General features: G+C 63.5%; 48 protein-coding genes and 1 pseudogene (1 of these 49 running past the window's edge). 25 read left to right on the plus strand and 24 right to left on the minus strand.

Annotation, left to right across the window (positions count from 1 at the left end):
* Positions 1-30 precede the first annotated feature (30 nt).
* Positions 31-1,527, minus strand: coding sequence for a PQQ-dependent sugar dehydrogenase (locus QA600_RS17875; RefSeq protein WP_278293288.1), 1,497 nt, complete (start codon positions 1,525-1,527; stop codon positions 31-33).
* 238 nt (positions 1,528-1,765) lie between these two features.
* The gene (locus tag QA600_RS17880) at positions 1,766-2,440 is read right to left on the minus strand and encodes a glycosyltransferase family 2 protein (RefSeq protein ID WP_278293289.1); all 675 of its coding nucleotides are present in this window, start codon (positions 2,438-2,440) and stop codon (positions 1,766-1,768) included.
* A 458-nt stretch (positions 2,441-2,898) separates the two neighbouring features.
* On the opposite strand from QA600_RS17880, the gene QA600_RS17885 reads away from it, so the two are divergent.
* Entirely contained in the window at positions 2,899-3,996 is a 1,098-nt protein-coding gene (locus tag QA600_RS17885) for a DUF1616 domain-containing protein (RefSeq protein ID WP_278293290.1), read from the plus strand.
* A gap of 62 nt (positions 3,997-4,058) precedes the next feature.
* Here QA600_RS17885 and QA600_RS17890 read toward each other — a convergent pair whose 3' ends face one another.
* Positions 4,059-5,006: an NAD-dependent epimerase/dehydratase family protein gene (locus tag QA600_RS17890; RefSeq protein WP_345782039.1), complete on the minus strand. Its 948-nt coding sequence runs from the start codon at positions 5,004-5,006 to the stop codon at positions 4,059-4,061.
* Between the two features lie 423 nt (positions 5,007-5,429).
* Here QA600_RS17890 and QA600_RS17895 point away from each other — a divergent pair, with 423 nt between their 5' ends.
* The 3 genes and pseudogenes from QA600_RS17895 to QA600_RS17905 all read left to right on the plus strand — a co-directional run bounded on the left by QA600_RS17895 (position 5,430) and on the right by QA600_RS17905 (position 9,185).
* Positions 5,430-6,617, plus strand: a complete 1,188-nt coding sequence (locus QA600_RS17895; protein ID WP_278293364.1) for a sugar phosphate nucleotidyltransferase — start codon at positions 5,430-5,432, stop codon at positions 6,615-6,617.
* A complete protein-coding gene (gene glmS / locus QA600_RS17900) occupies positions 6,617-8,410 on the plus strand; it encodes a glutamine--fructose-6-phosphate transaminase (isomerizing) (protein ID WP_278293292.1) in 1,794 nt (597 codons plus the stop codon). The genes QA600_RS17895 and glmS overlap by 1 nt, the downstream gene beginning before the upstream one ends.
* A 220-nt stretch (positions 8,411-8,630) precedes the next feature.
* Positions 8,631-9,185: pseudogene (locus QA600_RS17905) on the plus strand (metal-dependent hydrolase).
* A gap of 243 nt (positions 9,186-9,428) precedes the next feature.
* Here the strand turns inward: QA600_RS17905 and QA600_RS17910 are convergent.
* From QA600_RS17910 to cofD, 3 genes are all read right to left on the minus strand, one after another.
* Positions 9,429-11,387 carry a PQQ-binding-like beta-propeller repeat protein gene (locus tag QA600_RS17910; RefSeq protein ID WP_278293293.1) on the minus strand — a complete coding sequence of 653 codons (1,959 nt, stop codon included), beginning with the start codon at positions 11,385-11,387 and terminating at the stop codon, positions 9,429-9,431.
* A gap of 253 nt (positions 11,388-11,640) precedes the next feature.
* The gene (locus QA600_RS17915; RefSeq protein WP_278293294.1) at positions 11,641-12,378 is read right to left on the minus strand and encodes a tRNA-dihydrouridine synthase; all 738 of its coding nucleotides are present in this window, start codon (positions 12,376-12,378) and stop codon (positions 11,641-11,643) included.
* Between the two features lies 1 nt (position 12,379).
* Entirely contained in the window at positions 12,380-13,372 is a 993-nt protein-coding gene (gene cofD / locus QA600_RS17920) for a 2-phospho-L-lactate transferase (protein WP_278293295.1), read from the minus strand.
* Positions 13,373-13,821: 449 nt separating this feature from the next.
* Between cofD and QA600_RS17925 the strand changes: the two genes are divergently transcribed.
* Positions 13,822-14,649, plus strand: coding sequence for a methyltransferase domain-containing protein (locus QA600_RS17925; RefSeq protein ID WP_278293296.1), 828 nt, complete (start codon positions 13,822-13,824; stop codon positions 14,647-14,649).
* Positions 14,650-15,021: 372 nt separating this feature from the next.
* Positions 15,022-15,513 carry an isoprenylcysteine carboxylmethyltransferase family protein gene (locus tag QA600_RS17930; RefSeq protein WP_278293297.1) on the plus strand — a complete coding sequence of 164 codons (492 nt, stop codon included), beginning with the start codon at positions 15,022-15,024 and terminating at the stop codon, positions 15,511-15,513.
* A gap of 170 nt (positions 15,514-15,683) precedes the next feature.
* Here QA600_RS17930 and QA600_RS17935 read toward each other — a convergent pair whose 3' ends face one another.
* On the minus strand, positions 15,684-16,706 hold the full coding sequence (locus QA600_RS17935) for an NAD-dependent epimerase/dehydratase family protein (RefSeq protein ID WP_278293298.1): 1,023 nt from the start codon (positions 16,704-16,706) through the stop codon (positions 15,684-15,686).
* Between the two features lie 295 nt (positions 16,707-17,001).
* Entirely contained in the window at positions 17,002-17,451 is a 450-nt protein-coding gene (locus QA600_RS17940) for an ester cyclase (protein WP_278293299.1), read from the minus strand.
* A gap of 390 nt (positions 17,452-17,841) precedes the next feature.
* On the opposite strand from QA600_RS17940, the gene QA600_RS17945 reads away from it, so the two are divergent.
* Both QA600_RS17945 and QA600_RS17950 read left to right on the plus strand, forming a co-directional pair.
* Positions 17,842-18,120 carry a hypothetical protein gene (locus QA600_RS17945; RefSeq protein ID WP_278293300.1) on the plus strand — a complete coding sequence of 93 codons (279 nt, stop codon included), beginning with the start codon at positions 17,842-17,844 and terminating at the stop codon, positions 18,118-18,120.
* 59 nt (positions 18,121-18,179) lie between these two features.
* On the plus strand, positions 18,180-18,374 hold the full coding sequence (locus QA600_RS17950; protein ID WP_278293301.1) for a hypothetical protein: 195 nt from the start codon (positions 18,180-18,182) through the stop codon (positions 18,372-18,374).
* A gap of 93 nt (positions 18,375-18,467) precedes the next feature.
* On the opposite strand, the gene QA600_RS17955 is transcribed toward QA600_RS17950, so the two are convergent.
* The 3 genes from QA600_RS17955 to QA600_RS17965 all read right to left on the minus strand — a co-directional run bounded on the left by QA600_RS17955 (position 18,468) and on the right by QA600_RS17965 (position 21,546).
* Entirely contained in the window at positions 18,468-19,268 is an 801-nt protein-coding gene (locus tag QA600_RS17955; RefSeq protein WP_278293302.1) for an aldo/keto reductase, read from the minus strand.
* A gap of 101 nt (positions 19,269-19,369) precedes the next feature.
* Positions 19,370-19,900, minus strand: coding sequence for a DsrE family protein (locus QA600_RS17960; protein ID WP_278293303.1), 531 nt, complete (start codon positions 19,898-19,900; stop codon positions 19,370-19,372).
* Between the two features lie 83 nt (positions 19,901-19,983).
* Complete coding sequence (locus QA600_RS17965; RefSeq protein ID WP_278293304.1) at positions 19,984-21,546, minus strand: hypothetical protein; 1,563 nt, start codon at positions 21,544-21,546, stop codon at positions 19,984-19,986.
* Positions 21,547-21,642: 96 nt separating this feature from the next.
* Between QA600_RS17965 and ligA the strand changes: the two genes are divergently transcribed.
* Positions 21,643-23,406 carry an ATP-dependent DNA ligase LigA gene (ligA, locus tag QA600_RS17970; protein ID WP_278293305.1) on the plus strand — a complete coding sequence of 588 codons (1,764 nt, stop codon included), beginning with the start codon at positions 21,643-21,645 and terminating at the stop codon, positions 23,404-23,406.
* A 45-nt stretch (positions 23,407-23,451) separates the two neighbouring features.
* Here ligA and QA600_RS17975 read toward each other — a convergent pair whose 3' ends face one another.
* Positions 23,452-24,120 (minus strand): FAD-dependent oxidoreductase, encoded by a 669-nt coding sequence (locus QA600_RS17975; RefSeq protein WP_278293306.1) that lies wholly within the window; start codon positions 24,118-24,120, stop codon positions 23,452-23,454.
* 148 nt (positions 24,121-24,268) lie between these two features.
* Here QA600_RS17975 and QA600_RS17980 point away from each other — a divergent pair, with 148 nt between their 5' ends.
* From QA600_RS17980 to QA600_RS18010, 7 genes are all read left to right on the plus strand, one after another.
* Positions 24,269-26,026, plus strand: a complete 1,758-nt coding sequence (locus QA600_RS17980; RefSeq protein WP_278293307.1) for a 2-oxoacid:acceptor oxidoreductase subunit alpha — start codon at positions 24,269-24,271, stop codon at positions 26,024-26,026.
* The gene (locus QA600_RS17985) at positions 26,023-26,889 is read left to right on the plus strand and encodes a 2-oxoacid:ferredoxin oxidoreductase subunit beta (RefSeq protein ID WP_278293308.1); all 867 of its coding nucleotides are present in this window, start codon (positions 26,023-26,025) and stop codon (positions 26,887-26,889) included. The genes QA600_RS17980 and QA600_RS17985 overlap by 4 nt, the downstream gene beginning before the upstream one ends.
* A gap of 180 nt (positions 26,890-27,069) precedes the next feature.
* The gene (locus QA600_RS17990; protein WP_278293309.1) at positions 27,070-27,900 is read left to right on the plus strand and encodes a universal stress protein; all 831 of its coding nucleotides are present in this window, start codon (positions 27,070-27,072) and stop codon (positions 27,898-27,900) included.
* Between the two features lie 237 nt (positions 27,901-28,137).
* Positions 28,138-28,317, plus strand: a complete 180-nt coding sequence (locus tag QA600_RS17995) for a hypothetical protein (protein WP_278293310.1) — start codon at positions 28,138-28,140, stop codon at positions 28,315-28,317.
* Between the two features lie 284 nt (positions 28,318-28,601).
* Complete coding sequence (locus QA600_RS18000; RefSeq protein ID WP_278293311.1) at positions 28,602-30,926, plus strand: hypothetical protein; 2,325 nt, start codon at positions 28,602-28,604, stop codon at positions 30,924-30,926.
* 65 nt (positions 30,927-30,991) lie between these two features.
* Complete coding sequence (locus QA600_RS18005; protein WP_278293312.1) at positions 30,992-32,413, plus strand: hypothetical protein; 1,422 nt, start codon at positions 30,992-30,994, stop codon at positions 32,411-32,413.
* Between the two features lie 109 nt (positions 32,414-32,522).
* A complete protein-coding gene (locus tag QA600_RS18010) occupies positions 32,523-34,205 on the plus strand; it encodes a methylmalonyl-CoA mutase family protein (RefSeq protein ID WP_278293313.1) in 1,683 nt (560 codons plus the stop codon).
* Positions 34,206-34,375: 170 nt separating this feature from the next.
* On the opposite strand, the gene QA600_RS18015 is transcribed toward QA600_RS18010, so the two are convergent.
* From QA600_RS18015 to QA600_RS18025, 3 genes are all read right to left on the minus strand, one after another.
* Positions 34,376-36,481, minus strand: a complete 2,106-nt coding sequence (locus QA600_RS18015; protein WP_278293314.1) for a glycosyltransferase family 2 protein — start codon at positions 36,479-36,481, stop codon at positions 34,376-34,378.
* Between the two features lie 130 nt (positions 36,482-36,611).
* Positions 36,612-37,571, minus strand: a complete 960-nt coding sequence (locus QA600_RS18020; RefSeq protein WP_278293315.1) for an NDP-sugar synthase — start codon at positions 37,569-37,571, stop codon at positions 36,612-36,614.
* Between the two features lie 244 nt (positions 37,572-37,815).
* Entirely contained in the window at positions 37,816-38,313 is a 498-nt protein-coding gene (locus QA600_RS18025) for an NUDIX domain-containing protein (RefSeq protein WP_278293316.1), read from the minus strand.
* Positions 38,314-38,518: 205 nt separating this feature from the next.
* On the opposite strand from QA600_RS18025, the gene QA600_RS18030 reads away from it, so the two are divergent.
* The 3 genes from QA600_RS18030 (at position 38,519) to mce (ending at position 42,593) form a co-directional block, all read left to right on the plus strand.
* The gene (locus QA600_RS18030) at positions 38,519-39,346 is read left to right on the plus strand and encodes an aldo/keto reductase (RefSeq protein WP_278293317.1); all 828 of its coding nucleotides are present in this window, start codon (positions 38,519-38,521) and stop codon (positions 39,344-39,346) included.
* A 44-nt stretch (positions 39,347-39,390) separates the two neighbouring features.
* Positions 39,391-42,072, plus strand: coding sequence for a PAS domain S-box protein (locus tag QA600_RS18035; RefSeq protein WP_278293318.1), 2,682 nt, complete (start codon positions 39,391-39,393; stop codon positions 42,070-42,072).
* Between the two features lie 137 nt (positions 42,073-42,209).
* Entirely contained in the window at positions 42,210-42,593 is a 384-nt protein-coding gene (gene mce / locus QA600_RS18040; protein WP_278293319.1) for a methylmalonyl-CoA epimerase, read from the plus strand.
* A gap of 197 nt (positions 42,594-42,790) precedes the next feature.
* On the opposite strand, the gene QA600_RS18045 is transcribed toward mce, so the two are convergent.
* Both QA600_RS18045 and QA600_RS18050 read right to left on the minus strand, forming a co-directional pair.
* The gene (locus QA600_RS18045; protein ID WP_278293320.1) at positions 42,791-42,937 is read right to left on the minus strand and encodes a hypothetical protein; all 147 of its coding nucleotides are present in this window, start codon (positions 42,935-42,937) and stop codon (positions 42,791-42,793) included.
* Positions 42,938-43,116: 179 nt separating this feature from the next.
* A complete protein-coding gene (locus QA600_RS18050) occupies positions 43,117-43,572 on the minus strand; it encodes a hypothetical protein (protein ID WP_278293321.1) in 456 nt (151 codons plus the stop codon).
* A gap of 478 nt (positions 43,573-44,050) precedes the next feature.
* Here QA600_RS18050 and QA600_RS18055 point away from each other — a divergent pair, with 478 nt between their 5' ends.
* The gene (locus tag QA600_RS18055; RefSeq protein WP_278293322.1) at positions 44,051-45,385 is read left to right on the plus strand and encodes a metallophosphoesterase; all 1,335 of its coding nucleotides are present in this window, start codon (positions 44,051-44,053) and stop codon (positions 45,383-45,385) included.
* A 3-nt stretch (positions 45,386-45,388) separates the two neighbouring features.
* On the opposite strand, the gene QA600_RS18060 is transcribed toward QA600_RS18055, so the two are convergent.
* The gene (locus QA600_RS18060) at positions 45,389-46,816 is read right to left on the minus strand and encodes a sodium-dependent transporter (protein ID WP_278293323.1); all 1,428 of its coding nucleotides are present in this window, start codon (positions 46,814-46,816) and stop codon (positions 45,389-45,391) included.
* A gap of 318 nt (positions 46,817-47,134) precedes the next feature.
* Here QA600_RS18060 and QA600_RS18065 point away from each other — a divergent pair, with 318 nt between their 5' ends.
* Positions 47,135-48,880 (plus strand): C69 family dipeptidase, encoded by a 1,746-nt coding sequence (locus QA600_RS18065; RefSeq protein ID WP_278293324.1) that lies wholly within the window; start codon positions 47,135-47,137, stop codon positions 48,878-48,880.
* 125 nt (positions 48,881-49,005) lie between these two features.
* Here the strand turns inward: QA600_RS18065 and QA600_RS18070 are convergent, their stop codons facing one another.
* From QA600_RS18070 to QA600_RS18080, 3 genes are all read right to left on the minus strand, one after another.
* Positions 49,006-49,800 (minus strand): YihY/virulence factor BrkB family protein, encoded by a 795-nt coding sequence (locus QA600_RS18070; protein ID WP_278293325.1) that lies wholly within the window; start codon positions 49,798-49,800, stop codon positions 49,006-49,008.
* A 254-nt stretch (positions 49,801-50,054) separates the two neighbouring features.
* On the minus strand, positions 50,055-50,447 hold the full coding sequence (locus QA600_RS18075; RefSeq protein WP_278293326.1) for a hypothetical protein: 393 nt from the start codon (positions 50,445-50,447) through the stop codon (positions 50,055-50,057).
* On the minus strand, positions 50,444-51,325 hold the full coding sequence (locus QA600_RS18080) for a ParA family protein (protein WP_278293327.1): 882 nt from the start codon (positions 51,323-51,325) through the stop codon (positions 50,444-50,446). The genes QA600_RS18075 and QA600_RS18080 overlap by 4 nt, the downstream gene beginning before the upstream one ends.
* A gap of 257 nt (positions 51,326-51,582) precedes the next feature.
* Between QA600_RS18080 and QA600_RS18085 the strand changes: the two genes are divergently transcribed.
* Entirely contained in the window at positions 51,583-52,179 is a 597-nt protein-coding gene (locus QA600_RS18085) for a GNAT family N-acetyltransferase (RefSeq protein WP_278293328.1), read from the plus strand.
* Between the two features lie 3 nt (positions 52,180-52,182).
* Here QA600_RS18085 and QA600_RS18090 read toward each other — a convergent pair whose 3' ends face one another.
* Entirely contained in the window at positions 52,183-52,596 is a 414-nt protein-coding gene (locus QA600_RS18090) for a helix-turn-helix domain-containing protein (protein WP_005559330.1), read from the minus strand.
* A gap of 360 nt (positions 52,597-52,956) precedes the next feature.
* Here QA600_RS18090 and QA600_RS18095 point away from each other — a divergent pair, with 360 nt between their 5' ends.
* The gene (locus tag QA600_RS18095; protein WP_278293329.1) at positions 52,957-53,382 is read left to right on the plus strand and encodes an OsmC family protein; all 426 of its coding nucleotides are present in this window, start codon (positions 52,957-52,959) and stop codon (positions 53,380-53,382) included.
* A gap of 29 nt (positions 53,383-53,411) precedes the next feature.
* Here the strand turns inward: QA600_RS18095 and QA600_RS18100 are convergent, their stop codons facing one another.
* Both QA600_RS18100 and QA600_RS18105 read right to left on the minus strand, forming a co-directional pair.
* Positions 53,412-55,421, minus strand: coding sequence for a heavy metal translocating P-type ATPase (locus QA600_RS18100; RefSeq protein ID WP_278293330.1), 2,010 nt, complete (start codon positions 55,419-55,421; stop codon positions 53,412-53,414).
* Between the two features lie 93 nt (positions 55,422-55,514).
* Entirely contained in the window at positions 55,515-55,856 is a 342-nt protein-coding gene (locus QA600_RS18105) for an SHOCT domain-containing protein (RefSeq protein WP_278293331.1), read from the minus strand.
* 211 nt (positions 55,857-56,067) lie between these two features.
* Between QA600_RS18105 and QA600_RS18110 the strand changes: the two genes are divergently transcribed.
* Both QA600_RS18110 and hemG read left to right on the plus strand, forming a co-directional pair.
* Complete coding sequence (locus QA600_RS18110; protein WP_278293332.1) at positions 56,068-56,496, plus strand: thioredoxin domain-containing protein; 429 nt, start codon at positions 56,068-56,070, stop codon at positions 56,494-56,496.
* 163 nt (positions 56,497-56,659) lie between these two features.
* Positions 56,660-57,671 carry the 5' portion of a protoporphyrinogen oxidase gene (hemG, locus tag QA600_RS18115; RefSeq protein WP_278293333.1) on the plus strand. 269 nt of this gene lie beyond the right edge of the window, so only the first 1,012 of its 1,281 coding nucleotides appear in the window; it begins with the start codon at positions 56,660-56,662; the stop codon falls past the right edge of the window.

A 57,671-nucleotide genomic window follows, 5' to 3' on the forward strand; every position in this document is an offset into this window, starting at 1 on the left:
ATCATATTTACAATCCGATGTAAAGGCGGTTCAATCGTCCGCTGGAATGATGCGGTGAACTTCACCGCTATCACTATCCATACCACTTGATTCAGTCGTCATCACGTACAGTTCGCTATCGCCGTCTCGACCGAACGCAGACACGTATCGTGCGAACCGCCCGTCCTCCGTCAAATCGTCTGCATCGATCTCGAGTTCGTAAATTTGCCACAAATTACGTTCCTCGTTGTACGGATGTCTCTCCTCGTCGTTCGTGGGCGGCGAGGCAATAAACAATGATCCGTCAGGATCACCGTGTGCTTCCGCGGTCCAATCGCCGAAGACGTAGGTATCTGCCAATGTCGAAACAGTATCACCTTGATACACGAACCCGCCGATCACCGCACTACCGATATGTTCGTCATTGTAATAGTGGGGGTATTCCAGTATCGGATCGAGGAGTGGTTCACCACCCCGGACGTCTTCGGGTGTTTCGTCCGGACAATCCTCTAGTGGCTCCGCATAATCGTCTGAATTGAAACAATGAGTGCCCTCCTTGACGTTCCATCCGTAATTGCCCCCTTCCTCAATTCGATAGACAGACTCATAAAGCACTTCGCCAACATCGGCTGCATAGAGGTCATCACCATCGAAGGACATTCCCCACGGGTTTCGCAATCCCCATGCATAGTACTCGCCACGATGATCGTCGGTATCCGCCAGTGGGTTGTCGGACGGGATTTCGTACGGTTCGTCCTCCGTATCCACGTCGATACGGAGAATGCCACCGTGAAGACTCTCGATCGTATCTTGTGCGGCGTTATCCTCATTTTCTTCGTACCAATCGTGGATCGGATACCACCCACCGTCACCGAACGCGACGTAGAGGTATCCGTCCGGCCCGAACGTAATTTCACCGGAGTTATGAACGAAATGTGTTTGTGGAACTGTTAGTAATATTTCTTCTGAGTCGAGATCACCGCTGGCTTGATTATCCTCCGTTTCAAAGACGGATAATACCTCAACATGTTCGACTTCGACACCTTCTATTTCCGGTTCTTCGAGTAAATCGTCGTCCGGTGGGGCACTATATCGAAGATAAAAGCGATTGTTCTCCTCGAAATCAGGGTGAAACGTGATTCCTAACAGCCCTCGTTCGTCGTATCCCTCGTTAAGAGTCACCAGTTGCTCGCTGACGTCGACAAACGGTTCGTCCGAAAGTTCCTCGTCTTCAATCGTATAAACGTAGCCAACTTGATCGGTGACGAAGTATCGGTCATCGCCATCGGCGATGGCAAAATCGGTTGGATACGTGAGCCCCTCCGCAATGGTTTCGAGACCGATCGTCGGTCCCAACGGAATAATGGCATCAGTTGGTTCGTCTTCGGTATCGGTATTTGGGGCAGAAGTTGCTGTCGCTGGCCCAAAACCCCCAGCGATACCGGCACTTACGGCACAAGTTCCGACCGTACGAAGAATCCGTCTTCGATCGCAGGCAATTGTCTGCTGGAACAGGTTCGTATCGTGGTTCTCTTCGTTGTTCGACATCGATACACTCCTCGATATCGACACCGATATATGTGATAGGCTGTAATATGAACAGCGCAATATTTACTAGTGAAACCATAGACGTGATGGTACGTCTATCCTGATGGATTGTATGTCATTAACCAATCTGCTGTGTCTAAATTATTTTGACATGACTCTTTCGGATCAACCGACACTGCTTGTCTCAACGGGAACCAAGGTGAATTTCGAGATCAATCCTTAATCGAACGAATGACGATCACCAGCGGAGGTTCGGAAGGAGGAATTTGACGCCATCATAGTACGTGAGCGTTGACGCTTCGTTCTCGTAAATACAACTGACCGGAACTTCTTCGAACCCAGCGTCAAGTTCATCAAACGCCAGTATCTCTTCGACGCTGATCTGGAAGTCGTTTGAGAACTGCTCGTATGGGATGCGTGCGAGATAGTTGGCGTCCATCGCCCGGTATCCACATGGGGGGTCGTTGACTCGGTTACCCACTCGAAGGCTCGTCGCGAGAGCCACGACTCTATTGCCGATCAATCGATCGAGCGGCATCGACTGGTTAACGGACCGGTCGCCAAACCGATCGCCGAGAACGTATTGACAGTCCGGTTGTCGTAATTCCTTCCAGAACCGGGGCAGTTCGCCCGGGTCATGTTGGCCGTCGGCGTCAAGTCGATAAATGTAATCAACCCCCAACTCGAGAGCGTGATTATAGCCCCGTTTTATCGCACCGCCGTAGTTACGGGTCGAATCGTTTGAGAGCAAAATGGCACCCGTCTCGGCTACACGCGCGGCTGTGTCATCGGTCGAACAGTCGTCTACGACGATTACATGATCGACGAGTCCCGTTGCCTCGATTTGTTCAATGACCCCCGTAGCGTGTGTCGCCTCGTTGTACGCGGGAAGAACGGCTGCAGAAGTCGTCATTGGTTTTTGACAGTCGGAGAATTGGTTTGCTTATTCTCGAGATATTCGGCTAATCGGGTTAGTCCCTCTTCGAGAGAGATCATATCACAGTTCGGATTCACTATATGACTTCGATGTGGGGTGGTTGTTCGTTTGTATTCACACAAATCCATCCAGGTACTCGATTCGTCTTTCATGGGGCCAGTAGAAGGGCGACTATGTTCTAAAACGGATCCTACCGTTACAGACTGCCGCCACCCATTTACTTCCATATAACTGTATGAATAATACAGAAAGAAGGTGCATTCAAACCCTTTGAAATATTGTAACATTGTTTGCACTAGTGCAGTTTCGGTCCCAATCTCGCTAGTACGATACCAAGTGAACTGACATCTCACAATCCCAATCTTCCGTGAATAGAGAGTGTCAACGCCAGTAATGATCCGGCTTTTTATTGGTCGTAGCGGTAGCCGGGCCAAATGGCCGAGAACCGTTCGTTCAGATTAGTGTTCCCACAGTCGTTCTGGGGGCCTCCGGCTGACCTCACTGCGGTTGTCGTAGTCACGGCGCTGATCAATGTAGCGGTTTTTATGCCCATCGTCCGCGAGACGCCGCTTCGCGTTCCGCTCGGGATCGCGCTCGTCCTCTTCGTTCCTGGCTACGTCTTCGTCGCCGCGCTGTTTCCGGAAGCGGGACCTGAAGATGCCAAAGGAGATTCACTCGAGTCCGATGCCGGGCAATTCGAGACGGACGATGAGGCGGCGGACTGGAACACTCCTTGCCGATCACAGATTGACAGGATCGAGCGTCTCGCGCTGTCATTCGGACTGAGCGTTGCGATCGCCCCGCTGATCGGACTCGTTCTGAACTTTACTCCATGGGGCATTCGTCTCATCCCGATCATGATCGCTGTCAGTGGCTTTACGCTCGTCGCAACGGTCGTTGCAGCCGTACGACGGTGGAACCTGCCCGAGGACGAGCGGTTCTCCGTTCCCTATCACGAGTGGGTCGAAAGGGGCCGTGCCGAACTACTCGAACCCGATTCGCGAGCCGATGCAGTGCTAAACGTTCTTCTCGTCGTCTCGATCCTGATAGCCGGCCTCAGCGTCGGGTACGCGGTCATGCTCCCACCACAGGGCGAATCGTTCTCGGCGATTTACCTTCTGAACGAAGACAATGACGGCGAACTGGTCGCGGATGACTATCCGACCGAGTTCGAACTCGGAGAGAACCACGAAGTAATCGTCGGGATCGATAACCACGAGCACCAGCCGACGGACTATACTGTCGTCGTCGTCGAGCAGGACACCGAGGTAGTCGAAAACGACACGGTCGTCACCGACCAACGAGAGCTCGATCGGTTCGAAACCCATCTCGAGCACAACGAGACGTGGACGCACACACACGATCTTGAGCCGACGATGACCGGAGAGAACGTTCGCATCGTCTGGCTACTGTATCCCGAGAACGACGTCCCCGCCGACCCGTCGATAGAGAACACAGCCTACCACGTCCATCTCTGGGTGGACGTCGCTGAAGCCGAGGCCGACGACGAGACCGAACGTGCGGATGGATGATCGCTCGGTTCATGAGAGCAAGATCGGAAGCTAACAGCACTCTCTATCGCCTCGGGACTGGCTCACGCCTCTTTCGTCCGAGTGACGAGGTCGCGGATCCCTCGCTCGAGCGATACGGACGGTTCGAACCCGAGTTCGGTTCTGGCCTTCGCGATGTCAGCCCCGCTGTGGCGGACGTCTCCCTCACGAGCCGATTCATGGACGATCTCTCCGTTCGAATCGGTGTATTCGGCGATCAATTCGGCAAGTTCGGTAATCGAGACACGTCGTTCGGAGCCGACATTATACGCCTCACCGACGTGGTCGGTCGTCGACGCGAGAAGGTTCGCGGCAACGACGTCGCTGACGTGAACGAAGTCCCGCGTTTGTTCACCGTCCCCAAAAATTGGCAGCTCGTCGTCGTTTCGCGCACGGTCGTGGAAGGTACTGATCACTCCGCTGTAATCGTTCGCCGGCTGACCCGGCCCGTAGACGTTGAAGTATCGGAGACAGACGGTCTCGAGCCCGTACAGTTCGTGGTACAGCCGACCGTAGTGGTCGAGCGCGAGTTTGTCGAGCCCGTACGGTGAGATCGGCCGCTTCGGATGCTCCTCGCTGATCGGTAGTCGTTGTGGCCGGCCGTAAATCGCCGCACTCGATGCCAGGACGACGCGGGAATCGTGTTTTCGGGCAGCCTCGAGAACCTCGAGCGTTCCGCGAGCGTTTCGCGTGTGACTGGTACGGGGGTCGTTGACGGACCGAGTAACGCTGACTAGTGCCGCTTCGTGGAAAACGATATCAACGTTTTCCATACCCTCAACGACGGTGCTCGAACTCCGAACGTCGCCGCGTAGCAGCTCCACCTCGTCGGAAAGTCGATCCGGATCTCCGTTAGAACAGTCATCCAGAACGGTCACGTCGTTCCTATCGACTAGCGTTCGTGCGATATGAGAACCGATAAATCCGGCGCCTCCTGTCACGAGGATGTTTTTACCGGCGATAGTGGGAGCGTTCATCGATACGGACGACATCGAAGGATGGTAAAATCTCCTCCCGTGATTAGCCGGACTTTCAGGTTATAGTAGCGGTTCAAATGATGATCACTAGTACTAGGTAGGCATGGGAAGCGGTGGAGAGTGGAATCCGAATCCGATCACTACGTTCTACATCCCAATCGAGCTTATCACCCTAGAGTAAGGAGCGCTTGCACACCGATCGACGTAAGCCGCCTTTGACGGAGGTCGCTTGCGCCGTTTCAGTTGGTGCTTTCGCGCTCGACCAAGACCACCAGAAGTTCCGGTTCCGGTGGAACCGGAGAGTTGTATTTATCGCCGCACGAACCACTGTTTCTCTGACAGTAATTTCATCGATACAATATCATCAGCGATTACGTGATATTTCCCGTCGAAGACTATCGAAGGCAGATAAACCGGGTTACCCTGATGGATACGGATATGAGTGTCTCGAGTGCAGTCATACTAGCAGCTGGGGAGGGGAAGCGACTCCGGCCATTGACGAAATACCGACCGAAGCCGATGCTCCCCGCAGCGACGAAGCCAATCCTCGAGCACGTTTTCGACCAGCTCATCGACGCCGGTATCTCGGAACTTGTCGTCGTCGTCGGCTACCGCCACGAAAGAGTCCAATCGCACTTCGGCTCCACCTACCGAAACGTACCGGTCACCTACGTCTTTCAGGAGAAGCAACTCGGAACCGGTCACGCGCTGTTGCTGGCAGAATCGGAAGTGGACGGGACCAGCGTAGTGATTAACGGCGATCAGCTCGTCGACAGTCGAATCATTAGCGATGCCGTGGGCGAACACGATAGCGCTGCCACCGCGACGATGGCACTGTTACAGCGGTCGAACGTCGAACCCTACGGTGGCGTCCTCATCGACGAGGACGGAATCGTGACGAAGATTACGGAGAACCCGCGCGACGGCCACGACTATCACCTCAACGCCGGCGTATATGTCCTCGAGCCCGCAGCATTTGACGCCGTTCGAGCGGTGGAATCGCAGATCGGCGAACACAGTCTCCTCGACGGCCTGTCGAAGCTCGTCGACGAGGGCGAAATCGTCCACGGAGCAGTCTCCGAGGGACTGTGGGTCGATGCGACGTATCCCTGGGATCTGCTCGACGTCTCGTCCGCACTGTTCGACACCGGAGTCGTCAACGGGAACTCGAAGATCGTCGGTCACGAAACGACCACGGTCCACGACACGGCGGTAATTAGCGAGCCCGTACTGATCGATCGAGACTGCGTGGTCGGTCCGGGTGCCGTCGTCGGACCGTACGTCTGTCTCGGCGAGAACACCACTATCGGCTCGAACGCCGTCCTCGAGCGCAGTGTCGTCGACAACGACACGACGATCGGCGCCAACGCGACCGTCGTCGACTGCGTCACCGGAACCGGCGTCGAGATCGGTCCGGGATCGACGATTCCGGGCGGCCCGGGCGACGTCCGCGTCGGAGACACCGTCTACGAGGACGAAGCCCTCGGCGCGCTACTGGCCGACCGCGTTGTCGACCGCGGCGGCGTCGACTACGTCCCCGGGGCACTCGTCGGGCCCGAAACGGACATCCAGACCGGGACGACAGTCCGCGGAACGCTCGCCGGGGGAACGGAGGTGCGTTCCTGATGTGCGGTATCATCGGCTACGCGGGTACCCAGGCCAACCGACCAGTTCTCGAGGTGCTCTCGAACGGGCTCTCACGGCTCGAGTACCGTGGCTACGATTCGGCCGGAATCGCGGTCGCTCCGGAGGTATCGGTCTACAAGCGCAAGGGTGAACTCGAGGATCTCGAGGAGACACTCCCCGACGCGCCCGTCGACGCGCTGGCAGGGATCGGCCACACCCGCTGGAGTACACACGGCCCGCCGTCCGACGAGAACGCCCACCCACACACCGACTGCGAGGACCGCGTTGCGGTCGTTCACAACGGGATCATCGAGAACTACCGCGAGCTTCGCGACGAACTCGAGGAGGTTGGCCACATCTTCGACAGCGAGACCGACACCGAGGTCGTTCCCCACCTGATCGAGGCTGCCCTCGAGCAGGGCGCCGACCCCGGCTCCGCGTTTCGCCAGGCGATCGAGCGACTCGAGGGGAGCTACGCCGTCGCGGCAGTGTTTCGCGGCCGGGAGGAAGTGTACGCGACGCGCTATCAGTCGCCGCTCGTCCTCGGCCTCGACGAGGACGGTGCCCTGCTGGCGAGCGACGTCCCTGCGTTCCTCGAGTACACTGACGAGGTCGTCTACCTCGAGGACGGACAGTTCGCGACGATCAGGCCGAGCGGGATCGAGGTTCGCGACCAACTAGGCGCGCTCGTCGACGTCTCGGTCGAAACGGTCGACTGGGATCCCGAGGATGCGGGCAAGAGCGGCTACGACCACTATATGTTGAAGGAGATCTACGAACAGCCCCGTTCGATCCGGGAGTGTCTCCGGGGCCGTCCCCAACCGTTCGAGGAGTCGGTCTCGATCGAGGAACTCGAGGACCTCCCGCGACCGGCGGAGATGCACTTCGTCGCCTGCGGAACGTCGTACCACGCGTCGCTGTACGCCACCCGGTTGTTCCGCGAGCGCGGCGTTCGCGCAACCGCCTTCCTCGCCAGCGAGTACGACGTCGAGACCGTGCCGGTCGACGAGGAGACGCTAGTCGTCGGCGTCACCCAGAGCGGGGAGACGGCGGACACACTGCGTGCGCTCCGGACCGCCAACGGCGTCGGCGCACGAACCCTCGCCGTAACGAACGTCGTCGGAAGTTCGGCCGCGCGGGAAACCGACCACACGATGTACATCCGGGCCGGCCCGGAGATCGGTGTCGCCGCGACCAAGACCTTCGCGACCCAGCAGGCCGCCCTGGCGATGCTCTCGAGCGCGCTCACCGGGGAGTGCTCCCGGGAGTTCGTGGAATCGCTTCGAGCGTTACCCGATCAGATTCAGTCGATCCTCGACGACTCCCGAGCGGAGGAGATCGCCGAGGAGTACGTCCACGCGGACGCGTACTTCTTCATCGGCCGCGGGTACAGTGCGCCGGTCGCGCTCGAGGGCGCGCTGAAGATGAAAGAGATCACGTACAGACACGCCGAGGGGTTCGCTGCCGGCGAACTCAAGCACGGCCCGCTCGCGCTCGTCACCGAGCGGACGCCGGTGTTCGCCCTGGTCAACGGCGATTCGAACGCCGAGAAGATGCTCGGCAACGTCACGGAGGTCGAAGCTCGAGGGGCGCCGGTGGTCGCCGTTACCGACGATCCAGGTTTCGTCGAAACCCACGCCGACCACGTCCTGTCGGTCCCCGACACCCACTGGCGATTCTTCCCGATCCTGGCGAACGTCCAGTTGCAACTGCTCGCCTACTGGGTCGCCAACCGGCTCGGTCGATCCATCGACAAGCCGCGCAACCTCGCGAAGAGCGTGACGGTGGAGTAGAGAGACCGTCGTACGGTAGCAAATACACGATCCGACTGATTATGTACAAGCGACCCTACTTCAATCGAGATTTACTAGTACAGGTTTCTCGGATCCGTATTTCCCGTTGCTACATCACCCAGTTGTTGATTGAAAAAGAATCGCTTCAGCAAGTCTTGAAAGGATCTGCTGAAATCACGCCATGCCACCAATTACGCGCGGTTAACTACTGAATCGAGCTATGTGGCCCTGGGGACACCTCGCAGTCGCATATTTACTGTATTCTCTCTACTCTCACGGACGGTTCCGACGGCCACCACGCGCTGAACCAGCACTAGCGGTGGTATTCGGCTCATAGTTCGCGGATTTGATCGATAAACCGCTTGCTTGGGGACTCGGTCTCCTTCCGAGTGGTCGATCCCTCGCTCACTCGCTGTTGTTCGCGGTAGCGCTGATTGTTATTATCTACGCCGGTGCACTCGCACTCGATCGGGTCGAGACGGCCACTGCGTTCATTATTGCGCATCTCTCCCACCTCCTAGCTGATCTTCCACCACGGTTCTTTCTCGGGTATTCGTTCGGCTCTGAGTATTTGTTCTGGCCGTTCCTTTCTTTCCAAGAGCTAGATTATACTATACGAATTTTCGAGCCGCCCGAAGTTGTTGAACTGATCGTGACTCCGCTCACGGATCCGCTGCTCTTCTTTTTATTTGAATTAGCACTATTCGTAGTAGCGCTTCTAGTATGGTATGTTGATGGATACCCAGGACTTGAATATCTTCAGAGGGTCACGTAACAACAAATTCAGAGATGTCGATTCAGTGACTTTGGTAGGGCTGTTTCATTCGCTTATCCCTGCTCATGCTTTATTTTGTCTCGCTCACCGATCCCGCTCCGGTCTCCCAGTATTCAAAGAGCGCGGCGTTCGTGCGACCGCTTTCTTGCGAGCGAGTACGATATCGAAACCGTACTGATCGACAAGGGGACACTGATCATCAGCATTACCGTCGAGTGAGGTACCGTCGAATAAGAACTCGAGCTACTCGAGGTCGTCCTCGTCGACGCTCGCGCGTCGGCGCAGCCACTCGAGACCGAGCGCGCCGCCGGCGATCCCGGCGCCGGTAGTAAAGCCGGGCATCTCCTCGATGTCGTCGTCCTCGTCGACGGGGTCACCGTCGTCCGGCTCGTCGACTTCGTCGCCGTCCCGGCTGCTCGCGGAGCTGTTCTCTTCGGTTTCTCGAGTTCCGCTATCCGAGTCATCGGCCGTCGTGTCGTCACCATCGGTGGTCGTCTCCTCCGTCGTTCCGGTATCGGTCTCGCCGTCGCCCGTCGTCCCGTCGTCGTCGGTGTCGCTGGAGTTACCAGTGGCGTTCCCATCGGCATCGCCGTCCGTCTCCTCACCGGTGTAGCCGTCGTCGGTCCCGGCGCTTTCGTCATCGTCGAGCGTCTCCTCGGGGTCGTCGCCGCCCGAGTCGGTCGCTCCATCGTCGCCGTCCGAACCGTCGCTTTCGTCCTCGTCGGAGCCGTCGTCGCCGTCAGCGTCGTCGCTCTCGGAGTCGTCGTCGGTATCGTTTTCGTCGTCGCTAGCGGACCCCTCGTTCTCGCTATCGGTGCTCGAGCTGTCGTCGCTTCCCTCGTCTTCATCGCCTCCCTCGTTCCTGCCGTCGTCGCTCGAGTCGTTCCCATCGTCTTCGTTCTCCTCGTCGTCACTTTCCTGCGTCTCCTCGTCTTCTTCCGTCTCGGATTCCTCGTCCTCGCCGTCGGATCCGGAGCGGACGGCTACCAGCCGTTCGCCACCTGCGTCACCGCTCGCGGCGACGTAGACGGTGTCCTCGCTGGCGGCGTACCAGTCCGAGAGATCGCCGATATCGAGATCGTCGTGGGTGAACGTCCACTGCTCGGTGCCGTCCTCGAAGTCGAAGCCGTACAGCGCGTTCACGTGGTCGTCCCCCGGATAGTAGGGGATAATGAGCGTTTCGCCGACAATCACCGGAAGCCGCCAGGCGTCCGTTCCGCCGCCCTCGCTCCAGTTCTCGCCCGTTCCGTGGTCGGCGCTCTCGAAACCGTGTCGGTCCGCCGTTACACGCGTCTCGTCGGTCATCGCGGGCGGGAATCTGAACGAGAGTCGCTCGAGCTCCGCGCCGGTTTCGGCGTCCAGCACGGGGTAGGTGTCGCCGTCGGCGATCGAGCCGGTGTAGACCCTGTCGGCGGTCGCTATCACGTAGCCGTGGGGATCCCATCGCCACTGCTCCCAGTAGGTCCACCGAGTCTCGCCGGTTTCCGCGTCGAACGCGGCGAAGCCAGCGGTGCCGTCGGCGCCGATTCCGTCGCCGACGGCCGCGTAGACGGACCCGCTCGCGACCGCGAGGGGGACGGCCGCGAACGAAACCGTCGCGTCGTCGACCTCGGGCGTTCCGGACTCGCCCTCCCGCTCGAGATCGACCGACTCGCGGCGCCACTCGACGTCGCCATCACCGGCATCGAACGCCAGTAGCTCTCCGTCGGCGACGAGGTAGACGGTGCCGTCGGCGACCGTCGGAGATGTCGATTCGCCGCCCTCGAGGTCGGTCGTCCACCGCACCTCGCCGCTGGTGACGTCCAGGGCCGTGAGCGCCTCGCCGCCGACGTAGACGGTGTCGTCGGTGACGGCCGGCGTTCCGGCGGCACCGAGTCCCTCCACGGCCCAGAGTACCGATCCGTCACCGTCCTCGAGCGCGTGGACGTCCGTCCCGGTCCGGAGGTAGACTGTTCCGTCGACGGCCGCGAGGTCGCCCGCCCGATCGTACGTCCACGCTACCGTCTCGGGCTCGGGAAACGCATCGTCCGTGGGTACGTGTGCGGTGTTGCCCGCGTTCCCACGGTAGGACGACCACCCGTCCCCTTCAGAGTCCGTCGTTCCCTCGGACTCCGTCTCCGCCGTTCCGGCGGAGGCCAGCACGCTTCCCGCCGCGAGCGCTACACCGGTCGACAGCACCGATCGACGACGCCAGTTTGCCATACTCACCCTTCCCTCGAAGCCACCATTGCTATCTGGTTACTACAGGAGAGATTGTTCTATGCAAAACAGTTGTATAAAATTGCATTCTAAGTAAGTTATTTAATACACCTCAAATAATCGTGGATCGAACCATCCGGATAGGCGGAGGCTCTCTCGCCCCGAATCGACGTAGTAACCACTGGCTAACCGGGTGGAAGAAAGCGTGAATCGCGACCGCTGATTCGGAGGTGCTATCACCGATACCGACGCCGCATCAGCCGCCGAGGTGTCGGTCGACGGCCCCGCGGACGCGCTCGAGGACGACCGGATCCGTGCTCGGTCGGCCGACGCTGACCGCGTCGGCACCGTAGGCAGCGTACTCTCGAACCGTCTCGTCGTCGCGGACGCCGTTGTTCGCGACTACGTACAGGTCGGTCGCCGCGACGATATCCGCAACCGCCGACTCCGTGTCCATCGCGTCGACGTGGACGAACGACGCGCCCGCCTCCTCGAGCCGGCGGGCGAGCGCGGGCAGGTCGGCGCCCGGGACCTCCGCGCGGACCTTGACCCCGACGACCGCGCCCGTCTCGGCCGCGCGGGTAACGTAGTCCGCCAGTCGGTCGGCGTCCCGCAGCAGCGTCTCGCCGCAGCCGACGGCACAGAGTTCGTCCTGGCGACAGTGGGCGTTGACCTCGAGGACGGCCCCTCGATCCCGACAGATTCGGGCCGCGTCGACGACCGGTTCCGGAGTCGCGCTGCGGACGTTGAATCCCGGCCGGATCGGGACGTCCTCGAGGGCGGCCAGTTCGCGGTCGACGAACGCGAGTGGGTCTTCGGGCAGGAACTCGGTCCGATCGCGGTCGCGGACCATCTCGCGGGCCGCGGCTCTCGACTCCGGTTCGAGCGCGATTCCGCCGAGAAAGGCGGCGCCCGCGTAGTCGGCGCCGGCGCGGGCCCAGTCGGCGTCGGCCTCGCCGCTGAGACTCGCCAGCGCGAGCGGTGGCCCGAACATCTCAGCGCACCCGCTCGAGGGCGTCCTCGACCGCGCCGATCACGCGCTCGGCGTCGCTCGAGTCGTCGATCCGAATGTCGGTTCTGACGGTCGGTGCCTCGAGGGTCGTCGCGTCGTCCTCGTCGAGCACGAACGCGTCGGCGAAGGGGTAGGCCTCGGCCAGCCCCGCGGTGCCGGGCTCGTAGCCCACGGCGTCCATCAGCTCCGCGGCGGGCCCCGAGAACGCCTCGTCGCCGAGGAACGGGGAGACGGCGACGACCGTCGTCTCCGCGAGCGCGTCGGCGATCCCCGGTACCGCGAGCATCGGGCCGATGCTGGTGACGGGGTTGGAGGGGCCGAGGACAACGGGGTCGGACAGCGCCTCGAGCACGCCGGGAGCGGGCTCGGCGCTCTCGGCGCCGCGGAACTCCACCGTCTCGACGGTCGGCTCGCCACGCTCGGCGACCCAGTACTCCTGGAAGTGTATTTGGCTGTCAGGGGTGTGAACGATGCTCGCGACGGGGTCGTCGCTCATCGGCAGGAGGTCGAACTCCAGATCGAACGCGTCGGCGAGCGTTTCGGTCGCCTCGCTCAGCGAGTGTCCCTGATCGAGGAGGCTCGTTCGCGTGATGTGGACCGCGCGATCGCGGTCGCCGATCGTCATAAACTCGGCGACTCCCGAGAACCGCCGCCAGTTCGCGAGCTCGCGGCCCGCGGTCTGTCGGTCGTCGGCGAGGTACTGCGGCCCCGTCGGCAGTCCCGCGGCGTCGGCGAGCGCCATCAGTTCGGCGTTCGTCTCGTGGCTGTCGTTTTCGATCCCCCACCACGTCTCGCGATCGAGGACGTCCCCGCCCTGGAAGAGGACGGTGTCGACGTCCGGCGAGACGAACAGTCCCCCGAGCTCGACGTCGTCGCCGGTGTTGGCGACGACGGTCGCCTCCGACGGCGAGAACGCGGCCTCGAGGCCGTCGAGCAGCTTCGGCGTCCCGGTCCCCCCGGAGAGAAACGTGACCATACGCGGGAGTCTCGAGCGAGGGCGCCTAATGCGTTGCGACCCCGCCGTGGTCAGAGGCGTACAGGTGCCATCAAACACCTCACAGATTCCTGCTGCGAGAACGGTAAGTACAGGCCAAGCGGGTAAATTCCCGCTCTTTGTAGATCGAACCCAATTCGTGCTGCATTCGCGCTGGGAGCTCAGCAGACACCGATCTAGCTGTCCGATTCTTCGCAGAAACGAGGCGACTGACGCAGAACGTGACTCGCTCCCGCTTCTCTCGGAGTACGTCCCCGTTCACCGGCTGCAGATTTTTCACTCGGTGACTCTATGCGAGTAGCCCACAAAGATCATATGGGTGACACGGTCCATGGAAGAAGCCACCACAGAGGGTGAACAGGGTCCTGAGGGCGTTTCAAGTAACGGTTATACACCCGCTCACGGCGTCGCCGTTTTCGAGGTGAACACGCATGAGTGATCAGGAATCCAGATCGAGTGGGTGGGAAGTAGATGACGATGCCGCCGAATTGTATGAAGAGTACTTCGTGCCGATCATCTTTGCGCCGTGGGGAGAACGACTCGTCGACCAGGGCGATCTGCAAGCGGGAGAACAGGTGCTCGACGTCGGCACTGGGACTGGCATCGTGGCACGACTCGCCGCCGCTCACGTAGGCGACAGCGGAGCTGTCGTCGGGGTCGACATCGACGAGGGAATGCTCGGGGTAGCGGAGGAACTAACCGCAGACCTCGGACCGACGATCGAGTGGCGACAGGAGGATGCAGCCGACCTCCCGTTCTCGGACGAACGGTTCGATGCCGTCTTCTGTCAGCAGGCGTTGCAGCTTATCGACGATCCCGTCGCCGCACTCCGAGAGATGCGTCGCGTCCTTTCACCGGATGGAATCGTCGTCATCAGTGTCTGGCGGTCGCTGGAGTACAGCCCCGGGTACGTCGTGTTGGCCGACGCGCTGGATCGGCACTTGGAGGAGGGAGCCGGAGAGATGATGCGGTCCCCGTTCGACACATGGGGCACAGCAGAACTTCGTACGCTCGTCCGAGAAGCAGAGTTCGACGAGGTGACGATCACCATCGGAATCGGGTCGGAACGCTTCCCTTCGATCGAAGAATTCGTTCGGCGGGAGGTCGTCATTACCCCGCTGGCGACCCGTTTCGAATCCAGCGATCGGGCGATTCGAACGGACCTCATCCAAGCCGTCAAGGATGGGTTGCGGGAGTACGCGGACGACGAAGGACTCGTGTTCCCCCACGAGTTGTACGTGGTTACCGCTCGCCGTTGAGCTACCCACCAGTTCACGAGTGGGATTCAGCGTGGACTCCCGTTTTGGCCAAATCGTCGGCAGGAGAGTAACCCCATTCATGTTCACCGTCCCGCTGTCCGCTCACGGGCGCTGTGCGCCCGTTCGCGGGGCTCGCGGGACCGAAGGTCCCGCGCTATTCAAGCGCACGCCCAAGGTTGCGCCTCCGTCGTCCCCAGTTAGGTTACGGCGCTACATTCAGCGACGTCGGATACTTCTATCCAGTTACTGTCACGAGCGGCGTTACTATCAAAGAGTCATCCACCGTTGCGCTGGGGGCCATCACCCGAGACCAGAACGTGCGCCACCAATCGAGAGGTGAACACTATTATCGGTTCACCTGTAGGCTAAGGTATGGCATCACCATACGTTCTCCTGAAATCTGCCCTCTTCACAGTCTTCGTTCCGGGTCTCGTCGCCTGGGTGATCCCGCAGTGGTTAGCGCGACGGGAGAGTCCCGAGTTGCCGATCAATCGCCGTCTCTCGAAGCGAGCCGGGTGGCTATCGCTCATCACAGGGGTGGGGCTCTACCTCCACACGGTGTGGCGGTTCGCCGACGAAGGTGGGGGGACGCCCGCCCCGTGGGACGAACCGAATGAACTCGTGGGTGGTGGAGTGTACGCGTACAGCCGCAATCCGATGTACCTCGGCGTGATTCTGATCGTCCTTGGACAGGCGCTCCTGTATCGGTCGGCACACGTCCTCTGGTGGGCCGTCGGCTGTTGGCTCGGGTTCCACCACCGGGTCGTTGACTGGGAAGAGCCCCACCTCCGGAAGAAACACGGCGAAGCGTACGAGCAATACTGCGACGACGTTCCCCGGTGGGTGCCGAGAATTCGGCCGTAGGAAACGTGAAGGAGGAGAATCGGTCGGAAAGCGCTTGCATACAGGGACGTTTCTGTCAAACCATCGGATAGCTGGTCACTATGATTGTGGTCATATTCAGCCACCTCGAACGCCAACGGTCAGTTTCACGCAGCTCCGCGACAATGGAAGGGTAGACCGGTCGCACCACGTTAATCCGACGTCGCAGTTTGTGAAACGGTCTCCGAATCCATCCCCTGTTGTTCCATCTCCCACTCAAAGTAGTCGCGGAGCCCTTCCTCAAGAGGCCGGTGGGCGATTCCCAACTCCTCGGTCGCCTTGCTATTATCCGCCGGCCATCGCCCTCCGGCGAAAAACCGTAGGCCCTCGGCTTCGAATCCCTCCGGCGGCGTGACCACCTTTTCCACGACGCTCATCACCTTTCCCAACGCCCCGAATACCTTCGGGGAGACGACGCGGGGGGTCGGGACACCCGTAATCTCTTCGGCACACTCGTATACGTCGACGGCGTCTCGAGGCTCGCCCGCAATAATGTACGTCTCCCCGGATTCCCCATGGTCCATCGCCCGGAGGTGGCCGTCGGCGATATCCCCGACATGATCCCAAGGTGCGTAGTGGCCGCGCGGGATCATCGGGAGATCGCCCTTCAGGTAGTCTTGGAACGCAGCTCTAATCGACCCATGCGATTTGTCCCCGGGACCGTAGACGATGCCCGGTTGCACGATGACGAGCGGGAGACCATCATCAGCCATCGGTTTTGCGACTTCGTAGTGAGCCTCCCATTTCGTCCACAAATACACAGCATCGTCCGGACACTCCGGCTCGACCGTTTCATCGATCCGGTCCCAATCCCTGAGCGGGTAGACACCGAGCGTGCTGGTGTACACGCCTTTCGGAATTTCGAGTTCCTTCATCAACTCGAGCATATTGCGAGTCCCCGCGACGTTGATCCGCTCGGCCGTCTGTTTCTCTCGGGGCCCGGGGCCCATGTAGAACCATGCGGCGATATGGAACACGCCGTCGACGCCGGTCATCGGTTCACGCATACTCTCCTTGTCTGTGATATCACCCTCGACAACCCTCACCTTCTCCGGTAAGTGGCTCGCGTTCGAGCGCGAACGCGTCAACGCGATAACATCGTGCCCGTCGTCGACTAATTGCCCCACCACATGAGTTCCGATAAGGCCAGTCGCTCCTGTGACGAAGTACTCCATTTTGCCTCACTATGTGATACAGGCCGATAGCGTCACCTCCTGAAGAACCTACACAGTGTGAACGGAAACCGATCGATGCAAGAGATGCGCGCTCTATTCAGCACGGTTCTCTGAACATATATATTAGGTGATGGAAACAATCGCGTTAGGTGAACACTATGCAATCAGCAGAGGATGAACGTTCTACCCGGATTTCGTTAGAAGAAGCCTGCTGCATACAGAGAACGTATTCGTGTCTTGTCGTTTTCTAATTCACCATCATTGAAGCAAACGAAGGTGGACAGCACCAGTCGGTCTATGGTTCAATGAGGCCGAGCTGTTGCATCACCCCGAGATAGTCAGCCTGCCCGTACTCTTCGGTGATTTTGCCGTCTTGGACAGTGAATACGGTTGTACCGGCATACTGTGCCTCCGCGCCGGAAGCCTCCGGGAGGCTGCCTAGTGGAAGCTCCCAAGAGCGGCCGGTGTGCGTTCCACCTCCCTCCCACAGGGCGACCACGCGGTCACCCTCGGCGATCAGCTCGTCGGTAAGCTCGAACCCCCCTTCCGGGAAGCGCTCCTTGTATCCACTAATGCGTTTCTTGACTTCTTCACGTCCTTGCACTTCACCCACCAGCGGGTAGTACCACCGGATGTCAGCTGCGGCGAGTTCGTCGACGATGTCGGGGTTCAGCTTGCCCCAGTACTCGGACCACCAGCGTGAGACGATCTTTTTGTTCGTTTGATGTCTCGAGGATTCTGCCATAGACTGGATCTCCCTCATTCCTTTTTGTGATCTGCCAACATAGGGTCATCTGCTGAAAAACCTGCAGCCCGTGAACAGGAGGGACGTAATTCGAGAGAAGACGTGAGCGATACGTGCCTCGAGTTCAGCAGCCCCCGAACAAACCTCCTAACTCCTGTCGGAAACGACATGGCCGATTTAGAGAAAGAGTGCTGCACGACGGCTCCGTTTGTTTTACGGCGAAAGCTGTGTCCCTCGCTCACTGCACGTGCGAACGGAACGATAGCGACTCCAAAATGCAGTGTTTTATGAATGTTAAATGCTGGTGGATATGACACTGCTATGTGGTATGTTACCGTGTGAGGTGCTGCTACCGATTGTCCAATCGGTGGTGGTAGAGAGTGAGATGGCATGGACAACGAGATCACGGCAACAGACGGGATAGTACGCCGAACAGTGCTGAGAGCAAGCGCGGCAGTGGCGGGGGCGCTCGCCCTGAGCGGAACAACGGTCGCCGACGAAGACGACGAGGAGGTTGATGAACCCGAGGGCTTCGACGTCGAGATCGTCTCGGACCATGCTCCGTTCGCCGACGACGTGGCGTCTACCTTCGAGGTCACCTACGATGACGCCGAGGACCCCTCTTCGTCGAACTGGATGACGCATCGTCCGTGCTTTTCGGCGAGGTAACGTAGGAGGAAGGGGCGCGCTCGGGCTGGCACCGCCATCCCGGAATGTCCGTCATCAGTATGGTTGAGGGCGAGATCGAGCACACGATGGAAGACGACTGCGTTTCCCGGACCTACTCGGCGGGCGACGCATGGGTCGATCCCGGCCACGTCCACACGGCGAACAGCGAGGACGGAGCGTTCGCCTACATCATGTTCCTCGGCATTCCCGAGGGAGAGCCGGCGACGGAGTGGGTCGAGCCGCGCGAATGCTGACGGCCCACCCATTACCGTTCTTATACCCAATAGAAGCACCAGCGCTAGGTTCGTGTGTACTGACCGGCTGACTCATCGAAATCGACAGCGTTGCTACCGGTTCCAGGCCGCCTCGTCGGGGTCGACCAGCCGCTCGCCGCGCTCGAGGTCGGCGATACGCTCGAGTTCGTCGTCGGTCAGCTCGAGCTCGAGGGCGGAATAGTTCTCCCGGATGTGGTCGCCGGTTCCCTTCGGGATCGGGACGACCCCTTCCCGCCCGTAGTGCCAGGCCAGCGCAACCTGGATGGGCGTCGCGTCGTGGGCGTCGGCGATCTCCTGCAGTTCGTCGATCTCGTTCACCTCGGCCTTCGCGATGGGACAGTACGCGACCGTCGTCACGTCCCGCTCGCGCGCGAAAGAGACGATGTCGTCCTGCTGGAGCCGCGGATGGAGTTCGACCTGGTTGGCGAGGACGGGCGCCTCGAGGATCTCGATCGCCTCCTCGAGCAGCTCGGTCGTGAAGTTGCTGACGCCGACGTGGTCGGTCCAGCCGCGGTCGCGAACCTCGTCGAACGCCGGCAGCGTCTCCTCGGGGTCGTACGCGCTCGTCGGCCAGTGGACGTACAGCAGGTCGACCGACTCGACGCCCAATCGCTCGAGGCTCTCCTCGGCCGTCTCGAGCACGTCCTCGCGGGCGAGGTTCGAGGGGTGGACCTTCGTCGCCAGAAACACCTCGTCGCGGTCGACGTCGCTCTCCTCGAGCGCCCGCCCGACAGCGGCCTCGTTGTCGTACATCTGTGCCGTATCGATGTGGCGATAGCCGGCCTCGAGTGCGGTCAAAACGGCTTCGGTGCAGGACTCGCCCTCGTGGCCCGAGGTGCCCAGGCCGGGCTGTGGGATCTCCGTCGGTGGCATGGGGAGTGCTACGCCGACACGTCACTCGGGGGTGCGGAAAGCGGCAAGGCGTGACTGTCCGACGGCGACGTCGCGCTCGAGCTACGGAGCCGAACCGCGACTCAGGGCACTTTGATGTAGCCGTACCCCTCCGCCTGGAGTTTCGCGATCTCGCCGACAGAGGCGGGAACGATCGTCGCTGCCTCGAGCAGTTCCGACTCGTCGATCCCGAACCCCTCGAGGGAGTTCGCACAGCCTTTGAACGTGACGCCGTCGTCGGCGAGCGAGCTGATCCGCTCGGCGTGGTCGGTCTCGTCTGCGACGTAGATCGTGATCGCCGGCCCGTTTACGACGAACTCGACCGCGTCGGTGTCGGTCGTCTCGTCAGCCAGCAGGTTCTCCAGGTTGGTCAGCGCCCGGTCGTGGTCCCCCTCGTCGCCGCTGGTCAGGTGGAGGATCGTCCTGATAGGTGGCTCCTCGTCGTCCGTGGCGGGTTCCTCGGACTCGTCCGGAGTCTGCTCTCCGTCGCTCTCCGTCTCGGTCGGCTCGGCGTCGTCTTCGTCGTCTCCGCCCGCGCGTCCGACCGCGTAGCCGCCGGCCGTTCCGACCGCGACCACCGATCCGGTTCCCGCGAGGTAGCGTCGTCGGTTCACACTCGAGGATACTCGCGAGGTGATAAAAACATTGCAGCCGAGAGTCACTCGAAGAGACACGTACGGAGGACCGCTCGAGAACGCTACCGGTCGACGAACCAGTCGGCGAAGCTCCCCTCGAGCAGCGTCTCGGACTGGTTCTCGACGTAGCGCTGTTGCATCGATTCGATCGCCGCCTCGAGGTCGGCGCCGTCGTCGACGGCCTCCCGGACCCGGTCGTGTTTCCAGCGGGCGGGGGTCATCTTCTGGCGAACCCGCCGACGGAGCGGGTAGAGGTACTTCGCGGCCTCCTCCTCGGTGAGCCCGCGGTTCGTGAGCCCGTCCTCGGCGTGGGCCAACAGGTCCTCGTAGAGCTCGAGCCGGTCGGTGGTTTCCCGTCCGTCGTTGGTGATCCAGGTCAGTTCGGCGTCGAACCCCTCGCGCATCGCGGCGTAAAAGTTCTCGCGGGCGACCTCCCAGTCGAGTTCGACGATCGGATGCTCGAGGCGAGTCAGGCTCTCGAGCAGGCCGGCGAAGGCCGCGAGGAAGGCGATCGAATCTCTGACTGTGGGCTGGGCGGCGACGGGGCGGAACTCGATGCGGGCGTTGGCGGCCGAGCGGGTCGGCCCGCCGAACACCGGGCGGACCCACCGCCAGTAGGTGCCGTGCTTGCGCCGGAAGTGCGAGAAGCTGTCGTCGAAGCGCTCGCCGTCGTCGACGGGCATCGGGACGATGGTGTCGTCAGCGGCGATTCGATCGATCGCCTCGTCGACGCTCCCGAGATCCTTCGGGAACCGAACCTTCCCCTCGCCCGTCGAGGGGTCGTTGAGCACCGTCTCGAAGACGCTGATCCGGTGTTCCATCCAGGCATCTTCGAGGACGTCCTCGGCCGACGCCGACTCGTCGTACAGATCCGGCGGGAAGAAGGGCGAGTTGACGCCGAGCGCGAGCAGCGGGCCGGCGACGCGAAGCGCGTAGTTGAAGTACAGCGGCAGGTCGGGCGCGTGGGCGACCTGGTAGTGGGGCTGGATCGAGGTGATCAGGCTCTCGGGCATGACGGTGTCGGCCTGCAGGGAGACGTGGGGCGCCTCGATGCGCATTCCCGCGGTGTCGGCCCCGCTCGTGTTCGCCATCGCGTGGTAGCGTCCCGAGTCGCTCATGTTCGTCGCGACGCGGATCGTCCGTTCGGTCCCGTCCTCGGCCGTGATCGTCTGCTCGATGCTGTCGGTGAGGTAGGTCGCCGCGTCCTCGCCCTCTGGCGGGATCGTCCACAGCGAGTCGCTCACCAGTCGCATCCCCTCGGATCGGGTCACCCGCAGCGCGGTCTGGAGCCGGGCCTTGATTTCGGACTCCTGGGCGACCAGCCCGTACGTGCTCAGCGGCTGGGGGCTGGTCGTCATCTCGGCGTTGTGCAAGCCGAGCTCCTTCTCGAAGCCGATCAGCTCGAGCAGCCGTCGCGGCACTCGGCGAAGCGTGCAGTCGTCGGATTTGGCGGCGTAGAACTCGTACTCGAAGCCGACGATCGCCTGCGGGTTGTCAAAGACACCCTCCTCGACGGCCTCCTTGATCACCTCGGCGTCGGCCTCGGCCCGGTCGCGAAACTCGTCGGCGTCGACGGACAGCACGTCCGCGACCCGCCCCGCGAGCTCCGCCTCTCCTGATGACATACACCCCTGTCCGAGCCCGACTGTCTTGAAAGCACGCTCTCGAGGATCGCCCCGTCTCCGAACGGTTTTACACCCGCCGACGGCTACACGCTACCGATGGAGTTCGCCACGTTCGCCGACCGAGCCGCCGCGATCGAAGCCGAGTCCGCGGACCTCGAGATCGTCGCCCGCGTCGCGACCCTGCTCGAGGACGCGGCCGACGGCGACGGCTCGCGGACCGTCGAGATTGTCGCCCGCTACGTCCAGGGACGGATCTTCCCGGCCTGGACCTCGAGAACGCTCGATATCGGACCCAGCGCCTGCGACGAGGCGATCGCTCGCGCAGCCGGGACGAACGTCTCCCCCGACGACGTCGAGGATCGGCTCGCCGAGGTCGGCGAGATCGGCGACGTAGCGGCGAGCTACGACTTCGGCGGCCAGCGGGGGCTGGGCGCCTTCGGGAACGGCGGTAGCGGCGACGACACAAACGGTGGCAGTGACCTCACGGTCCTGGAAGTCGACGAGACCCTGCGCGACCTCGCGGCCGCGGAGGGGTCGGGCAGCCAGGACCGAAAGGTCGACCTGCTGTTCGGTCTGTTCAACCGGTGCTCGAGCGACGAGGCTCGGTACCTCGCCCGCCTCGTGCTCTCGGAGATGCGCATCGGCGTCGGCGAGGGAACGGTCAGGGACGCGATCGGTGAGGCGTTCGACGTCCCCGTCGAGGACGTCGAGCGCGCGCTGCAGGTCTCGAACGACTACGGCGAGGTCGCTCGCGTCGCCCTCGAGGATGGCTCCGAGGGCCTCGAGGCGATGACCCTCGAGGTCGGCCGCCCGGTCCAGGCGATGCTCGCCCAGGCTGGCACCGTCACGGAGGCGCTCGAGGATTGGGACGAAGCCGGCGTCGAATGGAAGTACGACGGTGCTAGGGTGCAACTGCACCACGATCCGGCCGGCGTGGCGGTCGACGACGCGGACGCGACTTCCCCGAACGGACCGGTGGGCGAAACGCGGGCCTTCTCGAGGAACATGGAGGATGTCACCGACGCCCTCCCCGAGGTCGTCGAGTTCGCCGACGACCACCTCGAGGAGCCGGTCATTCTCGACGGCGAGGTCGTCGCCATCGACGACGACGGCACCCCGCTGCCGTTCCAGGAGGTACTCAAGCGCTTCCGGCGCAAACACGACGTCGCGAAAGCTCGCGAGGACGTCTCCGTTCGGTCCGTCTTCTTCGACTGTCTCCACGCCGACGGCGAGGATCTGCTCGAGGAGCCCCTGACGACCCGCCACGACCGCCTCGAGGCCGTCCTCCGCGAGGAGCCCGGCCAAGAGCCCGACGAGGTCGAGGGGCTCTCACTGCTGTGGCACACCGACGACCCCGACGAGATCGAACGGATCGATACCGACGCGCTCGAGGCGGGTCACGAGGGGATCATGCTCAAGAACCTCGAGTCGACGTACTCGCCGGGGCGTCGCGGGAAGCACTGGCGCAAGCGGAAACCCGACGTCGAAACGCTGGATTGTGTCGTCACGGGCGCGGAGTGGGGCGAGGGACGGCGGGCGACGTTCCTGGGCACGTTCGAGCTGTCGGTGCGAGACGGTGACGCGCTCGAGACGGTCGGAAAGGTCGCGACCGGGATCACCGACGAGAAGCTCGCGGAGCTGACCGAACTGCTCGAGCCCCATATCGCGAGCGAGGACGGCCAGACGGTCGAGCTCGAGCCCGCGGTCGTCTTCGAGGTCGGCTACGAGGAGATCCAGACCTCGCCGACGTACTCGTCGGGCTACGCCCTGCGATTCCCGCGGTTCGTCGGCGTGCGCTCGGACAAAGATCCCGGCGACGCAGACAGCGTGGGACGGCTCGAGCGGCTTCGCGATCGGTAAGCGGGAGATGGCTCGGTTCAGAAGGACGGATTTGCGAGAAGCGACTTATCCGAAGTTCTCGATCAGCGCCTCGTCGGAATCGCCGCCCGCGTCGTCGATCGTCTCGGCGACGAAGGTAACGAAGTCGTGGAAACCGAAGGCGTAGAGCTGTCCCTCCTCGAGGTGGGCTTCGATCGCCTCGCGCAGGCGCTCCTCGTCGTCCTCGTCGACGAAGACGACCGCCGCGCCGGCGTCCTCGAGGGCCTCGAGGCGGTCGACGTGGGCCGGTTCGTCGTCCTGATAGACCACGACGGCATCGTGGCCCGCGTCGTGGGCGGCCTCGGCGATCGAGACCGCGGGACCGACGCCGGGGCCGCCCGCGACGGCGACGATATCTCGGTCCTGTTCGTAGGTGATCTCGCCGAAGGGCCCCTCGACGTGGACGACCGCGCCGGGCTCGAGGTCGGCGAGCCACGGCGAGAGGTCGCCGTCGGGGTCGACGCCGACGGTGAGTTCGAACGTGTCCTCGACCGAGGCCGACGAGAGCGTGTAGTGACGCGCGACGACGTCGTCCTCGTCGTGGTCCGCCTGCTGGTCGTCGGCTCCCGGCACGGCCCGGAGCAACACGAACTGCCCCGGGAGCGCGTCGAACCCGTCGGGAGTCTCGAGTTCGAGCGCGACGGTTTCGGGGCCGACCTCGCGTACGGCGTCGACGGCGACTGGCGTCCCGTTCATATCTCACCAGTTCGGGAGGAGCGTGAAAAGCAGTTCCGTTCAGGCCGAAACGAGCGGAGGCGACTCACTGATATACTCACGCCCGAGTAAGCCTCCGTGGGGGCTTTCAGAAGCCTTTTCATTTACTGGGAGCAAGGTTCTTCATAACATGGCAGCGGACCTCAACTGGGCGATCGGAGGCGAGGCTGGCGACGGCATCGACTCCACGGGTAAAATCTTCGCTCAAGCGCTCTCGCGTGCCGGGCGACACGTATTCACCTCGAAGGACTTCGCGTCTCGGATCCGTGGCGGCTACACGGCCTACAAGATCCGAACGTCCGTCGACGAGGTCCAGAGCGTCGTCGACCGACTCGACATCCTCGTCGCGCTTACACAGCGAACGATCGACGAGAATCTGGACGAACTCCACGACGGCAGCGCGATCATCTACGACGGCGAACGATCCTGGGACGCCGAAATTCCCGAGGAGATGAGGGGGATCGACGTCCCGCTGAAGTCGCTGGCCGAGGACGCCGGCGGCGCGATCATGCGCAACATCGTCGCGCTCGGCGCCGCCTGCGAGATCACCGGCTTCGACGTCGAGTACTTAGACGAGTCCCTCGAGAAGCGCTTCGGCGGCAAGGGGACCCAGATCGTCGAGAACAACAAGGAGGCGGCCCGCCTGGGCCAGGAGTACGTCCAGGACAACTACGACGTCGATGACCTCGGCTACGACATGGAGACGACCGACGAGGACTACGTCCTGCTCAACGGCAACGAGGCGATCGGCATGGGTGCGATCGCCGCGGGCTGCCGGTTCTACGCGGGGTATCCGATCACGCCCGCGACCTCGATCATGGAGTACCTGACGGGCCGACTCGAGGAGTATGGCGGTCACGTCGTTCAGGCCGAAGACGAGCTCTCCGCGATCAACATGACGCTCGGCGCCGCCCGAGCGGGTGCGCGATCGATGACTGCGACCTCCGGCGCCGGAATCGACCTGATGACCGAGACGTTCGGCCTGGTCGCGACCAGCGAGACGCCGATGGTCATCTGCGACGTCATGCGATCGGGTCCCTCGACGGGGATGCCGACCAAACAGGAGCAGGGCGATCTGAACATGGCCCTATACGGCGGCCACGGCGAGATTCCGCGCTTCGTCGTCGCGCCCACCTCGATCACGGAGTGTTTCTGGAAGACCGTCGAGGCGTTCAACCTCGCCGAGAAGTACAACACGCCCGTGTTCCTCGTCTCCGACCTGGCGATGTCGGTCACCGAACAGACGTTCCCGCCCGAGGCGTTCGACATGGACGCCGTCGAGATCGACCGCGGCAAGCTCGTCGACGACGAGGAGGTCCAGGAGTGGCTCGACAGCCAGGGCCGCTTCCGTGCCCACGCCGCGACCGAGGACGGCGTCAGCCCGCGATCGATCCCCGGCACGACCGACGGCGCCCACATGAGCACGGGGCTCGAGCACGACGAACTCGGGCGCCGAACCGAGGAAACCGAGGTTCGCGTTCAGCAGGTCGACAAGCGAAACCGAAAGGTCGAGACCGCGAAGAACGAGGAGGAGTGGGACTACCGCGAGTTCGGGAACGAGGACGCGGAGAATCTCGTCATCTCCTGGGGGTCGAACGAGGGTGCGCTGGTCGAAGCCCTCGAGTACCTCGAGGACGAAGACGTCGACGTCCGCGTCATCTCGGTGCCGTACATCTTCCCGCGACCCGACCTCGAAGACGAGATCGAGGCCGCCGAGGAGACGATCGTCGTCGAGTGTAACGCGACGGGACAGTTCGCGGACGTGATCGAACACGACGCCCTCACCCGCGTGAAACGCATCAACAAGTACACCGGCGTCCGATTCAAGGCGGACGAGCTGGCTGAAGAGATTACGACCAAACTCACCGAGGAGGTGCCCGCACAATGAGCTCCGACGTTAGATTCACAGACTTCAAGTCCGACAAGCAGCCGACCTGGTGTCCCGGATGCGGCGACTTCGGGACGATGAACGGCATGATGAAAGCCCTCGCCGAGACCGGCAACGACCCCGACAACACGTTCGTCGTCGCCGGGATCGGCTGTTCCGGCAAGATCGGGACCTACATGCACAGCTACGCCCTCCACGGCGTCCACGGCCGTGCGCTTCCGGTCGGTCAGGGGGTCAAGATGTCCCGACCCGACATCGAAGTGATGGTCGCCGGCGGGGACGGCGACGGCTACTCGATCGGTGCCGGCCACTTCGTCCACGCCGTCCGCCGGAACGTCGACATGACCTACGTCGTCATGGACAACCGCATCTACGGGCTCACGAAGGGCCAGGCCTCGCCGACCTCGCGGTCGGACTTCGAGACCTCGACGACCCCCGAAGGTCCCAAACAGCCGCCGGTCAACCCGCTCGCGCTCGCGCTGGCCTCCGGCGCCTCCTTTATCGCGCAGTCCTTTGCCTCCGACGCCCTGCGCCACCAGGAGATCGTCCAGAAGGCGATCGAACACGACGGCTTCGGCTTCGTCAACGTCTTCAGCCCCTGCGTGACGTTCAACGACGTCGACACCTACGACTACTTCCGCGACTCGCTGGTGGACCTCCAGGAAGAGGAGGACCACGATCCGAACGATTACGAGGCCGCGAAGGAAGTCATCCTCGACAGCGAGAAGGAGTACCAGGGCGTGATGTACCAGGCCGAGAACTCGGTGCCGTACAACGAACAACACGGCGTCACCGAGGACATGTCCGAGATTCCCGACGGCGCCCCCGAGGATGCGATGGATCTCGTCCGCGAGTTCTACTGACGGCCGCGGTTTCGACGACGATCTTTCGACGACAGCTGCCCCACGAGCGACGTGTCCCGAGCGTTTCGTTGGTGCTCGGGTCGCTGTCGAACTCGAGACATCGACCGATCACCAAATAAACGACAGGGCCCGTGGGACGCTACCCCACGTTCATAGGGGTTGCTGCCGTACTCCCCTTCGATGTACGGGGAAATTCTCGTCGCAACGGACGGCAGCGATATCGCGACGACCGCAGCCGACCGCGGACTTGAGATCGCCGATCGGCTCGAGGCGACCGTTCACGTCGTCTCGGTCGTCGACCGGGCGGACGCCGACGACGAGTCGGCCCACGAACGCCACCGGGAGTACGTCGAGCGCGTCGAACGCGACTGTCACGACCGGGGTCTCACCGTCGAGACGAGCGTTCGCTCCGGTCGGCCCAGCCGGGAGCTGCTCGCGTACGCCGACGAGTACGACGTCGAGCTGATCGTCATGGGTACTCACGGACGAACGGGTCTGGCGCGCTGGCTCATGGGCAGCGTCGCGATCGCGGTCGTTCGCGAGGCGCGGTGTCCGGTGCTCACCGTCAACGCGAACGTCGCGGACCCGCCTCGGAAGATCGACGACGTACTCATCGCGACCGACGGCCGACCGGGAGTGGAGGCGGCCGTCGATCGAGGGCTCGAACTCGCGGCGGCCTACGGCTCGCGCGTCCACGCGCTGTCCGTCGTCAACGACGTGCACTCGCACACGAGCATCGTTCTCGAGGCCCTCGAGGAGGTCGGCGAACGTTCGACGAGCGCGATCGCCGACCGCGCGAGCGAGCGCGGCCTCGAGACCGAGCGCGCGATCGAACGGGGCGTTCCCAATCGGGAGATCGTCGCCTACGCCGACGAGCGCGACGTCGACCTCGTCGTCGTGGGAACGGAGAGTCGCTCGGGACTCGATCGCGTCGTCGCCGGGAGCGTCTCCCAACGGGTGATCGGCACTGCATCGGTTCCGGTGCTGTCGGTCCGGACCATCGACCGATAGCCGATCCCGAAGCGGGATTGGTCTCGACGGTCCCCCTCGAGAGCCTCGCGCTCGTGTTCGTCGTCGAACTGCGTACCGTCCTGGCGCGGTTCCCCTTTCTCTTCGACGAAATTAGCACCACAGGAGGTCGTTCTCTGGAGCGTCTCGTCCGGACCATGGTCTCGGCGTCGGTCTTCGGCCTCCTCGAGGAGGGGCTCACGGCGGAGACACCGCTCGAAATCGACATTTTCGAGTCTTTTGCAGCCGATCAGCGTTGTCCTTCCGTTCGGATTCGGCGTCGCCGACGGAGCGATAATCTCCCTCGTTCTCACGGAGGCGCTGGCGATCGGCGGGGAGTTGCCACGAGGTGGAAAGGCCAAACTGGCAGCCGGTGCCGCCGTCGACGTGCTCGTCATGGTTCGGCTCGCGTTCGTCTGAACCAGCGGGTCTTTCGAAACGACCGAACCGGCAACTCGGCCGTACCCGCCCTGCGCCGACGACACTTCTAGAAGACTTATACCTATCACGGATCCACCTTGTCTCCGTAGACGATAGTTTCCCTAGCCTGATTTTAAACAATTCCTGAATATTTATATTGCTGCAGTTATACTATATCTAAAACGGCCAACAAAATCTGAAATCAAACTGAGCAGACTAAGATCAAAGAAGGATAGCAGCTCGAAATTACCACACACGATCAACGGAAGCGAAAACGCGAAACGATGACACCACAAGTACACAACCGAACCGCCGACGTCGATGGGGACGGGATCGACAGCGCCGCAGAGACGCTCGATCTCGACAGCGATGACGAAGCACAGCATAGCCAGAGCAACCGATCCGGGTTCACGTTCGTTCCCGCGGAGAGTCTCGACGGCCTCGAGTGCCGGATCTCCGAAAAGAGCGAGGGACTCGTCACGGCTTATCTGACCACGGATTCCGGAACAGTTCTCGAGCGACGAACGATCGCGTCGCTCGACCCGGGAGAGACGTTCGCCTTCGACGCTCGACTCGAAGCTAACGCAACCTACTGGATCGTCTGCGACGCTCGCGGACGGAACTTCGTCCGTGGACGAGCCGAGGTCGACTATCCCATCGAGAACGACCTGTTGACGGTCACGAACGGGATATTCAGCGGATCCGGTGCGGAGTCGACCAGCTACCGATACTGTATCGATCGAATCGGACCGGTGCAAAGCGCAGAACGTGAGGGCGCGATCGACCTCGAGAGCGATGACGAGGGACAGTCCTGGGGGTCACTGAACGACCGCTCGGGCGTTCGACTGCGGACGACCGAGCGCGTCGACGGCCTCGAGTGCCGACTCTCGGAGCGGTCGGAAGGGCTCGTTACCGGGTATCTGACAACCGACTCGGGGGACGTCATCGAGCGACAGACGATTGCGGTCCTCGAGGCGGGCGACACCGTGACCTTCGAAACGGAACTCGAGGCCGACGAGACCTACCGGGTCGTCTTCGACGCCCGGGGGCGGAGCTACGTTCGTGGACGGGCCGCAGTCGACTACCCCCTCGAGTCGGGATCGCTTGCGGTCACCGACGGAATCTACGGCAGCGGCCAGCTCTCTGACAGCTACCGCTACTGTATCGACCGGATCGGGCCTGCCGACGCCGGAACGGTTCCGGAGACCAGCTTCGAAAGCGAGACGGAATCGACGGACGAGGACTCGGATACCGACACCCTGGAACTCGGGAGCGACGAGGTGGGCCAGGCCTGGAGCTCGCTCGACGAGCCCTCCGGCGTCCGGTTCCGAGTCGACGAGGCCGTCGACGACGTCACGTGTCGACTGTCCTCGGAGACCGTCGGCGTCACGACGGCGGTCCTGACCGACGGCGACGGCGACGTTCTCGAGGAGCAGTCGGTCGACGACCTCGAGGCGGGCGACACGTTCGCTTTCGACGCCGACCTCGAGGCCGGCGAGACCTACGGGATTCTCCTCGATGCCGACGGCGAGAGCTACGTCCGCGGCCGAACTGCGGCCGACTACCCCCTCGAGAGCGCCGTTATCGAGGCGACCCACGGAATCTACAGCGGCGACTACGAGTCCGAGAGCTACCGCTACTGCGTCGATCGGATCACCGTTTCGATCGCCGATTCCGAACCGAGCGAGCCCGAGGAGTCCGAACCCGAGGAGTCCGATTCGGCGGAGAGTACGATCGATCTCGGCGACGACGAGGAGGCACAGTCTTGGGGATCGCTGGACCAGCCGTCCGGCGTTCGGTTCCGAGCCGACGAGGATCTCTCGAGGGTGACGGGCCAGCTCTCGGCGGAGACCGACGGCGTCACGACGGCGTCCCTCACCGATGACGACGGCGAGACTCTCGAGGAACGATCGATCGCCGACCTCGAAGCCGGTGAGACGTTTTCTTTCGAGACCGATCTCGAGGCGGGCGAGACGTACTGGGTCGTCTGCGACGCCGACGGCGAGAGCTACGCCCGCGGCCGAGCCGCGGCCGACTACCCACTCGAGGACGACCTGCTTTCGGTCACCCACGGGATCTACGGCGGCTATCTCGAGACCGACAGCTACCGCTACTGTCTCGATCAGCTCTCCGTCGAGAGCGCCGGCTCGGGTTCGGGCTCGGGCGGCTACGAGACGGAAACCGAGGAGACCGAACTCGACCTCGGAAACGACGAGGAGGGTCAGTCCTGGAGTACGCTGGACCGTCGCTCCGGCGTTCGGTTCCGGGTCGAGGAGGACCTCTCGACGGTAGCGGGTCGACTCTCGGCGTCGACGGCGACCTCCTCGAGATCACCGACGGGATCTACGGCGGCTACCTCCAGTCCGAGAACTACCGGTACTGTCTCGACCGGATCGTCGTCGAGGGCGGTTCGACGTCGTCCGACGAGGCCGAGAGCGAGCCGACCGAGCCGGAGGTACCCGCACTCGAACTCGGCGACGACGAGGAGGCCCAGTCCTGGGGATCGCTGGATCAGCCGTCCGGCGTCCGCCTGGTCGCGACCGAGAGCGCCGACGCACTCGAGTGTCGGCTCTCGGCGGAGACCGACGGCGTCACGACGGCGTACCTGACCGACGACGGCGGCGACGTCCTCGACGAGCGCTCTATCGCCGCCCTCGAGGCCGGCGACGCGTTCGTGCTCAACGGCGACCTCGAGGCCGGCGAAGCCTACAGAGTCCTCCTCGACGCCGACGGCGAGAGCTACGTCCGGGGCCGAGCCGCGATCGAGTATCCGATCGAGAGCGACTTCCTCGAGGCGACACACGGGATCTACGGCGGCGACTACGAGTCCGATAGCTACCGGTACTGTCTCGAGCGGATCGAACCGACCGAGCCGCAGGAACACGAGCCCGAACCGAAGCCGGAGTCAGCTCCGACGCCGGCGACCAACGGACTCATGGCGGAACTGATGACCCGTCCGGACGACGTGACGACGGTCAACGTCGTCGACGAGTCCTCGATCGACGAGAGCGGTGATCTGGCGGCGGAGATCCTCTCGTACATCGACTCCCGGAACACGGTCAACCACGAGTTCGTGCTGCCGATGGGACGCTACACCTGGAACACCGAGTTCGCGGTCCTGGATCCGGTCGAGTTCCTCGAGATCCGGGGCGAACCGCGGGCGACGCTCGAGGTCCGCAACCACGGCGTCGACATCGCGTTCCTGTTCGGTCGATGGGCGACCGACAACCCGCCGAAACACGTCATCCTCCAAAATCTCGACGTCGATATCGACGACGAGCGGGAGCGAGACGCCGGGCTGATCAGCGCCCACGTCGGTCGCTGTCTGCTCGACAACGTCGAACTCGTCGGCGAGCGCTGGCGACACGGTCCACAGGGCGGGGATCGGTACACCTGTATGATCAACACTCGCGACCCGAACGCGCTCTCGTTGATGCGCAACGTGACGCTTCCCGACGGCGAGGTCACCGACCCGAACGAGCCGTCGGTCGGCCACTCGATCGGCTGCAGCGCCGATCCGCCACACGAGGGGATCAACATCTGGGATCGCTGTTACGTCGAGGACTACGTCGACAACGGACTCTACGTGCGAAACAGCGTCGGTGAGAACTTCGTCGAGCACAGCATGGCGGTCAACTGCGGGAACGGAAACATTCGGATCGGTGCCGCCGACGAGGCTCGGGACTGCAAGATCCTCCTCGACGGCGGCTCGGATCAGACCTACCCCGGAGCCGGCCTCTGGCTCAACGGCGGCGAGGCGATCGCCGAACGGATCGAGATCGACGGCACCGACGCCCAGAACGACATCGTCAGAATCAACAGCGACGCCGACGGCGGCCACATCAAGGGACTCGAGCTGTTCTGCGGCCCCGACGTCGCGGCGCCCGCGATCCGCTGTACGGAGACCAGCAGCACGAACAACCGCGGGCTGACGATCGAGGACTTCGACGTCGAAGACATCACCACCGCCGGCGGCGGCTGCGTTAGCGTTCGGCGCTCCGACGTCACGCTCAGAAACGGCGTGATCGACGCGTCCTACCGGACGGCGCTTACCGGACACGGCAATCCGGACGTCGACGATGTCGATATGAGCTGAGCCGGCCGCGTATTCGACGCTGTAATCGCTTCACTCTCCACCTTCGGACGATCTCTTCTCGGTCGCGACTCGAAAAGGTTGAAGCCGTCACCGCCCGACGGTAACGATAATGTTCGATCCCGATGAACTCGAGGAGATCCGCGAGGATCGAGAGCAGTGGCACGAGGAGGAGGTCGAGCCGGTGCTCGAGCGCTTCGGCGAGCGCAAGGATCGGTTTACGACCGACACTGGCGGCCAGGATGTCGACCGCCTCTACACCCCCGCGGACGTCGACGACCTCGACTACCAGGCCGATCTCGGAAACCCCGGCGAGCCGCCGTACACGCGCGGGGTGTACTCGACCGGGTACAGAGGGCGGCTGTGGACGATGCGCCAGTACGCCGGCTTTTCGACGCCCGAGGACACCAACGAGCGCTACCACTACCTGCTCGATCAGGGCCAGACCGGGCTCTCGATGGCGTTCGACCTGCCGACCCAGATGGGGTACGACTCCGACGACGCGATGGCCGCCGGCGAGGTCGGCAAGGCCGGCGTCGCGATCGACTCGCTGGCGGACATGGAGACCGTCTTCGACGGCATCCCCTTAGACGAGGTTTCGACCTCGATGACGATCAACGCGCCCGCGTCCGTGTTGTTGGCGATGTACATCGCGGTGGGCGACCAGCAGGGCGTCGACCGCGCGGAGCTTCGGGGGACGATTCAGAACGACCTCCTGAAGGAGTACATTGCGCGTAACACCTACATCTACCCGCCAGAGCCGTCGATGCGGATCATCACCGACATCTTCGAGTTCTGTGCCGCAGAGACCCCGAAGTTCAACACGATCTCGATCTCGGGCTATCACATCCGCGAGGCCGGTTCCACGGCGGCCCAGGAGCTCGCCTTCACTCTCGGCAACGGCATTCAGTACGTCGAAGCCGCCATCGAGGCCGGGCTCGACGTCGACGAGTTCGCCCCGCGGCTCTCCTTCTTTTTCAACGGGCACAACAACATCTTCGAGGAGGTCGCGAAGTTCCGGGCCGCACGACGGATGTGGCACGACATCATGGAGGAGCGCTTCGACGCCGACGATCCGAAATCGAAGCAGCTGAAGTTCCACACCCAGACCGCGGGCTCGATGCTCACCGCCCAGCAGATCGAGAACAACGTCGTCCGGGTGGCCTACCAGGCGCTCGCGGCGGTCCTCGGTGGCACTCAGTCGCTGCACACTAACGGGAAGGACGAGGCGCTCGCCCTGCCGACGGAGGAGTCCGTTCGGACCGCGCTGCGCACCCAGCAGATCCTCGCCCACGAGTCCGGCGCGGCCGACACGATCGACCCCCTCGCGGGCAGCTACTACGTCGAGTCGCTGACCGACGAGGTCGAGGACGACGCCTACGAGATCCTCGAGGAGGTCGACGACCGGGGCGGCATGCTCGAGGCCGTCGATCAGCAGTGGGTCCAGCGCCAGATTCAGGATACGGCCTTCGACCGCCAGAAGGAGATCGAGGAGAAAGAGCGCGTCATCGTCGGCGTCAACGAGTTCGAGGTCGACGAGGACCCCGAGATGGACGTCGAGGAGGTCACCGAGGAGGACGAACGACGACAGGTCGACCGACTCGAGTCGGTCCGCGAGGACCGGGACGACGAAGCCGTCGACGCCGCGCTCGAGTCGCTTCGGGACGCTGCACGCGGCGACCAGAACGTCATGCCGCACATCGTCGACGCGGTGAAGGCGTACGCGACGGTCGGCGAGGTCTGTAACGTCCTGCGCGAGGAGTTCGGCGAGTACCAGCCCGGCAGCGCGGTCTAGGGCAAGCCGTACCGCCGAACTTCACCGAACGGCGTCGTCGAATGCTTCCCGTCTCGAGGGCTCGCGGAGACGCCGATCGCCCTCGCTCGAAGCGGCGGAACGACGGGACAGCTCGGGTCCCGCGTTATTCGGGACTCGAGGTCGAACTGTGCTCGGATCCAGCGACGGAGTCACCGGATTCGGGGGGAACCGTGCGGGATTTCGCGCTCTTCTTTGGGGTTATGTGCCACACCTGCGGCGCGTCGACAAACTGCAGGTAAAGCGCGTGGAGCTGGACGAACCAGGCGAACAGGATCCAAAGGTAGGCGTGGAGTAACCCCTCGGCCACGGCCGACGGTTTCCGCGAGAGCGGGATCGCGCAGCGACGCGTACCCGAAGGAGACGGCCCGCGCAGGCAGGAGATACAGCGCGAACAGGAGCGACAACCCGACCGGCAACGCGGGGGCGAGACCGGCGAACCAGAGCAGCATGAACGCCGGGAAAACCACGGACGCCGGCGCGCTCACCGCGGTGAAAAGCAGCCAGCTCAACCCGAGGGTTCGACCGAGTCCGAACCGCTCTCGGGACCGCAGAATCGCTCCGCCGTGGTAACTCGCGACCTGGATCCAGCCCCGCGCCCACCGTATCCGCTGGCGGACCAACGCGCGGAAGCTGGCGGGATTGGATTCTCGTGACACCATTCGCGCGTCGTACCCTACCAGCCACTCGGTCTCCAGGTAGAGCCGGAGCGTGAGATCGATGTCCTCGGTGAGCACCTCCGATCGCCAACCGTCCACCTCCGGCGGTACCTCCCGGCGAAAGATCGCCGAGGAGCCGCCGAAGTGTCCCGCACCGAGGATCTCGTCCATGAACGGGTGATCGACCCACGTGCTGTACCGACGTTCCGCGCTCACGAATCGCGCGAGCGCGTCCGCGTCGGGGTTGGCCGCGGCCTTTCGACCCTGTACCGCTCCCAGCTGCGGATTCTCGCGGAGCATCCGCAACCCTCGAGCCACGAACTCGGCCTCGATCCTCTCGTCGGCGTCGAGGATCAGTCCGTACGGCGTATCGATGGACTTCCACGCGTGCGTGAGGTCGCCAGCCTTCGAACCCGTCGTTCCCTCCACGACGCGAACCCGATCGGGGTACCGGTCCCGGAACTCGCGAGCGATCTCGACGGTTCCGTCGGTCGACTTCGCCGCGGGAACGAGGATAAACTGCATTCCATCAAGCGCCTCGAGGTTGTGTTCCAGGCTCTCCGGTAACACGTCGGCCTCGAAGGCGGCGGTGACCACGACGGTCACGGGTAGGTCCTCCGGGAGCGAAGGAGCGTCCTCGTTCGATCGGGAGTGGCGGTGTGCGTACGCGACCTGGAGGTACTCGATGCCGACTCCGACGGCGAGCAGGAGGAGATACAGACCGAGCATCAGGAAGAACGCCCCCGGGAACGCGAAAAACACTGCGATCACGATCAGGTTCAGCATGACGATTGCGATTCCGGCGTGCTGGAACACCGTCGCGATAACGCCGGTGAGGGGGTCCAGTCGACTGGGCGGTGACGGCGGCGCGACGAGCATTCCGAAGGCCACCACCGCTGCGATGCCCGCGACGATCGACGCCACCTGCGCGAGGCGAGTGGTCGGGACCGCCAACACGACCGCGATGGAGAAGCTCGCCGCGATGACGCCGATGTTGCCTGCGATGAGGGCCGAGAGCAGTATCGCCTCCGAGTGGCGAGGACCGGTGTTCGGCTGTGGCGGAACGACGCTGCTGTCGAGCTGAAACATCCAGAACGCGTGGAGCAAGAGCAGCGAGAATCCGGTCGCGTACAGCAGGAGCGCCGCCCCGGGCCTGAACCCGAGCAGCCCCAACTCCAGTGCGGACCCTGCCACTATCGCGCCGTGGCCGACGGCGAGCATCCGCCATCGCGTGTTGTGAGCGGTATCGGCCGAGTACCGGTCGACGGCGAGCAGGAACACCTGCGCGCTCGTGGCGAGGACGACCACGCGCTCGCTGAGTGGAAGCGAGTACAGACCCAGACCGGTCGTCGCAGCCGCGACGAGTGCCACTCCGCCGACCGCGACGGGAACGATACCGTCCCAGCGTCGATCGACCGTTCGGCGACTCTTCCGCCACGCGGCAGCGAGGACGAACGCGGCGAGCACACCGCTGCCAGCGGTCGCCAGTACTACGCTTCCCAGGTGTTGCCCCAGATCTAGACCCAGACCGACGACGCCGACGAGCGCCGCGACTATCGCAGCGTGCCAGACGAGGACGTACGCTCGGGCTCGCTCCATTATTGGAGTCCGTTTCCGTCCTGGGGGTCACCGATAACAGTGCGTGGACAACCACCGGTAGGCATCTCGACGACACATCGACTCGCGCTCTCGACCGACGACGCGGTCGCAGCAGCGGGTTTCCCCACCACTATCGGTTGAGCGAGGTGTAGGGGCCGACGAGCGCGTCGTTCAGTTCGATATCCGAAATCGAGGCGTACTGATCGACGATCGACCGACCGATCTCGCTGTTTTCGATCTCCGTCTCCGGGAAGACGACGGTGTCCCGTAGCCTCGAGTCCGTGACCGTCGCACCGCCCATCACGTGGACGTTCTCCTCGAGCGTCGAGTCCTCGACGGTTGCGCTCTCGGCGACTACCGACTCGCCCTCAAGCGTCCAGCCGACGGCGTCGAGGTAGCTCTCGGCGGAGCCGATGTCGTACCAGACGTCGTCGAACGAGTAGGTGTACACGGACTGGCGCGCCTGTAACCACTGCACGAACCAACCGATCTCGTCCGGGTTGTTGCCGTGGGTCAGGTACTCGTCGAAGGCGATCGCATCGCGCGGCAGCGCATAGCAGGCGATCGAGACGAGTGTGCTCCCGGGATTTTCCGGCTTCTCCTGAAAGCTCGTCACCCGGCCGTCCGTCACCTCGACGAGCCCGTACGAGCTGGCCTTCTCGAGGTCGCCGACGTCGTAGGTCGCGATCGTCGGTGCCTCGCGCTTCCGAAACGCGTCGACGAACTCGCGCATCGGAAACCCCAGCAGATTATCGCCGGCGACGATCAGCAGGTCGTCGTCGATCCCCTCCCGTTCGACGAGCTGTCCGAGTGCGCCGACAACCCCGAGCTTCTCGAGTTCGCTTTCGGTCTCCTCGACGCTCACGCGCGGTCGTTCGAACTCGCTCGCCGCGAGGAACGTCTCGAACTCCCCGGCGAACCGTCGGTTGACGCTGACGTAGGTCTCGTCGATCCGCTCGTCCACCTCGAGCTGGGACAGGATCCGTCCGATAACCGTCCCCTCGCCCAGCGGCAGGAGCATCTTCGGTCTGTGCCTCGTGATCGGCCACATGCGGGTCGCGTATCCCCCCGCGAGTACGATTGCCTTCACTGGAAACCACCGGTGTTCGAGCCGACACCGAACGCGTCGCTACCGAAATCCTGCGACCGTGAAACCGACGCACCGAGAGTCGCGCTCGTTGGAATGCGGGGTACGGTAACAGTTCCCTTAAACGTTGTATGTAGTTAGAAACGAGGCTCTTCCGATCCGATCCGTATTTAATGAATATAGGTGCCTGAGACGGGGCGACTCGAGGGGAGGGGACGAACGCGACGCGTCTGAACGCTTGGACGAATCAATCCGATCGGCCAGTTTCGCCGTACGCGAACGAGACTGGATCGACCGATGGACGACCGACGGGCGCAACCGACTCGAGCCGATCGAGGTAGTCGTCGAGCGAGAGGGCGAACTCGCGGGCCGGCGGGAGCTCCCGCCAGGCGTACTCGAACTCCATTCCTCGCTCCTCGCCCTCGCCGGTGACGACGTGGGTCCAGGCGTCGCGGTCTTCCTCGACGGAGACGTGAAAGAAGTGGCGGCGGTAGAGCTTCGGCGGCGAGAGCCGGCGCACCCAGACGTCTTCGGCCAGGCGGCTGATCGATTCCAGCTCGGTGAGCCCGCTCTCCTCTGCGACCTCCCGGCGGAGCGCCTCGAGGGGTGACTCGCCGGGTTCGATCGTCCCCTTGGGGACCTGGAGCCCGTCGTGGCCGGTCGCCTCGAACGTGAGCAGTTCGCGATCGTTGCGGGTGATGTACGCACAGACCTTGGGGACGCACGGCACCTCGGTTCCAACCATAGAACGAACCTTTACGACCGTCCATAAAACCCTTTCGAGGGTTGAAGCTAGCCAACTATATATTCCTAAAGGATGACGACTAGGCTCGAAACTAGGCAACTAGGATGGAAGACGAAACTCTCGTATCGAGGTCGACACGGCCGACGAGACGACGACTCCGCCCCTGCGGGGAGGACTGAAGCCCGTCGGCGTCGAACGAACCGACGTGACCGACAGCTACACTACCGACGCCGGAAACGCGGCGATCCCGGCGCTCGGATTCGGCACCGCCAGGATGACCGGCGACGAGTGTCGACAGGCGGTCGCGGCCGCCCTCGAGGCCGGCTACCGCCACCTCGACACCGCCCAGATGTACGACAACGAGGATGCGGTTGGCGACGCGCTCGCGGCGAGCGACGTCCCCCGCGAGGACGTCTTCGTCGTAACCAAGGTCGATACGGGCAACCTCGCGTCCGACGACGTTCTCAAGTCGACCCGCGGGAGCCTCGAGCGTCTTGGTGTCGAGACGGTCGACTGCCTCCTGATCCACGCGCCTCGCGATCACACGCCTCTCGAAGAGACGCTCGGTGCGATGAACGAATTACAGGAGGAGGGACAGGTCGACCATATCGGCGTCAGCAACTTCTCGGTCGAGCAACTCGAGCGCGCCCGGGAGCTTTCGACGACGCCGATCGTCGCCAACCAGGTGAAGTACCACCCCTACCACCGACAGGACGAACTGCTCTCGTACTGCGTCGACAGCGACGTCTGCCTGACCGCCTACAGCCCGCTGGCCGAGGGTGCCGTCGTCGGCGACGACCGCCTCGCGGAGATCGGCGAGCGCTACGGCAAGTCGGCCTCCCAGGTCGCACTGCGGTGGCTCGTCCAGCAGCCCGCCGTGGCGGCGATCCCGAAGGCTTCGAGTCGCGACCACCTCGAGGCGAACGCCGAGATCTTCGACTTCGAGCTCTCGAGCGAGGAGATGCGAACGGTGTTCGAACTGACGGATCCGCGTCTCACCGCGAGGATCGCTTCCAAGCTCGGCTTCAACTGAGGCTCGTGCAAGAACTTATCCGGCTCACCCGTTACTGAACGAATATGTGCGACGGTGTGGGGGCACCTGACGAGGCTGACCGGGAGAGCGCGACCGGAGGAGTCCCGCCGGAGCAGTATCGAACGGTAGTGAACGCGATCGGCGACGGCATCTATCAGCTCGACGCCGACAACCGGTTCGTCGCGGTCAACGACACCGTTCTCGAGTGGACGGGGTACGATCGGCAAGAGCTGCTCGGTGAGCACGTCTCGGTCGTTTTCGACGAGTACGATACCACTCGTTTCGAGCGGGAACTCCACGAGCGCCTCGAGACCAACGAGAACGCGGACGCGACGCTCGATCTCGCGATCGAGACCGTCGACGGTGACAGCCTCCCCTGCGAGGCCCGGTTCAGCGTCCTTGAGGAGGGCGGCGAGTTCGAGGGCGTCGCCGGCGTCGTCCGCGAGACACCCGACCGCGAACGCGATCGGCCGACCTCCGTCTGGGAGACGGACGACTCGATCTCGTCGGTTATCGACGAGGCCGACGTCGGCGTGTTCGTCCTCGACGAGTCGTTCGACGTCGTCTGGGCGGACGAAACCGTCGAGACGTACTTCGGCATCAAGCGAAACGACGTCATCGGGCGGAACAAGCGAGCGGTCATCGGGGAGACGATCCGCGACCGACTCGCCGATCCGGAGGGGTTCGCGGAAACCGTCCTGGCCACGTACGACGACAACAGCTCCGTCGAGCAGTTCGAGTGCCGAGTGACGGCCGGCCCCGGCCGCGAGGGGCGCTGGCTCGAACACCGGAGCAAGCCGATCGAGTCCGGTCGGTACGCCGGCGGTCGCGTCGAGCTGTACTACGATATCACCGACCGAAAGGAGTCACAGCGGGCACGCCGCGAGAGCGAGCGGCGGTTCGAGTCGCTGGTCACCGCGGTCGACGAGTACGCCATCTTCATGCTCGATCCCGAGGGACGGGTACGGAGCTGGAACGAGGGGGCGAAACGGATCAAGGGGTACGACGCGTCGGAGATCCGCGGCGAGCACTTCTCGGTATTCTACACCGACGCCGATCGGGCAGCCGACGTTCCGGCACGAATATTGAAAGAAGCCAGGACGGAGGGGACGAGCGAGAACGAGGGCTGGCGCGTCCGCGCGGACGGCTCGACGTTCTGGGCGAGCGTGACGCTCACGGCGATCAGGGAGGATGGTGAACTCCAGGGGTACGCGAAGGTCACCCGCGACATGACCGAGCGACGGGAGCGAGAGCAGCAGCTCCAGCACGAGCGCGACCTAGTCGAACGGATCCTCGAGACGAGCCCGGTCGGCATCGCGGTCGTCAACCCCGACGGGTCGACCAGTCGAGCGAACGAGCGGATGGCGACCCTGCTCGACGTGTCGCCGGACGAGAGCGAGGAGTACGCTGCGGGCCAACATGACATGTACGACGGGGACGGGTGGCTGCTCCCGGTCGAGGAGCGGCCCGCGGGCCGCGTCTTCGAGACGGGAGAACCGCTGTACGATCTGGAGATTCGCCTGGACCGACCCGACGGCCAACCGACGTGGCTGTCGATAAACGCCGCTCCCATCGGCGTCGGCGGAGGGTCCCCGGAGCAGGTCGTCGTCACCGCGACGGAGATCACCGACCTCAAAGAGCTTGCGGAGCGCCGAAAGCACGAGCTCGAGGAGCGTGAAAAGGAGCTGGCGGCGGTCAAACTCGCGACGAGCTTGCTCGAGACCGGCGACCGATCGGTCGAGGAGCTGCTCGAGGAGTTCGTCGCGCAACTCCCGCAGTCGTTCCGGTTCCCCGAGCGAACCGCCGCGCGGATCTCGTTCGGAAACCGGGAGGCCGTAACCGGAACGAACGAATCGTTCGAACGGATGATCACCTCCCGTGCGAGCACGGCTAACGGAACGCCGATCACGATCGACGTCGGGTTCACGGCCCCACCGTCCGAGGAGGAGACGAACGCGTTCATCGACGAGGAACAGGAGCTGATCGACACGCTCGCGACGCTCGCGAAGTTTCACTTCGAGCGCCGGGAGTACATCGACGAGCTCCGGGCCGAAACCCGACGCCTGGAGCAGTTTGCCTACGCCGCCAGTCACGACCTCCAGGAGCCGTTGCGGATGGTCTCGAGCTACCTCCAGCTCATCGAGCGGCGGTACGCCGACGAACTCGACCAGGACGGCCGGGAGTTCCTCGCGTTCGCACTCGAGGGCGCCGAGCGGATGCGGAACATGATCGACGGCCTGCTCGCCTACGCCCGGGTGAAGACGCGGGGCGATCCGCTGGAGCCGGTGGATCTCGACGCCATCCTCGAGGAGGTCCGATCGGATCTCGGGATGCGAATTGCAGCGACGAACGCCGACGTCACCGCCGATCCCCTGCCCACCGTCGAGGGCGACGAGAGCCAGCTCCGGCAGGTGTTTCAGAACCTGCTGGACAACGCGATCGAGTACAGCCACGGCCCGCCCCGGATCCACGTCTCGGCGGAACGACGCGGCCCGAGGTGGGAAATCTCGGTTCGCGACGAGGGGATCGGCATTCCGGCCGACGAGCGCGGGCAGATCTTCGAGATGTTCCAGCGTCTGCACGGCCGCGGCGACCACGACGGCACCGGGATCGGCCTCGCGCTGTGCGAGCGGATCGTCGAACGCCACGGCGGCGAGATCTGGGTCGAATCCGAACCCGGTGAGGGGTCGACGTTTTCGTTCACCCTTCCGGCCGTCGGTGGGTGATACGGATTGCTGTGGCGGTTTACTGACGCAACCACCGTTCGGCTCGCGGTTGCGCCGGAAACGACGTACAGTAAATCGTATGAGATCGTCGCCGGAAGGACAACACTCAGGCCCCGCGGGCTCGAACCCGCCTCCCGATGCATATCGACCACGCGGGGATCGCGACCGACGACGCCGCGGAGCTTGCGGCGCTGTACGGCGAGCTGTTCGGCCTCGAAACTGTCCACGAGGAGACGTTCGATGGGATGACGGTCGTCTTCCTCGACTGCGAGAACGGCTACCTCGAGCTGCTCGAGCCCGTCGAGGACGGCACGATCGCCAGCTACCTCGAGGCGAACGGACCGGGGATCCACCACCTCGCGCTCGCGACCGACGACATCGAGGCCGCCCTCGAGCGTGCCCGCGAGCACGACGTCGCCCTCGTCGACGAGCAGCCCCGTCCCGGCGCGTGGGGCCACACGGTCGCGTTCTTGCACCCGAAGGACACGGGCGGGATCCTGCTCGAGTTTGTCGAGCACTGACACGGTTTACTGTACGTCAGTCCCGGCGTAACCGCGACCCGTGCGGCGGTTGCGCCGGGACATCGTTACAGCAATCCATATGAGTCGCCCCATCGTTCGGCACCGCCGAGAGCAGCGCTGAGCGCTCGAGCCGACAGCTATTTCGAACCGGTCGGCAGGAAAAGGTCGGGGACGCGGAAACGGACCGACGTTCGGCGCTAGTAGCCGAGCAGCCGCAGGATGATTCCCAACACGATCCCCGTGAGGCCGACGAGGATCCCCACGCCGGGGATGACGGGGATCGGCAGGAGACCGATGCCGAGCACGATCGCGAGTACGATGACGATTGTCGAGATTCTGACCATACCCGTAGTATTCCACGTTGTCAGGTAGATGTTGGGCTTGCTATCTCGTTTTTCTCGGAGAACACGGGTAGAGAAGTGGAGTCCACTTCGGGCCGCCCTCCGGATAGAGACGAGAATGGACGGAGGTGTGAAAGCCGCTGCTGTGAGCGGTGGCACTCGCTCCTCACGACGTCTTCCGTCTACCGTAAATCGAACTCCTCGTGGAGTTGCGCTTCGAGGTGTTGAACTATCATAAGTACGTCAGTTATCTCCGTATCGATCTCTTCTATCTTCTGCTCGAGATCGATGAGTCGATTGGGGATGTTCCGCTCCACTTCGGCTACCGGGAACTGCCCACCTTCGCGGTTGGTGTAGTATAGTTTGTCGTCAAGAACGTGGGCCTCAACACGCTCGTGCCAGGCTAATTTTTCCAGTCGTGACGTAACCAGCGCGATCCGAGATGCTCTGGCAGAATCCTTTCCACCGAGCAACGTTTGCGGAAACACCTCCGGTTTTTCATCTGTGAGATAGCCCGTCACTTCTGCTGGTCTATAGGCCTTCTCTGCATTCTCTTGGAGGTACCTCTCAATCTCTACCTCTATACAGTCGGCCCGTTTACTTTTGTCCCAACAGTCTGATTCAATATCGACCGGCATCGTATCACTTTCCTCCACCCACCGTATATTAATGCTAGTCTATCTTTCGAATTAATACGAACATATAAATAAGTTGTTTGAGTGGGGTGCTGTAGATTTCTCCTCGTGTCTGGCAGCGCAGTACATGATACAACAGCGGGCCATCCGGCTCGTTACGACGGAGTACTCCCGTCTCACCGCACCCGGGTCCTACAACAACGATCTCCCACTACAGAACTGGCTCAAGGAGACGCTGGAGTGGCACTTCTCGTGGTTCAGCAACGGAGGCATCGCGGTGGCCCTGTACATGCGCGACAGGCCATCACAAAGCCGTAGTCTCGGTTAGCGTCCGAAACGGAACGAATCGACGAGTGCCGTCGAACGCAGACGGAGTCGGTTTCGCGATCGTTACACCGCTCGCTCGAGGGAGACTCGAAAGCTGTCGCGGAAAGGGCGACAGACGACAAAACTTTTGGGACGGCGACGAGGTGTGAGGATGATGGCCACCGAGACCGATGATCGGGTCTACTACGTGATCAGCGACCTCCACATCGGCGGCGACGAGCAACTCGAGGACGTCGAGTTCCTCGACGAACTGCTCGAGTTCCTCGAGCGACTCGAGGAGACCGACGAGAACGCCGAGCTGATCATCAACGGCGACGCGTTCGGGCTCTGGGAGTTTACGACCGTCGAAGGAATCGAGAAGTTCGAGGTGCTCGAGCGCACCTATCCGACGCTGTTTGAACAGTTTCGGGCGACCGGCGAGAACGTGCCGATCACGCTATTGCCGGGCAACCACGACCACGAGCTGGCAGCCTACGACGAGTACGTCGAGCGTTTCGCCGAGTACAACGTCGAGCTGGTCCAGGACCGATGGATCAGCCGGGAGATCGGCGATCAGGCGATCCACTTCGAGCACGGCCACCAGCACGACGCCAACAACCGGATCGAGGACTGGGGCAACCCCCACGCGACGCCGCTCGGCTACTACTACAACACCCTCGTGACGAGCCGAGCGGGCCAGCTCTCCGATCGGGGACGGTACAACTGGATGAAAGACGTCCAGGCGGTGACCCCAACCGAACGGATGCCCGTCTGGCTCCTCTCGAAGTACTTCTACCGGGAGATGAACCCGCTGTTGCGGTACTCGATGTTCCCGTTCCTGTTGCTGTTCAACATCAGCGTCATCCTCGCGGTGCTCGCGGGGCTCGATCTCGCGGGGATCTGGTCGATGCCCGTCGACCGAACCGAAGCCTTCCTCGGCCAGTTCGGTGCGGCCGGGACGGCGGCCTGGTTCTTCCTCGCGCTGAACGTCACCGTCGGCGGGCTGCTGACGCTCGTCGGGATCCCGCTGTACTTCATCCGCCGGGATATCCGGAAGACCGTCGACCGCTTCGGCGTCTTCGAGACCGAACTCACCGTCGATCCCCAGCAGCCCTACGAGAGCGCTGCCCGCGAAATCTTCTCCGAGCAGCCGGGAACGACGATCTTCTGCTACGGCCACACCCACCGACCGGGCGTCCGCGAGGTCGACGGCGGGCTGCTGGTCAACACCGGAACCTGGCTCAAGCGGCTCCACCGCCGGGACGGAATCATTGGGCTCCTCCCGCCGGTGTTTTACCCGTCCTACCAGCTGCCGGCCGTCCGCATCTCGGCGGACTCGGAGGGCGTCGCCGTCGAGTACGAACGGATGGCAAAGCCCAGCCCGGCTTCCGAGGAGCTGACTCGCACCGAGCGGTTCTTTACGGTCGGCCGGGAACCCGAACCGGATCTGCCCGACCGACACGTCGTCGAACCGCCACGCGAGAAACAGGTCGCGGAAGCGACTGACTAATCGTCAGTCCGCGCTTTCAGTCGGTCGGCTGTGGCTCCCGTAGTGAGAACGGCGGGCCAGGAGGACGAACGGAACTACCGTCGCCAGCGTCACGACCAGCAGTAGCTCCGTCCCCACGGAGAGCCCGACCAGGACCGAGACGTCGGCGTAGAACGTAAAGAGCAGAAACGCCGGGAAGACGGTCCCGATCGTGTACCGCCAGGGAACCACGAGCGGGCTCGAGATCGGTCCCGCACCGTTACGGAGCTCCTCAACCGCTTCCGGTCCGAGGACCCAGGCGGTGTAGATCATGAACCCGGTTAGCCCGAGCACCAGGAGCAGATCGACGAGGTGGTCAGCGAACAGGGTAAACACGGCGGGACTGAACGCGTTTACGCCGCCGGTGACCGCGACCAGGGCGAACAGTCCGCGAGTCGCGGTCGAGCGCTCGAGGTCGAACTCGTCGACCAGGAACGAGACTGGGATCTCGAGCATGCTGATCAGACTCGTGAGGGCCGCGAGCAGGACGACCAGGAAGAAGACGGTTCCGAGGATGCGACCGCCGGGCAGGTTCGCGAACGCGCCGGCGATCCCGACGAACAGGGCGCCGGGGCCGCCCTCCGTCGGCCCCGCAGCGAACGAGAACAGCAACGGGAACAACACGAGCCCGGCCAGAATTCCGACACCGAGGTTGAGTACGGCGATGGCCGAGGCGTCGAGGGGAAGCGAGCGGTCGTCGTCGACGTAGGATGCATAGGTGATCATCGTCCCGCCGCCGATCGAGAGGGTAAACAGCGCCTGGCCGGCGGCCGATCCGAGCACCGACAGGAAGTTCTCCGTGAGGTAGGCGCCGTCGAATCCGAGGTAGAACTCGTACCCTTCCGTGGCTGCGGGTTGCTGGGCTGCCCAGATCGCAAGCGCGGCGAGGAGGAAGACGATCCCGGGCAGCATTATCTTCGTCGTCGCCTCGATACCGCGTCTGATCCCCGCGGTGACGATCACCGCAGTGGCCGCCAGCACCACCAGCTGGTAGCCGAACGCCTCGGGCCCGTAGCTGATCGCCACGAAGTGGGCCTCCGGATCCGCGAAGTACGCGCCCGTCGCGCTCTCGAGAAAGTACCGGAGGATCCACCCGCCGACAACGCTGTAGAACGACATCAGCAGGATCGCGGTGACGACACAGAGCATGCCGAGCGCCGTCCAGGCCCGCGATCCCGCGAGCGAGCTGAACGCCCCGACCGGGTTCCGGTTCGAGCGCCGGCCGATCACGAACGCAGCCAGTAGCCCGGGAACGCCGACGAAAAGGACGATGAGCAGGTACAACAGCAGAAAGGCGCTCCCTCCGTTCTCGGCGGTCATCCACGGGAACCGCCAGATGTTCCCCAGTCCGATCGCGCTCCCGACCGCGGCCAGGATGAACCCGGCCCGGCTCGCCCAACTCTCTCGTGCCATTCTGTCTCGGGCGAGCGGGTCGCCGCGCATAAGGATTATCGTTAAATTGAAATTAACTATCGTAATGATTACCCGGAAACCGAAATATTTGCTTCAGCGGACGACCAGCCCAGTATCTGATCGTAGATCTATTGATGTATGGAGTTTTAGATTTTGCTCGCGACTCGAGTCGAAAACCGAAACGATCGCGACGGATCCGTCCGGCCGTCAGCTTTCCCGGGGCTCGTCCGTCAGTTCGGACCAGTATGTTCTCCTTTTTTTATCATTGCTAACTATTATCGAGAGGTTCGCCGAACGTACTCGACGGAGTGATAGTACGTGACTAAGAGACGACTTTCGAGACGCGGGTTCGGAGCACTGGGCGTGAGCGCGGCGCTGTTCGCCGGTGCCGGGCGGGGCGAAGGCGGGTTCGACGTCGACGCGGGCCTCGAGGATCCGAGCGACCCTCACTCGCTCGACGGGAAGAGTATCGGCTTCTACGTCGGCAGCGAGCTCACCGAGGACGGATCGACGCTGCTTGGGGGATTCGGCCACGAGCCCTCGAGCCACTGGCTTGAAGTCGTGCCCCGTCAGGACCACGGCGAGGACGCGACCGTGACCGTCGGTGTCACCGAGGACGCCGACATCCCCGGCGAGCTGACCGAGATTCCCCAGGCAGAGACGACGAACAAGTACGTCGCCTCGATGTACTCGGAGTGGGCGGGGTTCCCGCCGCCGCTGACCAACGGCGGGCTCAACGAACACGGCGTCGCCGCCCGCGATATCTGGTCGCCCTCGCGGGCCGAACTCGTCGAGCTGGCTGAGGAGGAGGCACCTCAGACTGGCCCCCAGTACTCCGACCTCGCGAAGGCGGCGATGGAGCGGGCCTCAAGCGCCCGGGAGGCCGTCGAGGTCGTCGGCGGGCTGATGGACGAACACGGCTACTCGACCTACGGCGGGAACTCCCACCTGTTCGCCGACGAGGACGAGGGGTGGGTGTTCATCAACTTCGCCCACCCGGACGGCGATCTCTGGGCGGCCGAACGGCTCGGCGCCGACGAGGTCCGGGTGTCGTACTTCGGTTATATCCGCGAGTTTCCCGTCGATCACGAGGACGATCCGGACTTCATCGGCTCGGATCGGCTAGTCGACTTCGCAGAGGAACAGGGGTGGTGGGACGGCGGGGGCGATACCCTCGACCTGTTCGAGGTCTACGGCCTGGGAGAGTTCCCCGCCGAGGCCGACGAGTACGACGCCCCCGAGTTCTACCAGGATGCACGCTATCCGCCCGAACGGGAAGCGGAGCTCCGGGAGCTGGCGCCGGTCAGCCTCGAGGACATGCTCGCGCTGGTGCGAGACCCACGCTGGTCGACCGACCACGCGGGCTACGGTCAGGTCGCCCACCTGCGGCCCGATACCCGCGAGGAACTCCATACGCTGTGGACCGCCGTCACGAGCGCCGCGACGACGCCGTACGTCCCGATTCCCGTCGGCGTCGAGTCGGTCCCGCCCGAGTTCCGCCAGCACCGGTATCTCACCACGAACTCGGCCGCGAACTTCCTCGACGAGGAGTGGAAGCTCCAGGAGGCCACCCGGTACGCCACACGGGAGTTCAAGCGCCTGCTGTACTTCACTTCTGCCGATCCCGAGGCGTTCTACGCCGACGTCGTCGGTGCCATCGAGGGGTTCGAACGAGAGGTGCTCGCGGAGCGCGACGCCGTCGAGACCAACGCTCGCGAACTGTTCGAGGCCGGCGAGGATCGGGCGGCCTGCGAGTACCTCACCGAGGACACCTCGCGACGGCTGCTCGAGAGCCTGCGACTCGGGACGACGCTGGCGATGGACGTCGAGGCCGACCTCCGCGAGCGTATCGAGATCCCGAAACCCGAGGGCAGACCCGAGCCGGGCGAGACGACGCCTCCGACCAGCCAGTCGATGGACGAGGGTCCCGACACCGAGAAGGTCCACGTCTACAGCGAGGACCTTCACGCCGACTACCCGCGAGAACACGGGGCTTACACCGACGAGGCCGGCGGTGTTCGGGACGGGCGCTCGAGGCCGGCGCCGACGCTCGAGGACGAGTAGCTCGGCGCTTCGGATGAGACTTTCGAACACCTCCTCGGAACAGCGGTGCAGGTTACACCGCTTGACCACCGATCGAACAACCTGCAGTGCCGGAGTTCCGTACGTCACGCCCGCGCATCCCGGTCTCAGACCGGAGACGTTCGCTCGAGGTCCTGTTCGAGGACCGCATTGACGACCGCTCCGAGGAGAAGGAGGGTACTGGCGAAGTACAGCCACGTGAGAAACAGCAAGACACCGCCGATGACTCCGTACGCCTCAAACCCGGCTGCATATCTGCTGTACAGCTGGAACCCGGCCTGGAGAAACAGCCACCCGACGGAAACGACGAGCGTTCCCGGCAGCGCCGCGCCGAGACTCATCTGCTGCGGTGGCATGACGTAATACATGGGGAGAAACACGATCGTGAGCCCAACCACCAGGACGGTCCAGCCGACGAGATCGACGTACGGAAGCTCGACGATGGTCGGACGACTAATGAACGTTCCAACGCCGACCATGAGACTGACGCCGACGCCGACCAGCCCTAACACTACGACTCCGTCGAGGATTTGGCGTGTGAACGGCGTTTCCACGTCCGCCGCGTAGACCTCGTCGAACGCCATATCGATCGCTCGAACGACTTTGACCGCCGACCACGCCAAGCCGAGAACGCCGAGGATCGACGCGCCGACTTGCCCCGATTGGTTCTCGAGCGTCTGATTTACGATCTCGCGGCCGGACGCCGAGAGATGTCCTTCGACCGCAGCGATGATTCGCTCGGCGAACGCTTCCTCGCCGACGAATGATCCAATCGCCAGCGTTAGCAGTAGCAACGGGATGATCGAAAAGAACGCATAGTACGCGATGCTGGAAGCGTAGAACGTGATGTGTTCGTCGCTCGCTCGCGCGGCGATCGTTCGGATACTGTCAAGCCGACTCATACCGAGCGTACAGGAGGGTCGAAAAAATCGCTGGGCGTGGACGTTGCAAGGCAGCCCGCCGAAGAGGGACGAGGGTGGCTGCCCCCCACCTCTCATACGGTTTACTGTACGTCAGTCCCGGCGTAACCGCGACCCGTGCGGCGGTTGCGCCGGGACATCGGTACAGCAATCCGTATCAGAGCCCGCGTTCACAGCACCCTCGCTCTCAAAAATACCGACCGGGATCCGCGCTGTCGAGACGGACCGCTCCGACGCTACTCCTCGCGGCGCGCCTCGAGCACCAGCTCGGCGATCCGGTCGGGCTCCTCGGTTGCCAGCCGGAGCACCGCGTCGTGGATCTCGCGGGTCTCCTCGTCGACGACGTCCTCGCGAGCCAGCGTCGGCGTGATCGTCGTCCGCAGCTTCTTCTCGAAGGCGTCCCAGGTCTCGCCGCGGGCGTACAGCGGGCGCTGGCGGACCGCGTCGTACTCGAAGGCGGGGCCGCTCTCGGCGGGCGAGTCGGTCGTCGATTCGGCCGCGCTCGCGGATTCTTCCGTCGAGGACTCGAGCAACTCGCCGGCGGACGCGGCCTCGGCCGTCCCCTCGTCGTCCTCGACGTTCGGCGATTCGGCTGTCTCGGCCTCGAGGTCGTCGAACGGGTTGCTCATCGGTCGACACCTCCGTTCGCGACGATCCCGGCGAGTTCCTCGTAGGCGGCGATCTGGTCGGAGTCGGGCGCGTAGTCCTGGAGGGGTTGTTCGTGGCTCAGCGATCGGGAGAGCGCCGCCCGGTGGCGAATGCCCGGCTTCGGGGGCTCGAGCTCGCCGGCGTCGATGCGTTCGAACTCGTCGGCGGTGATCCGGGCGAACTCGGGGACGACCTCCGGCAGCGGCTGGCCGGGATTGACCTCGTGTTCGGCCGTGTTCAGGCTCTCGAGCAGCTCCCGGGCCTCGGTGCGCTGGTCGATGCGGTCCTCGAGTTTGTTGGGGACGATCGCGAGCACCTCGACGTCGATGTACTCGCGGGCGGGCTCGATCAGCCGCTCCATCGTCCGCTTGTAGCCGCCGATGGCGCTCGAGCCGGGCTCGATCGGAATCACGACGTTGCCCGTCGCGACCAGGGCGTTGTTGTTGAGCATTCCGGGGTAGGCCGGGCAGTCGAAGACGACGTAGTCGTAGGCCTCGCCCAGCAGAGGGTCGACGATCTTGGACTTGACGCGGGCCGATCCCTGCATCGCGCCCGCCAGTTCGGTCTCGACGTCCTCGAGGGAGTCCGAAGAGGGCAGCAGGTCGAACCCGTACTCCGTCTGTTGGATGATATCGTGGGGCGTGGCATCGCCCTCCAGGATGACGTTTCCGAGATCCGTCTCGCTGTGGTAGGCCTCCTCGAACCCGAGGCCGTTCGTCGCGTGTCCGTTCGGGTCCAGATCGACGAACAGCGTCGATCCGCGCTCCGCGAGCTGCCGTGCGAGGTTGATCGAGGTCGTCGACTTTCCGACACCGCCTTTCAAGATGACTACGCTTACCGCGCGTGGCTCGTCTGTCATGGTGTATTCCCATCCACTGATTGAGAGCTCCCTACTCGTCCGTGAACGTCACTCTCAGCGGATACTGGACACAGCTGATGAGAGGCACATAACCCTGCCGACTTCGATACAATAGCTTACATAGCTCCAATAGGTACAGTAGCTAAGCTACCTATTGTACCATGGATCGCTGACTCGAGCCGTCTCCGACGTGTCGATCTCGTCGCTTCATCGGAGACCCGCAAACTCTTTTGGTAGCAGATGGCCTAGGTCCGATCATGTACGTCCGAGACGCCAAAAACAGGGAGGAGGTCTGGCTGCTCGACCACATCGAGTCGATGGGGCTCGACGATACGGCGTTTCGCTCCCGCGACTACGTGGTCGCCGTCGACGAGGTCTCCGGCCAGAAGGCAGGGTTCGGACGGATTCGGATCCACAGGACCGACCCCGAGGAGGAGGGGCCGACCGAAGTCTGTGAGCTGACCAGCATCGGCGTCCTCGAGGGATGGCGCGACCAGGGCGTCGGCGCCCACGTCGTCGAACGGCTGCTCGAGTATGCCGGCGACGAGGGGTTCGACACCGTCTACGCGCTGACGAGCGAGAGCGCCTACCTCGCCCGGTTCGGCTTCCGCCGGATCGACACCGAGCAGCTTCCGGCACCGCTCGAGAAGCGCCACACGGAAAAGCGCGAGCAGATCGACCCGGACGCGGTGCCGTTAGCGATCGAGGTCGAGCGGTTCCGGATGCCGGAGCGGCTTCGGGAGGCGTTCAAGCAAGCGACGGAACAACCCGAAGAGGAGGACGACGACGAAAGCGCCGAGGACTTCGGTATCGACCCGGAGACGGCGACGTACAAGTACGATACGGGTCGGTGAGGCTTAGGCTCGCGTGTCCTCGACCGCCGGTGTTCCGTCCTCGACGCCCTCGTACTTGTCCTCGAACTCCTGGATGAGCTGGCCCATTTTCGCGTACCAGTCGTTCAACATCCGCTGCATGTCGTTTGCGATCTGGGTCGGGTCGGTCGGGTAGTAGACGTGGTAGTAGCCGCCCTGGTCGTAGTTGACCTGCTCCTTCTGGATGAACCCGCTCTGGAGCAGCCGCTGGATCGCTCGGTACGCCGTCGAGCGCTCGCGGTCGACCCGCTCGGCGACCTCGTCGATCGTCAGCGGCTCCTCGCTCTCGACGAGCGCCCGGAAGCAGTCCTTGTCGAGCTGTTTGAGACCGTGGATACACTCGAGCAGCCCCTCGCACTGCATGTCCTGCTGGAGTTGTTCCGCCATCGAGTTTGCCATTACTGAATCGAAGTAGGAGCCCCGCCGGTATAAGGGTTGTGCGAATATTGTACAAAGTCGAGGAACCGTTTCGTGTCCCGTCGAGCGCCGGCCAAAACGCCGTGCTCGGGCCGATCGTCGTCGAAGGCGTGGTCGTGTTACCTACGAGATCCGGCTGCGGAAGCGAGCGGGATTGACGTATTCAGTTTCAGACAAGATGACCGAAGAGCGACCGTCGACAGCGTACCAGTGTTCTCGTTTGGATACCGCCACCCTCGCCGACCGACGCGACGACGTCCCGAGAGACCGATTCTTGGAATTGTAGAATTTGACCAAGACTTATTCGGCGAGACGGACGACCTGCTAGCAGAGGCCATACTCATGACACGATCGAACGAACCGACGACGTACGAACTGACGGGCGAGCGGCTCAGTCCGAGACGGACGCGAATCGACACCGGCGACGCCGAGTTCGTCGTCGGCAAGGACGTCAACCCCGTCGAGTACTTCCTGGGTGCGGTCCTGGGCTGTCTGAACTCGACGGCGACGATGGTCGCCCGCGACATGGATCTGTCCATCGAGGAGATGAACCTACGGGTCGAGGGCGACGTCGACTACGCCAGCTACCGCGGTGAGCCCTCCGACGCTCGTTCCGGACTGCAGGATCTGGAGGTGACGATCGCGGTGGAGGCGGACGCGGACGACGAGACGCTCGAGTCGTGGCTCGAGGCCGTCGAGGACCGCTGTCCGGTCACCGATAACGTGGAAAACGAGACGTCGCTCGAGGTCGCCGTCGAGTCGGCCTGAAGCGGCCGTAGCGCATCGACAGCCACACATCAGCCGTCGAACCGGAGCAGCCGCAGCCCGATCAGGCTGACCAGCACGGTCGAACCTTCGTGGCCGACCACCGCGACCGGCAGCGGGATTCCAGCCGTGAGGATCGCCACGATCATGATCGCGATCGCGCCGAACGCGATGGCGAAGTTGATGTACAGCGTTCGCCGCGTCTCCTTGCTGAGTGCGAACGCATACGGTAATCGGTCGAGTCTATCGGACATGAGCACGATGTCGGCCGTCTCGAGGGCGACGTCGGTTCCCGCGCCGCCCATCCCGATACTGATGTCCGCCGTCGCGAGCGCGGGGGCGTCGTTCACCCCGTCGCCGACCATCGCGACGGCCTCGTGGCGCTCCTGGAGCGCCTCGATGTGGTCGACTTTTTCCTCGGGAAGGAGCTCCGCGTACACCTCGTCGATCCCGAGCTCCTCGGCGATGTACTGGGCGACCCGTTCGTTGTCGCCCGTGAGCATGACGATCTGCTCGACGCCGCGCTCGCGAAGCCGTTCGATGGTCTCGGCCGCGTCGGCCCGGATCGTATCGCTAAAGGCGAGCCAGCCGAGCACCCGCAGGCGATCGTCGGTTTCCTCGACGACGAGGACGCTCGTCTTTCCGCCGTGCTCGAGGTCGCGGACGGCGTCGAGACCGGCCTCGAGCCCGTCGACCGATCGTCCCTCGAGTTCGGTCCGGACGTACCGGGGGTTGCCGATGTGAATCGTTCTCCCCTCGACGGTCGCGTGAACGCCCTTGCCGACGACCGCCTCGAACCCGGTCGCCGCGGGGATTTCGAGGCCCCGCTCTCGGGCGGCCTCGACGGTCGCCTCGGCGAGGTGGTGCTCGGACCGGGACTGCACCGCGGCCGCGATGGCGAGCAGTTGCTCGTCGGTCAGCGACTCCCCAGCGACCAGTTCGCCGCGAATTGATCCACCGTCGCCGGAGACGGCGCCTCGAGCGCTCACGTCGGTCAGCCGGGTGTTGCCCTCCGTCAGAGTCCCGGTCTTGTCGAAGGCGACGGCGTCGACGTTGCCCGCCGTCTCGATGTGTTCGCCGCCCTTGAACAAGACACCCTGTCGGCCGCCGGCCGAGATCGCCGAGAGCACCGCCGCCGGCGTCGAGATGATGACCGCACAGGGCGACGCCGCGACCATGAGCGTCATCGCGCGGTAGAACGTCGGTTCGAACGAGTGGTTCAGCACCGTTATCGGGAGCGCGACCGCGACCGCCGTCATCGCGAGGACGCTCATCACGTAGGGCTGCTCGAAGCGGTCGATGAGCTGCTGGGTCGGCGCCCGCTTCTCCTGGGCCCGCTCGACCATGTTGATGAGCCGGGAGATCGCCGACTCCTCCGCTTTGCGGGTGACCTGCACCTCGAGACTCCCCGTCTCGTTGATCGTCCCGCTGAACACCTCGTCGCCAGGTGCTTTCGTCACGGGAACGGACTCGCCGGTGAGCGAGGACTGATCGACTGTGCTCTCGCCGGCCTCGACGACGCCGTCTAACGGCAGCCGATCGCCGGGGCGAACGACGAACACGTCGCCGACCTCGACGTCGTCGATCGGCGTCGTCGTTTCCTGACCGTCGCTGAGGATCCGGGCCGACTCCGGGCGCATCTCGATGAGCGACCTGATCGCGGTTCTCGATCGGCCGATCGCATACTCCTCCAAGACGCCCGACAGCGAGAACAGAAACAGCAACATCGCGCCCTCGAACGGGGCGCCGATAAACAGCGCGCCGAGCGCCGCGAGGATCATCAGGAGGTCGATCTCCACTGCGGGCTCCTGGAGAGCCCTGACGCTCTCTTTGAGTCCGTACCAGCCGCCGAAAACGTAAGCGACCGCGTAGCTGCTCCACACGAGCGACTCCGGAGCGCCGAACCACCCGCCGAGCAGCCCGGTCACCATCCCGAAAAAGGTGAGCACGACGAACGCCGCTTGCCGTCGGACGACCGGTCGCTCCGCCGGTTCCGTCGACCGGTCTGACGCGGCTGAAACCGCGCTCGAGAACGTCTCCATACTACTACTCGTACCGTCGATCGAATAAGTATTCGTCAGTGGACGACGCACCGCGACGTCCTCGGGACGGGACGGTGGTGGCTTCGATCGTCGTCACTCCCCGTCCCTCCGGAGCGTCCGTCGCCGTCGCTCGAACTCCTCCTCGGCGATTTCCCCGCGAGCGTAGCGTTCGCGGAGGTCCTCGAGCGCCCGGCCGGAGGTCCCCGTTCGGTCGCGTGCGGTCGAGCCCCCGTCGCGGCTCGCGGCCCAGGCGGCCGCGATCGCGAGCAGACCGACCGCCAGCAGCGGCCAGAACAGCCAGCCCCAGCTTCCCCAGCCGCCCATCGTTCCGCCGTGGCCCTGCGCGACGGCGGTTCCCGTCATGCCGACGAGGACGGTGACGGTCGCCACGAGCGCTGATACGTCCCGTCCGAACCGTTCGCGTGCGGTCGTCATGACTTGATCACGTTCGAACATACGATATTGTGGCATATAGGAATAGACGTAAGTTCCCAGCGAGCCGGAAGTATCGAAGGAAGCGTCTTGAGGAGTGCTTCTTACCGCGGCTCGACAAGTCATTGCCGGCCAAAAGTCGGTTACGAAGCCTATGTATTGTCCCATATATACATAGCTGTTATATCTGACAAGCGCGTACCGTCGTTCGACGATGAGCGACACTGCCGACGACGAGCGAGCGCAGATCCGCGAACGGAAGAAACGGGAACTGCAGCGTCGCCTCGAGAACGGCGGCGACCCGAGCGAAGACGGAGTGGAGACGCCGGCCGAGCCGATCGCGATCGAGGGGCAGGGACACCTCCAGGACGTCGTCGACAGCCACGACGTCGTCCTCGTCGACTGCTACGCCGACTGGTGTGGCCCCTGCAAGATGCTCGAGCCGACGATCGAGTGGCTGGCCGCCGAAACCGACGCCGCCGTCGCGAAAGTCGACGTCGACGCCCACCAGCGGCTGGCCCAACAACTCGGCGCTCGGAGCATCCCGACCCTGGTGCTGTACGTCGACGGCGAACCGGTCGAGCGACTGCTCGGGGCGCAAGACCGGGCGACGCTCGAATCGCTGATCGAGCGACACGGTTAGCTATAGTAGGCACTGAACGTCAGTGCGCGCCCGATCGCACGATGGCTGTGTGGTCGGTGTGCAAACAGTTTCAGTTGCTACTATAGTACCGGAGCGAGCGACCGCGTGACAGCGTCGGCCGCGTGACGATACACCGAAAAGGCTCCGCTCGAAAGGACGAATAATGAAGGTCGGTATCGTCGGAGCTGGGATCTCGGGTCTCTCGCTCGTTCACGCGCTCGAGAAGCGAGACATCGACGTGACGGCGTTCGAGGCGCGCGAGGAGCCCGGCGGGGTCGTACGAAGCCGACACGTGGGTGACCACGTCGTCGAGCTGGGGCCACAGCGGCTCCGGCTGACGCCGGGGCTCGAGTCGATGGTCGACGACCTCGGGCTCCGCGATCGGCTGGAGTTCGGCGACGACGACCAGCCGATCTACGTCTACCACGACGGCGCGCTGAAGGTGGCGCCGCTGTCGGTCCGGGAGGTGCTGACGACCGACCTCCTCTCTCCTGCGGGAAAGCTCCGAATGCTCCTCGAGCCCCTGATGGGACCGCCACGGCCGGACGAGACCGTCGACGACTACCTGGTTCGAGCGTTCGGGACGCAGGCGGCACGTCGATACCTCGGGCCGCTGTACAGCGGCCTCTACGGGACCGATCCTCGAGATATGCTCGTGGAGTACTCGCTCGGACGCGTCCTCGAGAAGGCCGGCATCGAGCGAAGCGTCCTCCTGTGGATCGCCAGGAAGCTGCTCGAGGATCGCGAGACGCCGCCGATGTGTACCTTCGAGGACGGGCTGGGAGAGCTGACGAACGGGCTGTACGAGGCCCACGCCGACTCGATCCACCTCGAGACGCCCGTCGAGTCGATCCGCGAGCGGGCGAACGGGTACGAGCTCCACACCGCCGACGGGAGCGAGCGCGTCGACGAGATCGTCCTGACGGCGCCCGCCGAGATCTGCGCCGAGTTGCTCGCGCCGGTCGATTCCGAACTGGAGGCGACGCTGCGCCGGTTCAACTACAACCCGATCGGGATGGTCTTTCTCGAGTCGACGTTCGACGGCACCGGGATCGGAACACTCGTCCCGCCGGGATCGGACGTCCGGATCAGCGGCCTGACCTGGAACTCGAGTTTCCTCGACCGGGACGGGCTCTTTACGTGCTACATCGACCCGCTGAGCTACCCGGCGCTCG

Origin of the sequence: Natronococcus sp. A-GB1 (assembly GCF_029688845.1) — an archaeon.
In the GTDB taxonomy this organism is placed as follows: Archaea; Halobacteriota; Halobacteria; order Halobacteriales; family Natrialbaceae; genus Natronococcus.

Coding starts and splice junctions, on each gene's coding strand:
- QA600_RS17875 (WP_278293288.1), bottom strand. CDS start 1,527: ATGTCGAACAACGAAGAGAACCACGATACGAACCTGTTCCAGCAGACA.
- QA600_RS17880 (WP_278293289.1), bottom strand. CDS start 2,440: ATGACGACTTCTGCAGCCGTTCTTCCCGCGTACAACGAGGCGACACAC.
- QA600_RS17885 (WP_278293290.1), top strand. CDS start 2,899: ATGGCCGAGAACCGTTCGTTCAGATTAGTGTTCCCACAGTCGTTCTGG.
- QA600_RS17890 (WP_345782039.1), bottom strand. CDS start 5,006: ATGTCGTCCGTATCGATGAACGCTCCCACTATCGCCGGTAAAAACATC.
- QA600_RS17895 (WP_278293364.1), top strand. CDS start 5,430: ATGAGTGTCTCGAGTGCAGTCATACTAGCAGCTGGGGAGGGGAAGCGA.
- glmS (WP_278293292.1), top strand. CDS start 6,617: ATGTGCGGTATCATCGGCTACGCGGGTACCCAGGCCAACCGACCAGTT.
- QA600_RS17910 (WP_278293293.1), bottom strand. CDS start 11,387: ATGGCAAACTGGCGTCGTCGATCGGTGCTGTCGACCGGTGTAGCGCTC.
- QA600_RS17915 (WP_278293294.1), bottom strand. CDS start 12,378: ATGTTCGGGCCACCGCTCGCGCTGGCGAGTCTCAGCGGCGAGGCCGAC.
- cofD (WP_278293295.1), bottom strand. CDS start 13,372: ATGGTCACGTTTCTCTCCGGGGGGACCGGGACGCCGAAGCTGCTCGAC.
- QA600_RS17925 (WP_278293296.1), top strand. CDS start 13,822: ATGAGTGATCAGGAATCCAGATCGAGTGGGTGGGAAGTAGATGACGAT.
- QA600_RS17930 (WP_278293297.1), top strand. CDS start 15,022: ATGGCATCACCATACGTTCTCCTGAAATCTGCCCTCTTCACAGTCTTC.
- QA600_RS17935 (WP_278293298.1), bottom strand. CDS start 16,706: ATGGAGTACTTCGTCACAGGAGCGACTGGCCTTATCGGAACTCATGTG.
- QA600_RS17940 (WP_278293299.1), bottom strand. CDS start 17,451: ATGGCAGAATCCTCGAGACATCAAACGAACAAAAAGATCGTCTCACGC.
- QA600_RS17945 (WP_278293300.1), top strand. CDS start 17,842: ATGGACAACGAGATCACGGCAACAGACGGGATAGTACGCCGAACAGTG.
- QA600_RS17950 (WP_278293301.1), top strand. CDS start 18,180: ATGGTTGAGGGCGAGATCGAGCACACGATGGAAGACGACTGCGTTTCC.
- QA600_RS17955 (WP_278293302.1), bottom strand. CDS start 19,268: ATGCCACCGACGGAGATCCCACAGCCCGGCCTGGGCACCTCGGGCCAC.
- QA600_RS17965 (WP_278293304.1), bottom strand. CDS start 21,546: ATGTCATCAGGAGAGGCGGAGCTCGCGGGGCGGGTCGCGGACGTGCTG.
- ligA (WP_278293305.1), top strand. CDS start 21,643: ATGGAGTTCGCCACGTTCGCCGACCGAGCCGCCGCGATCGAAGCCGAG.
- QA600_RS17975 (WP_278293306.1), bottom strand. CDS start 24,120: ATGAACGGGACGCCAGTCGCCGTCGACGCCGTACGCGAGGTCGGCCCC.
- QA600_RS17980 (WP_278293307.1), top strand. CDS start 24,269: ATGGCAGCGGACCTCAACTGGGCGATCGGAGGCGAGGCTGGCGACGGC.
- QA600_RS17985 (WP_278293308.1), top strand. CDS start 26,023: ATGAGCTCCGACGTTAGATTCACAGACTTCAAGTCCGACAAGCAGCCG.
- QA600_RS17990 (WP_278293309.1), top strand. CDS start 27,070: ATGTACGGGGAAATTCTCGTCGCAACGGACGGCAGCGATATCGCGACG.
- QA600_RS18000 (WP_278293311.1), top strand. CDS start 28,602: ATGACACCACAAGTACACAACCGAACCGCCGACGTCGATGGGGACGGG.
- QA600_RS18010 (WP_278293313.1), top strand. CDS start 32,523: ATGTTCGATCCCGATGAACTCGAGGAGATCCGCGAGGATCGAGAGCAG.
- QA600_RS18015 (WP_278293314.1), bottom strand. CDS start 36,481: ATGGAGCGAGCCCGAGCGTACGTCCTCGTCTGGCACGCTGCGATAGTC.
- QA600_RS18025 (WP_278293316.1), bottom strand. CDS start 38,313: ATGGTTGGAACCGAGGTGCCGTGCGTCCCCAAGGTCTGTGCGTACATC.
- QA600_RS18035 (WP_278293318.1), top strand. CDS start 39,391: ATGTGCGACGGTGTGGGGGCACCTGACGAGGCTGACCGGGAGAGCGCG.
- mce (WP_278293319.1), top strand. CDS start 42,210: ATGCATATCGACCACGCGGGGATCGCGACCGACGACGCCGCGGAGCTT.
- QA600_RS18045 (WP_278293320.1), bottom strand. CDS start 42,937: ATGGTCAGAATCTCGACAATCGTCATCGTACTCGCGATCGTGCTCGGC.
- QA600_RS18050 (WP_278293321.1), bottom strand. CDS start 43,572: ATGCCGGTCGATATTGAATCAGACTGTTGGGACAAAAGTAAACGGGCC.
- QA600_RS18055 (WP_278293322.1), top strand. CDS start 44,051: ATGGCCACCGAGACCGATGATCGGGTCTACTACGTGATCAGCGACCTC.
- QA600_RS18060 (WP_278293323.1), bottom strand. CDS start 46,816: ATGGCACGAGAGAGTTGGGCGAGCCGGGCCGGGTTCATCCTGGCCGCG.
- QA600_RS18070 (WP_278293325.1), bottom strand. CDS start 49,800: ATGAGTCGGCTTGACAGTATCCGAACGATCGCCGCGCGAGCGAGCGAC.
- QA600_RS18075 (WP_278293326.1), bottom strand. CDS start 50,447: ATGAGCAACCCGTTCGACGACCTCGAGGCCGAGACAGCCGAATCGCCG.
- QA600_RS18080 (WP_278293327.1), bottom strand. CDS start 51,325: ATGACAGACGAGCCACGCGCGGTAAGCGTAGTCATCTTGAAAGGCGGT.
- QA600_RS18085 (WP_278293328.1), top strand. CDS start 51,583: ATGTACGTCCGAGACGCCAAAAACAGGGAGGAGGTCTGGCTGCTCGAC.
- QA600_RS18090 (WP_005559330.1), bottom strand. CDS start 52,596: ATGGCAAACTCGATGGCGGAACAACTCCAGCAGGACATGCAGTGCGAG.
- QA600_RS18095 (WP_278293329.1), top strand. CDS start 52,957: ATGACACGATCGAACGAACCGACGACGTACGAACTGACGGGCGAGCGG.
- QA600_RS18100 (WP_278293330.1), bottom strand. CDS start 55,421: ATGGAGACGTTCTCGAGCGCGGTTTCAGCCGCGTCAGACCGGTCGACG.
- QA600_RS18105 (WP_278293331.1), bottom strand. CDS start 55,856: ATGACGACCGCACGCGAACGGTTCGGACGGGACGTATCAGCGCTCGTG.
- QA600_RS18110 (WP_278293332.1), top strand. CDS start 56,068: ATGAGCGACACTGCCGACGACGAGCGAGCGCAGATCCGCGAACGGAAG.